We start from the raw sequence: 57,671 nt of genomic DNA, 5'->3' as shown, positions 1-57,671 counted from the left end.
GCGCGACGAGCTGCTCCGGTCCGGCCCCGTGGTCGCGCAGCAGGCGGGCGAGGCGGTTGGCGCGGGCGTTGAGCTCGGCGTAGGAGACCACCTCGGTGCCGAACTCCACCGCCGGCGCGGCTGGCGTGTGGGCGGCCTGCGCCTGGACCAGGTCGGGCACGAGGACGTCCGGTGCCGGACTGGCGGCGTGCTGCCACTCGGCGAGCAGTTCCCGGCGCTCGTCGGCGTCGAGCAGGTCCACCGCGCCGATCCGCTGATCGGGTTCCCGCAGGACGGCGTCGAGCAGGCGTACGAACCGGGAAGCGATCGTCTGTGCGGTGCCGCGTTCGAACAGGTCCTCGGCGTAGGCGAGGGTGCCGGTCATCCCGGCGGGCCGGCCGTCGGCGCCGGAGCTCTCGGCCAACCGCACCGACAGGTCGAACTTCGCCGACGTGGGCCCGGTTCCGGTGTCGAGCTGGTCGCTCTCGGCCCTGAGGCCGGCGGAGTCGAGGCTGGGCGCGAGGGCGGCGGGGGCGCTCGCCGGTTGCAGCGACAGCATGACCTGGAAGAGCGGATGCCGCGCCAGGGACCGCACCGGGTTGAGTACCTCCACCAGACGCTCGAACGGCAGATCCTGATACCCGTACGCCGCCAGGTCGGCCTCCCGCACCCGGCCCAGCAACTCCCGGAACGACGGATCCCCACCCGTGTCCGTCCGCAACACCACCGTGTTGACGAAGAACCCCACCAACTCGTCGAGCGCATCGTCGGACCGGCCCGCCACCGGCGTACCGATCGGCACGTCCGACCCCGCGCCCAACCGGGTCAGCAACGCCGCCAGCGCCGCCTGCACCACCATGAACACACTCGTCCCCGTCGACCGCGCCACGGCGGTCGCCCGGGCGTGCAGCCCGGCGTCGAGGACGAGCGGGACGGTGCCGCCGCGGTGGGACAGCGCCGCGGGCCGCGGGTGGTCGAAGGGCAGCGTCAGCTCCTCGGGCAGCGCGGCCAGGGTCTTGGTCCAGTAGGCCAGCTGCTGGGCGATCGGGCTGTCCGGGTCGCTCTCACTGCCCAGCCACCGGTGCTGCCAGAGCGCGTAGTCGGCGTACTGCACCGGCAACGGCTGCCATCCGGGGGCATTCCCGGTGCGCCGGGCGGCGTAGGCCTCGGCCAGGTCACGCGCGAGCGGCCCGGCCGACCAGCCGTCGGTGGCGATGTGGTGACAGGTCACGACGAGCAGGTGCTCGAGCGGGCCGAGGGCCACCAGAGCGGCGCGCACCGGCGGCTCGGCCGCCAGGTCGAAGGCGCGGTCGAGCTGTTCGCGGACGCAACGATCGGCGTCGCCCGGCGCGGGGTGCAGCACCGGAAGGGCGGGGACGGCCGCCGTGGCAGGCAGGACCACCTGGAACGGCTCCTGATCGATCTCACGGAAGACCGTTCGAAGGCTCTCGTGCCGGGCCGCCACGTCGGCGAACGCCTGCCGCAGCGCGTCGGCGTCGAGGTCGCCGCGCAGCCGCAGCACCATCGGCACGTTGTAGGTGGCGCTCGGCCCCTCCAACTGGTTGATCAGCCAGAGCCGACGCTGGGCGTAGGACAGCGGGATCCGCTCCGGCCGCGCCACCACCTCGAGGGGCGGGCGGGCCGGCGCCCCACCGGTCAGCCTGCGGGCCAGCGCCGCCACCGTGGGGGTCTCGAAGACCTGGCGGACCGGCACCTCCTCGCCGAAGGCCGAGCGGATCCGGCTCACCAGCCGGGTCGCCGCCAGGGAGTGACCGCCCAACTCGAAGAAGTTGTCGTCGACGCCGACCCGGGCCACCCCCAGCACCTCGGCGAACAGCGTGCAGAGCAGGTCCTCACGCGGATCGGACGGGCCCCGCCCGGACGGTGCGGACGGCAGCTCGGGTACGGGCAGGGCCTTGCGGTCGAGCTTGCCGTTCGCGTTGAGCGGCAACGCGTCCAACCCCAGGAACGCCGCGGGGACGAGCTGCTCCGGCAGCGTGCGCCGCAGGTGCCGGCGAAGCTCGGCCGGCGACGGCAGCGTGGCGCCGGCTGCCGGGACCGCGTAGCCGACGAGACGATCGGCGTGCACGGCGACGGCGGCCCGGTCCACCGCCGGGTGCGCGGCCAGAACCGTCTCGATCTCGCCCAGCTCGATCCGCACACCGCGGACCTTGACCTGGTCGTCGGCGCGGCCGGCGAAGAAGAGGTCACCCTCGGCGTCGCGTCGCGCCAGGTCCCCCGTGCGGTACATGCGGGCGCCGGGCGGACCGTAGGGGTCGGCGACGAACCGACCCGCGGTCAGACCGGGCCGCCGGTGGTAACCACGGGCGACCCCGACGCCGCTGATGTACATCTCACCGACGACCCCCGCGGGCACCGGCTGGAGGCAGGCATCGAGCAGGCGCACGGTGACGCCGTCGTTGGGCCTGCCGATCGGCGTGCCGCCCGCGTTCGCCGGCGTCAGCCGGCCCAGCGTGCAGTGGATCGACGCCTCGGTCGGCCCGTAGGTGTTGAACATCCTCCGGCCGCCGGCCCACCGCTGCGCGAGCGCGGGCGGGATGGCCTCGCCGCCGACGAGCAGCGTGTGCAGGCCCGGCACCCGGTCCCGGTCGACCAACGCCAGCACCGACGGCACCAGGACGGCCAGGTCGACGTCGTGCCGCTGGATGAGCTCCGCCAGGTCCTCGCCGGAGACCATCGCCTGGGCCGGGCCGAGGCACAGGGTGGCACCGGACCCGAGGGCGATGAACGTCTCCCAGACGGAGTTGTCGAATCCGGCCGAGGCGTGCTGGAGCACGGTCCGGCCGGGACCCGCGCCGAACGCCCGTACGGACGCCTCGATGATCGGCACGACAGTGCGGTGCTCGACGACGACGCCCTTGGGGCGGCCGGTCGAACCGGACGTGTAGATCACGTACGCCGGGTTGGCGGGGTGACGCTCTACCGTGGGTTCGCCGGTGGGCAGCCGGGTCAGATCCTCACGGTCGAGGACCAGGACCGCACGGTCCGCGATCCGCGGCCACCGGTCGGCGACTTCGGCGGCGGTGACCAGCAGGACGGGATCCGCGTCGGAGAGCAGATAGGCGATCCGCTCCGGCGGGTGCTCGGTGTCCAGCGGCAGGTACGCGGCGCCGGTCTTCAGCGTGGCGAGGATGGCGACCACCAGGTCGACCGAGCGGGGCACGGCGACGGCGACGGTCTTCTCCGGCCCGGCGCCGCGGTCGGCAAGCGCGTGCGCCAGCCGGTTCGCCCGCCGCACCAGCTCGGCGTAGGTCACCTCGGTCTCGCCGTACACCACGGCGACCGCGTCGGGCGTGCGGCTGGCCTGCGCGGTGACGAGGCCGTCGAGGGTCGACGTCCGCTCACGCACCGCTTCGGCCGCGGCGGTGAGCAGGTCCCGCTCCGGTGCGGTGAGCACGTCCAGCGCGCCGATCCGGGCGGCCGGGTCGGTGACGAACGCGCGCAGCACCCGGACGTACCGCTGGAGCATGGTGTCCACGGTGGAGGCGTCGAAGAGGTCGGCGCTGTACTCCACGACGCCCTCGATCCCCTCGGCCTGCCCGCCGGAGCCCCGCCGCTCCCCCATCGCGAACGACAGGTCGAACTTCGCCACGTCGGCAGCTCCGGCCACCGCGCTGAGGCTCAGCCCGGGCAGCTGGATGCTCGCCTCGGGGGTGTTCTGCAACGACAGCATGACCTGGAACAACGGGTGCCGGGAGAGGGAGCGTGCCGGGTTGAGCACCTCGACGAGCCGTTCGAAGGGCAGGTCCTGGTGCTCGTACGCGGCCAGGTCGGTCTCCCGGACGCGGGCGATCAGCTCCTGCGCGCTCGGGTTGCCGGCGGTGCTCGTGCGCAGCACCAGGGTGTTGATGAAGAAGCCGACGAGGTCGTCCAGGGTGCTGTCGGTCCGCCCGGCGATCGGGCTGCCGACCGGGATGTCGGTGCCGGCGCCGAGCCGGGTCAGCAGCGCGGCGAGGCCCGCCTGCAACACCATGAAGAGGCTGGCCTTGTTCCGCCGGGCCAGGACGCCGAGCTGCTTGTGCAGTTCCGCGTCGAGGGTGAATCGGATCTTGCCTCCCTGGTACGACGACACTGCCGGACGGCGCCGGTCGACCGGAAGGTCCAGTTCCTCGGGGAGCCCGGCGAGGACGGTGGTCCAGTAATCGCGCTGCCGGGCGATCGGGCTGTCCGGATCGTCCTCGTCGCCGAGCCACTCCCGCTGCCAGGCCGCGTAGTCGGCGTACTGGACAGGGAGCGCCGGCAGGTCGGCGACCCGGTCGTCGCGCCGCGCGGTGTAGGCGAGGGCGAGGTCGCGGGCCAGCGGCCGCATCGACCAGCCGTCGCCGGCGATGTGGTGCAGCACCGCGACGAGCACGTGCTCGCCCGGGCCCGTGGCCAACAGCACCGCCCGCAGGGGCAGCTCCTCGGCGAGCCGGAACCCGCGCCGGATCAAGGCCTGTACCTCGGCCGCCACGCCGCCGGGCCCCGGCTCGGCCAGCGGAAGCGCCACCATCCCCGCCGCCCGTGCCGGGTCGAGGATGAGCTGCCGCGGCTCGCCGTCGGCCTCCGGGAACAGTGTGCGGAGACTCTCGTGCCGCACGACCACGTCGCGCAGCGCGGCGAGCAGGGCGTCGCGGTCGAGGTCGCCGCGTAGCCGCAGCACCATCGGGATGCTGTACAGCGGGCTCGCGCTCTCCAGCTCGTTGAGGAACCACAGCCGGCGCTGCGCGAAGGACAACGGCACGGTGCCCGTGCGCGGCACGGCCACGACCGGCGCCCGGCCTCGCCCCGCCGACTCGGCGAGCCGGCGGGCCACGCCCGCGGCCGTCGGCGTCTCGAACAGCGCCCGGATCGGCAGCTCCGCGCCGAACGTGGCCCGGACCCGGCCGACCAGCCGGGTCGCCGACAGCGAGTGCCCGCCCAGCTCGAAGAAGTTCTCGTCCACGCCGACCCGGCCGATGCCGAGCACCTCGGCGAACAGACCGCAGAGGATCTCCTCCTGCGGGTTGCGCGGCGGACGCGCCTCGGCCAGCCCGCCCACGACCGGCACCGGCAGGGCCCGCCGGTCCACCTTGCCGTTGGGGGTCAGCGGCAGCTCGTCCAGGGCGACCACGGTCTGCGGCACCATGTACTCGGGAAGGCTCTCACCGACGAACCGGCGGACCTCGGCGGCCACCGGCCGGTGCCCGTCGCGCCCGACCACGTACGCCACCAGGCGCCGGTCGCCCGGCAGGTCCTCGCGCACGATCACGGCGGCGCGGGCGATGCGGGGATGGCGGCTCAGCGTGGCCTCGATCTCGCCCGGCTCGATCCGGAAGCCGCGCACCTTCACCTGGTCGTCGACGCGGCCGACGAAGTCGAGCGTGCCGTCGGCGTTCCACCGGACCAGGTCGCCGGTGCGGTACATGCGGGAGCCGGCCGGTCCGAACGGGTCGGCGACGAACCGTGCCGACGACAGGGCGGCGCGGCGCAGGTATCCGCGCGCGACCCGGTCCCCGGCGAGATAGAGCTCACCGACGGCGCCGGCGGGCAGCAGCCGAAGGCCGCTGTCGAGGACGTAGCAGCGGGTGTTCGGCAGCGGGCGGCCGATCGGCACGGCGCCCGCCGGGACCGGCGCACCGGCCGGGATGCGGTGTTCGGTGGCGCTGACGGTGGTCTCGGTCGGGCCGTAGACGTTGAGGACCGCGACGTCCGGATGCTGCTGCCGCCAGTCGTCGAGCTGAGCGCCGGTCAGCGGTTCGCCGGCCAGCAGCAGCTCCTGCGTCGGTGCCAGGTCGACCGCCGCGGACTGCATCAGCGTCAGGTGGCTCGGGGTGCCCTTGAACAGCGTCCAGCCGGAGGGCCGAGTGGGGTGCGCGCGATCCGGGACCGCGTCCTCGATGGCGGCCAGGCGGACGCAACCACCCGTCACCAGCGGGGTGTGCAGTGCGGTCACCGACATGTCGAACGACACCGACGAGTGCATCAGCGCCACCCCGGCGGCCGACGGGTAGGCGGCGGCCGCGTGCCCGAGGTAGTCGGCCAGCATCCGGTGTTCCACGACGACGCCCTTGGGCCGACCCGTCGAGCCGGACGTGTAGATCACGTACGCGGGGTGCCGGTCGAGCAGCATGGCGGTGCGGTCGGCGTCGGTCAGGTCACCGTCGTCCGCGGCGTCGACCTCGGCCGCGACGGCGGGATCGTCGACGGCGACGACGGGTACGTCGGCCAGCCGCCAGCGGGCGGCGACCTCCCGCGTCGTGAGGAGCACGACCGGCGCGGCGTCGGCGGCCATGAACGCGGCCCGCTCCGCCGGGTAGTCCGTGTCCAGGGGCAGGTACGCGGCGCCGGTCTGGGTGATCGCGTGCAGCGCCACCACGAGGTCGGTGCCGCGGGGTACGGCGAGCGCGACGATCCGCTCCGGTTCGGCGCCACGGGCGACGAGTACCCGCGCCAGCCGGTTCGCCCGGCGGCGTAGCGCGTCGTAGGTCACGGCCTCGGTCGCATCGACGAGCGCGATGGCGTCCGGGGTGCGGTGGGCCTGGGCGAGCAGCAGGCCGGGCAGGGTACGGCCCGGGCTGTCCACGCGCGACGGCCCGGCGCCGGCGTCGAGCATGCGGCGGCGTTCGGCGGCGAGCAGCGGCTCGATGGCGGCGACCCGGGCGGCGGGATCGCCGGCGAAGCGGGACAGCACCCGCGCCAGCCGGTCCAGCAGCCCGTCGACGGCCTCCGGTGTGAAGAGGTCGGGCCGGTAGTTCATCCGCAGGTGCAGCCGGGCGCCCGGTACGGCGGTGAGGCTGAGCGGGTAGTGCGAGACGGTACGGCCGGGCACCGCCTCGATCCGCAGTCCGGTGTCCGCGATGTCGGGTGCCGTCGGCAGGGCCGGATAGCTCTCGAACGCCACCGCGGTGTCGAAGAGCTCCTCGGCTCCGACCATCTGCTGGATGTCGGCGAGGCTGAGGTGCTGGTGCGCCATCAGCGCCGACTGCTCCGCCTGCACCCGCCGCGCCAGATCGCCGAGGGTGTCCGCGGCGTGCGGCCGGATCCGGACCGGCACGGTGTTGATGAACAGGCCCACCATCCGCTCGACGCCGGGGACCTCCGGCGGGCGTCCGGCCACGGTGGCGCCGAAGCAGACGTCGTCGCGGCCGGTGGCCGAGCGCAGCAGCAGCGCCCAGGCGCTCTGCACGACGGTGTTGACGGTGACGCCGATCCCGCGGGCGACCGACGCCAGCGCTTTGGTCTCCGCCTCGGGCACCTCGATCGAGGTCGACTCCGGCCGCAGTGGCCGACGGGCCCGGTCGGCGGGGGCGAGCAGGGTCGGCCCGTCGAGGCCGTCGAGGGCCTCCCGCCAGCGGGCTTCGGCCTCGATGCGCTCGTGACCGGCGAGCCAGGCGAGGAACTCGCGGTAGCGGCCGGCCGGCGGCAGTCGCCGCCCGTCGCCGTGCCGGTACAGCAGGAAGAGTTCCTCCATCAGGATGGGGCGGGACCAGCCGTCGACCAGGATGTGGTGGGTGCTGACGATGAACCGGTGCTGCTGCGGGCCGGTGCGCAGCAGGGTGAACCGCAGCAGTGGCGCCCGCCCCAGGTCGAAGCGGGTCCGCCGGTCCTCCCGGGTGAGCCGGTCGGCCTCGGCCGCGATCTCCGCTTCGGGCAGGCCGGTCAGGTCGACCTCGCGCCAGGGCGTGTCCACCTCGGCGAGGATCACCTGCACAGGCTCGCGCAGACCCTCATGGCAGAAGGCCGCCCGCAGGTTGTCATGGCGGCGCAGCAGCACACCGGCGGCGGCGCGCAGGGCGGCGCTGTCCAGCGGCCCGGTGATGTCCAGGACCGTCTGCACCATGTAGACGTCGGGCGCGTTCTCGTCGAAGAGCGTGTGGAACAGCAACCCCTTCTGCAGCGGCGCCAGCGGCAGCAGGTCGGCGGCGCCCGGGTGCTGGCCGAGCAGCTGGGCGATCTCGTCGGCACCCAGCGTGACGAGCGGGAAGTCCGACGCGGCGCGGGCGGCGACGCCGACGCCCGGCGCGGCCGCCCGGTCCACCAACGCGCGGGCCGCACGCTGCCAGAGTTCGCCCAGCTCGCGGACGTCCGCCTCGCCCAGCAGCGTCTGCGGCCAGGTCAACGAGGTGATCAGCCGGGGGCCGTCCGACCCGTCCTGGGCGAAGAGGTTCAGCTCGATCGCGTGGGCAGGGGGCAGCTCGCCGCCCCGGTCGGTGCCGAGCGCGGCGAGCGCCGGGTCGGGCTGCCATTCCCCGCCGCCGTCCGCGGAGCCGGAGCCGATACGGCCGAGGTAGTTGAAGCCGATCTGCGGGCGCGGCGAACCGGCCAGCCGCGCGCCGGCGGCCGCGCCGCCGTAACGCAGAATGCCGTAGCCGAGGCCGTCGTCGGGCAGCCCGGCCAGCAGGTCCTTGACCGCGGCCACCGTACGGTCCAGCGCCTGCGGTGCCCACCGGCCGGTCGCGTCGGCCGGGGCGCCGGTGAGGCGGACGGGGTACAGGGAGGTGAACCAGCCGACCGTCCGGGACAGGTCGGCCCCGGGCAACAGCTCACCGCGTCCGTGCCCCTCCAGGTCGACCAGCACGCCGGCGTGGCTGTCCTGGCCGCGGGAGCGGCGCCACTGTGTGACCGCGAGGGCGAGGGCCGCCAGCAGCACGTCGTTGACCCGGGCGTGGAGGGCGGCCGGCACCGAGCTGAGCAGCGGCCCGGCCACCGCCGGTGGCAGCTCCAGGTTGAGGGTGCGCAACGTCTGCGCGGTGTCGCGCGTGACATCCAGCGGCCGGCCGCCGATCAGCGGCTCCGGTTCGCGGAGCATCGCCGCCCACCGCTCGGCCTCGGCCGCCCGCGCCGGATCGGCCGAGGCGGCCCGCAGCGCGGTGGCCCAGCGCCGGAACGAGGTGCCGCCGGGCGGCAGGACGACCGGCTCCCCCGCCGCGACCGCGGTCCACGCCTGTGCCAGGTCGGGCAGCAGCACCCGCCAGGAGACCCCGTCGACGACGAGGTGGTGCAGCACCAGCAGCAGCCGGCCGGGCCGGTCGGGGCCGGCGTCGAACCAGACCGCCCGGACCATCCGCCCGTGCGCCGGGTCCAGCTCACCCTTGGCGGTCGCGGCCTGTCCGGCCAGGAGCGCGACGGCGTCCGCGTCGCCGAGGGCCGCGACGTCGACCCGGCGCAGCAGCCCGGCGGCGTCGACGCTGCCGGGCGGCCCGATCCGCAGCACCGGCCTGCCGTCTTGACCGTCGGCGAGCCGGGCGCGCAGCACGGGATGGTGGTCGAGCACCGCGCGCAGGACGGCGGTGAGCCGGTCGGCGTCCAGGCCGGCCGGCACGCGCAACAGCATCGACTGGGCCAGCCGCTCGAACGGCCCGCCACGCTCGCGGAACGCGTGCATGATCGGGGTCAGCGGCGCGTCGCCCGTACCGTCGTCGGCGGGCTCCGCATCCGGGTGCGTCTGCTCGGCGGCGACCGCCGCCAGCGCGGCCGCGGTGGGGTTCTGGAAGATGTCGCGCGGAGTCAGCCGCACGCCGGCCTTACGCAGCCGGGCCACGAGCGCGATGGCGAGGATGCTGTCGCCGCCGAGGTCGAAGAAGTTGTCGTCCGGGCCGGCCTGCGGGACGCCGACGACGGCCGCGACGGCCTCGCAGATCACCGCCTCCTCGGGCGTACGCGGCGCGCCGGTCGTGGCGGGACCGGACGCCGGCGCGGGCAGGGCCCGCCGGTCCAGCTTGCCGCTCGGGTTGAGCGGGAACTCGTCCAGCGTCACCAGCGCCGTCGGCACCATGTACTCCGGTAGCCGCCGCCGCAGGCGTTCCTGGAGGCCCGCGAGGGCCGGGGCCGGGCCGGCGGGAACCACGTAGGCGACCAGCCGTTGGCCGCCGGAGCGGTCGACGCGGAACAGCACCACCGCGCGGGCCACTCCCGGGCACGCGGCGAGCGCCGCCTCGATCTCGCCGAGTTCGACCCGCTGGCCGCGCACCTTCACCTGGCCGTCGGCGCGACCGAGATAGTCCAGGATGCCGTCGGCGCGCCAGGACACGAGGTCGCCGGTGCGGTACATCCGTGCGCCGCCACCGGCGAACGGATCGGCGACGAACCGGTCGGCGGTGAGACCGTGCCGGCGCAGGTATCCGCGGCCCAGCTGCGCGCCGGCCAGGTACAGCTCACCGGTCACCCCCGGCGGCACCGGCCGCAGCGCGGCGTCGAGCACGTAGACCCGGCTGTTCCACACCGGGCGGCCGATCGGCACGGCCTGGCCGGTCGCCTCCGCCGGGACCTCGCAGGCGATGATCTCCACAGCGGCCTCGGTGGGCCCGTAGAGATTGTGCAGCTCGGCATCGACGGTGCGGTGGAACCGCTCGGCGACCTCGGCGGACAGCGCCTCGCCGCTGCACAGCACCCGGCGCAGCGTGCCGAGCCGGGCGGCGGCCGGTTCGCGGAGGAAGACGTCGAGCAGGACCGGCACGAAGTGGACGGTGGTGACCCGTTCCCGGTCGATGAGCTCGGCCAGATAGGCCGCGTCGCGGTGACCGTCCGGTCGCGCGATCACCAGGGTGGCGCCGGCCTGGAGCGGCCAGAACAGCTCCCAGACCGACACGTCGAAGCTGACCGGGGTCTTCTGCATCACCCGGTCCTCGGCGGTGAGGGGATAGCGGTCCTGACCCCACCGCAGGCGGTTCGCGACGGCCTCGTGCGCGACCACGACGCCCTTGGGCCGCCCGGTCGAGCCGGAGGTGTAGATGACGTACGCCGCGTGGCCGGGCAGCAGCGCCGTGACCGGGGCGGTGGCGGGCTGGGCGGCGAGGTGCTCATGCAGCGCCGGGTCGTCCAGCACGACCGTAGGCGTGTCGCCCGGCAGCTCACCGGCGACGGACCCGACGGTGAGCACGCACACCGGTGCGGCGTCGGCGAGCATGAACGCCAGCCGCTCGGCCGGATAGCCGGTGTCCAGCGGCACGTAGGCGCCACCGGCCTTGTGCACGGCGTACAGCGCGACGAGCAGGTCGATGCTGCGCGGCACGGCGACCGCGACGGTGCGCTCCGGCCCGACGCCGCGCGCGACGAGCAGGTGCGCCAGACGGTTCGCCCGCTCGTTGAACTGCGCGTACGTGAGGGTCTCGCCCTCGGACACCAGCGCCGGGTGCTCCGGGCTGCGCGAGACCTGGGCCTCGAACAGCGCCGGCAGGGTAGCCGGCGGCAGCGGGTGCGCGGTGTCGTTCCAGCCGGTCAGGATCCGCTCCCGTTCGGCCGGTTCGAGGGTGTCGATGCGGGCGAGGATCAGGTCCGGGTTGGCGGCCATCGCCGCCAGTACGCGCGTCAGCCGGTCGAGGACCCCTTCCGCGACGTCCACGCCGATCAGGTCCGCCCGGTGGTCCACCCGCAGGACGAGGTCGTCGCCGGCGTTGGCGGCGACCAGGGTGAGCGGGTAGTGCGTGGCGTCGCGCCCGTGCAGCCCGACCACCCGGAGGCCGGGAGCGACCTCCGCGTCGCGGTCGGAGACCGGGTAGTTCTCGTAGACGAACGCGGTGTCGAACAGTTCCCCGCCGACGACCTGTTGGATGCGCGCCAGCCCGAGGTGTTGGTGCTCGCGCAGGCCCGCCTGCTCGTCCTGCAGCCGCGCGGCGATCTGCGTCCAGGCCCGCGCCGGGTCCAGCCGGACCCGCACCGGGACGGTGTCCAGCAGCAGGCCGATCATCGTCTCGCTGCCCGGCAGCTCCGCGGGCCGGCTCGCCACGATGGCACCGAAGACCACGTCGGTGCGCCCCGTGAGCCCCCCGAGCACCGTTGCCCACGCGGTCTGGAGCACGGTTCCCACCGTCAGCCCGGCCGCCGCGGCCCGCTCCCTCAAGGCGCCGCTCAGGTCGGCCGGCAGCGGCCGCACCAGCCGCTCCGGCATCGCGCTGCGCCGGCCCGGGTCCGTCGGCGCCAGGCGGGTCGGTTCGTCGACCCCGGCGAACGCCGTCCGCCATGCCTGCGCCGCAGCGTCCCGGTCGCGACCCGCGAGCCAGCTCAGATATTCCCGGTACGGCGTGGCGGGCGGCAGCACAGCCAGGTCGCCGCGCGAGCCGTAGAGCGCGAACAGCTCCCGCAGCAGCAAGGGCATCGACCAGCCGTCGAGCAGAATGTGGTGGATCGTGACGACCAGCCGGTGCCGCCCGACGCCGCGGGCGGCGAGCACGAATCGCATGAGCGGCGGTGCACCGAGGTCGAAACGGTGCGCCCGCTCGTCGTCAGCCAGCCGCCGCAACTCCTCGTCGGCCTCGGCCTCCGTCAGTCCACCGAGGTCGCGTACGACCCACGGCAGCGTCGCCTTCTTGGGTACCACCGCGAGCATGCGGTCCGCCCGCTGGTAACGGAACGCGGCGCGCAGGTGGGGATGCCGGTCCAGCAGGGCCTCCGCCGCCGTCCGCAGGCGCTCGGCGTCGAGCTCGCCGGCCAGGTCGAGGGCCATCTGCACCGTGTAGACGTCGGTCCCGTCGTCGTACACGCTGTGGAACAGCAGGCCTTCCTGCAACGGCGACAACGGCAGAATCTCCGAGATCCCTGACTGCATCGCGGTGGTGTGCCTTCCGGTCGATGGGTGGCGGCGGTGGGAGGGCGGCTCAGTCCGACATGGCGACGAGCACACGGCGCTGGCCCGCGTACGGCCGGCGACCGTGCCCGACGAGCACGTTGTCGATGACCATGAGGTCGCCCTCGCGCCAGTCGACGTCGACCGCATGCTTCAGGCCGGCCTGCTGGATGTGGACGATCCATTCGGCGGGGATCGGACTGCCGTCGGCGAACTGGGCCGACTGGGGCGCCTCGTCCTCGCTCAGCAGCTCCATCAGGTCGGCGGCCTCCTCACCGAGACCCGCGACGTGCCACTGGTCGGCCTGGTTGAACCAGACCTCGAGGCCGCTGACGGGGTGGCGGATGGTGGCCGGACGGACCTGGCTGATCCAGAGCGTGTCGTCGGCCCGCCACTCCCACTCGGCGTCGGTGTCCTTGAGGAACGCCTCGACCTCTTCCCGGTCGTCGGTCTCGAAGGTGGCCTGCCAGCTCTTGCCGAGCCCGAGGCCGCCGTGCAGATTCTGGACGTAGCGGACCCCGCCGGCGAACGCCTCGCGCACCTCCGGGCGGATGGCGTCCAGCCAGAGCCGGCCGTCGACGACCGGGGTGGCGCCGCCGCTGGTGGGCGCCTGCTGGCAGAAGAAGATGAGCCGGGCGGGCCAGCGCGCGGCGTACGACATCTCGTTGTGCATGGAGATGGTGAACTCCGGCGGATAGTCCGTCGAGGTGTACAGGTTGTCACCGACCTTGGTGCGCGGCGAGTTGCCGTGCACGTAGGCCAACCGGTTGGGCAGCAGCATGTCGATCACCGGGTTCAGCGTCGCCGGGGCGACCCCGAATCCGCGGAACACCAGTGCCTTGTGCTCGACCAGCAGACTCCCGACGTCCTGGGCGGACAGCCAGGCGAGCAGGCCGTCGGCACCCGGCTGGGCTCCGATGTCGGCCGGGCTGATCTCCAGCGGCTTCCACAGCTCGCTATCGGTCATGGCGGCACTCCTCTTCGTAGAGTCCGTGCGGACGGTGGTGGCGTCAGGCGCCCCATTCGGCTTCGAGCTCGTCCAGCTCCTCCTGGCTGAGCTGGACGAGGGGGTGGTCCGACGGCGTCGAGCCGCCGCTGCCGGGACGGAGTGCGTGCGTGGCGATCGCGTCCAGCACGGTGACCCAGAGCTCGGCCAGCGCCCGCACCCGCTCCTCGTCGAAGAGCCCGTCCGGCCACGCCCAGGTGGTGCTGAGCCTCGGGCCGTCCGCGCCGTCGTAGGTCGCCGCGCTGACTGCGAGCGGGTACGCCACCGGCTGGTCCGGGTCGGTCGCCGCGACGTAGGGCCCGCCGGCCACGCCGGTCCAGCCGGTCGCCTCCGGTCCGCCGTCGCCGCCGGTGCGCAACCGGCCGAGGTAGTTGAACGCGACCAGCGGCGGCGGTGCGGCCGCGAGCCGGGCCGAGGTGTCCGGGTTGAGGTATCGCAGGAGCCCGTAGCCGATGCCCTTGTCGGGGAACGCGCGCAGTTGCTCCTTGACCCGCTTGAGGGCTTCGCCAAGGTCGGGACCGGCCGTCTCGACCGCGTCCGGCGCCAGTGCTCCAGGATCGATCCGCACGGGGTGCAGCGAGGTGAACCAGCCGACCGTGCGGCTCACGTCGAGCTCCGGGTCCACCGCCTCGCGGCCGTGCCCCTCGACCGCGACGACCACGGAGGTCTCGTCGCCGGCGTCGGGAACCATTCCGTTCCGCCACCGGGCGACCGCGATCCCCAGCGCGGTGAGCAGGACGTCGTCGATCCGGGCGTGGTAGGCCGCGGGCACACCGGTCAGCAGGTCCGCGGTGAGGTCGCCGGGCACCGGCACCGTCACCGACCGCACGCCGCCCGCCCGGTGGCGGGCCGGGTCGAGCGGGTAGGCCGCGGCGAGGGGGTCGGGTCGGTGCGTCACCCCGCTCCACAGCTCCAGCTCGGCGAGCCGCTCGGGGCGGTGGGCGTGCTCGGTGAGGGTCTGCGCCCAGCGGCGGAAGGAGGTGGCGACCGGTTCCAGTCGCACCGGCCGGTCGGCGGCGACGGCCTCCCAGGCCGCCGCCAGGTCCGGCACGAGAATGCGCCAGGAGACCCCGTCGACCACCAGGTGGTGCATGACGAGCAACAGCCGGCCGGGCCGATCCGGACCCGGGTCGAACCAGACGAACTGCGCCATCACCCCCGCGTCGGGATCGAGGCGGCACCGGGCGCGTTCGCCCTCGGCGGCCAGCAGGTTGCGGAAGACCGAGCCTTCGACCGCTTGGACGGTGACGCGGCGCACCCAGTCGTCCACCCGCACCGCGCCGACCGGCGGCACAGCCAGGCGCCAGGCCGGACCGTCGCGCAGCAGCCGGGCGCGGAGCAGGTCGTGGTGATCCGCCAGAGCCTGCACCGCCACCGTCAGCCTCTGCAGCCCGAGCCCAGGGGGCACCGCCAGGAGAACGGACTGGTTGAACCCGGCGATCGGCCCACCGAGTTCGCGCAGCCAACCCATCACCGGTGTCTCGGGCACCTCGCCGACGCCGTCGGCCGCGGCCGGACCGGTCCCCGCGGGGTTCTCGTCGACACGCGCGACCCGGGCGAGGTCGGCGACGGTCTGGTGCCGGAACACGTCCCGTGGGGTGATCACGATGCCGGCGGCGCGGGCCCGGCTCACCAGTTGGATGGCGACGATGCTGTCGCCGCCGATGGCGAAGAAATTGTCGCCCGGCCACACCGTTGGCTGTTGCAGCAGCGTTGCGACGATGGCAGTCAGCACCTCTTCGGTCTGAGTCTGCGGCTTGCGGCCCTCGGCGGTCGGCATCACCGTGGGGGCCGGCAGCGCCGCCCGGTCGGCTTTGCCGTTGGTGTTGAGCGGGATCCGGGGCACCGCGATCAGTACCGCCGGAACCATGTAGTCCGGCAGCGCCTCGGCGATCCGGTCGCGGATGACGGCGACGTCGGGCATCACCGTGGCCCCGGCTCCGCGGGCCGGCGCCACGTAGCCCACCAGCGCCCGCTCACCCGGCCGGTCCTCGCGGACCAGCACGGCGGACTGCCCGACGCCCGGGCAGGCGGCGAGGGCCGCCTCCACCTCGCCCAGCTCGATCCGGAACCCGCGCACCTTCACCTGGTCGTCGGTGCGGCCGAGGAACTCCAGCTCGCCGTCGGACCGTTGCCGCACGGTGTCGCCGGTGCGGTACATCCTGGCGCCGACGGCACCTTCGATGGCGAAGGGGTCGGCGACGAAGCGTTCAGCGGTCAGCCCGGCGCGGCCCAGGTAGCCGCGGGCGAGCCCTTCACCGGCCACGTAGAGCTCGCCGGGCGTACCGGGCAGCGCGGGCGCGAGCCGGTCGTCCAGCACGTACAGCCGGGTGTTGTCCATCGCGCGGCCGATCGGCACCGGACGCTCGGCGGGCAGCGGCCGGGTCAGCTCGTGGTGCACGACGGCGAGGGTGGTTTCGGTCGGACCGTAACTGTTGGTCAGCCGCAGACCGGGGTGGGCGGCGAGCACGCGCGAGGCGATGGCCGGCGACATCGCGTCGCCGCCGACGTAGACATCGCGCACGCCGGCCAGCGCATCGGTGTGCTCGGTGGCGAGCAGACGGAACAGGCCTTCGGCCATGAGCAGCCGGGTGACGCCGTGCCGCACGATCGTGTCCGCCAGCGCAGCCAGGTCCATGCCGTCGCCGTCGGCCACGACGACCCGGCCGCCGGTCAGCAGCGGTCCCCACAGCTCGTAGGTCGAGGCGTCGAAGACATACGGCGAGTGCATGAGGACCCGGTCGTCGGGTCCGTGCTGCCACCACCCGTCGGCGACCAGGTCGACGACGCTGCGGTGGGTGACCGCGACGCCCTTCGGGGTGCCGGTGGAACCCGAGGTGTAGAGCACGTAGGCGAGCTGCCCGGGCCGGACCTCGACCGGCAGTCCGTTGTGGCCGTCCGGACCGGACTCGTCGGCCAGGAGCGTCTGCGGGTGCAGCGGCGGCTCGTCGATCAGGTGTTCACGGTCGGTGATGAGCGCCACCGCACCGGTCTCGGCGATCATGCGGCGCAGCCGCGCGGACGGGTTCCGGGGGTCCAGCGGCAGGTAGCTTCCGCCGGCCTTCAACACGCCCAGTACGGCCACGGGGTACTGCCACGAACGGCTCATCAGCACCGCCACCCGGGCCTCGGGGGGCATTCCGCGTGCGACGAGCGCGGCGGCCAGCCGGTCGGAGCGGCGGTCGAGTTCGGCGTAGGTGAGCGTCGTGTCGCCGTGCGTGAGGGCGATCCGGTCGGGCTCACGGGCGACCTGGGCGCGGAACAGCGAGGGCAGGGTGCCGTCGGGTACCGGCCGGGTGGCGCCGCTGCCGCTGACCAGCAGCTCGGCCCGCCCCTCGGCGCCCAGCAGATCGATGGCGCTGATGCGGGTCTCGGGCTGGGCCACGACGGCATCGAGCAGCCGGGCCAGCCGGGCCGCGACGGTCTCGACGGTCGCGCGGTCGAACAGGTCGGTGGCGTACTCCACCAGGCCGTGGACGCCGGCCGGGTTCAGCTCGGCGTCACGCTGCTCGGTGAGGCTGAAGGACAGGTCGAACTTGGCGGTGGCGGCCTCGACGTGGATCGGTTCGACCTCGAACCCGTCGAGGTCGAAGCTGACGGGTGTGGCGCTGTGCAGGATCAGCATGACCTGGAAGAGCGGATGCCGCGCCAGGGACCGCACCGGGTTGAGCACCTCCACCAGACGCTCGAACGGCAGATCCTGATACCCGTACGCCGCCAGGTCGGCCTCCCGCACCCGGCCCAGCAACTCCCGGAACGACGGATCCCCACCCGTGTCCGTCCGCAACACCACCGTGTTGACGAAGAACCCCACCAACTCGTCGAGCGCATCGTCGGACCGGCCCGCCACCGGCGTACCGATCGGCACGTCCGACCCCGCGCCCAACCGGGTCAGCAACGCCGCCAGCGCCGCCTGCACCACCATGAACACACTCGTCCCCGTCGACCTCGCCAGGGCCAGGAGGCCGCGGTGGACCTGCGGCGAGAGGGCGAACGGCACCGAGTCACCGCGGTGGGTCGGTACGGCCGGCGGTACCCGGTCGGTCGGCAGAGACAGCTCCTGGGGAGCTCCGGCGAGCGCGATCGTCCAGTAGGCCAGCTGCTGCGCGAGCGGGCTTTCCGGGTCGTCCTCGTCGCCCAGCCACTGGTGCTGCCACAGCGCGTAGTCGGCGTACTGGACCGGCAGCGGCGCCCAGGTCGGCACGCCACCGGCCCGCCGGGCCCGGTACGCGTGCGCCAGGTCGCGGCCGAACGGCCCGAGGGACCAGCCGTCGCCGGCCACGTGGTGCACGACCACGACGAGCACGTGTTCCCGCGGGCCGAGGACGAGCAGCGTGGCACGCAGCGGGAGGTCGGTGGTCAGGTCGAAGCCGCGGTTGACCAGCCCCGCGACGGTTGCGGCGAGTTCCTCGTCGGTGCAGTCGCGCACGGCCAGCTCGGTGGCGGCCGCGGCCGGCGACAGGACCACCTGGCGGGGAAGGCCGTCGACCTCCGGCAGGACGGTACGCAGGCTCTCGTGCCGGGCCACCACGTCGGCCAGCGCCGCGGTCAGGGAGAGCCGGTCCAGCGCTCCGGTGAGGCGCAGCACCAGCGGGATGTTGTACGTCGCGTTCGGCCCTTCGAGCCGGTTGAGGAACCACAGCCGGCGCTGCGCGTACGACAGCGGCACGACCTCGGGCCGCTCGGCGGCCGTCACGGCGGGACGGGTGCGGCCACCGGCGGCCTTGAGCCGTTCGGCGAGCGCGACCACCGTCGGCGCGTCGAAGATCGCCCGGATCGACAGCTCCGCCCGGAACACCGAGCGGATCCGGCTGAGCAGTCGCATCGCCAGCAACGAGTGCCCGCCGAGGTCGAAGAAGTTCTCGTCGATGCCGACGTCGGCGACGTCGAGCAGCTCGGCGAAGAGCCCGCACAGGATCTCCTCCTGCGGGCTGCGCGGTCGCCGCCGGTGGGCCCGGCCGGTGGCGACCGGCGCGGGTAGCGCCCGGCGGTCCAGCTTGCCGTTGGCGGTCAGCGGCAGGGCGTCGACCGGCACGACGACGGCTGGCACGAGGTACTCGGGCAGCCGTTCGGCCAGGTGCGTGCGCAGTTGCTCGGGATCGGCCGCCGTCACGGCGTAGCCGACGAGCCGCTTCTCCCCCGCCTGGTCCTCGCGCACGACCACCGCGGCGGCCGACACCGCCGGATGCGCGGTGAGCACGGCCGACACCTCACCGGGTTCGATCCGGAACCCGCGCACCTTGACCTGGTCGTCGGTGCGGCCCAGGTATTCGACGGTCCCGTCGGCACCGCGTCGTACCAGGTCGCCCGTGCGGTACATCCGTTCGCCGGGCGTGAACGGGTCGGGAACGAAGCGTTCGGCGGTCAGGCCGGATCGCCGCAGGTAGCCGCGGGCGAGGCCCGTCCCGCCGATGTACAGCTCACCGGCGACGCCGTCGGGCACCGGGTTGAGAAAGGCGTCGAGAACGTAGGCGCCGGTGTTGGTCATCGGGCGGCCGATCGGCACCGGTCCCGGCCCGGGCGTGACGCCGGGCGGGATGTGGTGGTCCAGGCAGCCGATGGTCGCCTCGGTCGGTCCGTAGTGGTTCACGATGGTGACGTCCGGGTGCCGTTCCCGCCACTGGCGCAGCAGCTCACCGGTGAGCGCCTCGCCGCCGAGCATCAGCGTCGCGGTGGGCGAGCAGGCCTCCGGCAGGGTGGCCAGCAGCGGCAGGTGGCTCGGGGTGGCCTTGAGGAACGTGTACCGGCCGGTCGGCGGCACGGTGGTGTCGTCCAGGTCGGCCACGTGCAGGCAGCCGCCGGCCAGCAGCGAGCCATAGAGCGTCGTGGCGACCAGGTCGAAGGCGATCGGTGAGTGCAGCAGGGTCACGCCGTCGATTCCCGGGTACGACCCGGCGGCGCGCCTGGCGTAGTCCACGACGGAGCGATGCTCCACGACGACACCCTTGGGTCGCCCGGTCGAGCCGGAGGTGTAGATGACGTACGCGGCATGCCGGTCGCCGGGCGGCCCGGCCGGCCAGGGCGCGTCGCCGCCGTCGGCGTCGTCGCCACCGAGGATCAGCGTGGGGACGTCGGCTGCCCATCGGTCGGCCACCTCGCCGGTGGTGAGCAGCAGGCACGGCGCCGCCTCGATGAGCACGGCCGCCGCCCGCCCGGCCGGCAGCGCGGCGTCCAGCGGCAGGTACGCCGCGCCGCTGCGCAGCACCGCGAGCACCGCCACGACCTGCTCGGCCGAGCGGGGCACAGCCATCGCCACGACGCGCTCCGGTCCGGCTCCCCGCGCCACGAGGGCATGGGCCAGCCGCCCGGCCCGCTCGTCCAGCGCCGCGTACGTCAAGCTCTCGGTGCCGCAGAGCACCGCCGGGGCGTCCGGCGTGCGCGCCACCTGGGCGGCGAACAGGTCGACGAGAGTCTCGCCGGTCACCGGCTGCCGCGGACCGGCCGCCGCTGCCAGCGCGGCGCGGCGTTCCTCGTCCGACAGCAACGGCGCCGACCCGATCCGGGTCGCCGGGTCGGCCACGAACGCGCGCAGGAGCCGCAGGTAGCGCTCCAGCAGCAGCTCGACGGTGGCCTCGTCGAACAGGTCGGCGGCATAGCTCGCCGCACCGTCGATGCCGAGCGGGGTGCCGTCCGGCGCGGCCCGCTCCACGGCGGTCAGCAGCAGGTCGAACTTCGCCATCTCCGGATCGACCGGGTCGAGTTCGACATCGAGACCGGCCAGCTCGAAGCTGGACCGCACCACGTTCTGGAGGATCAACTTCACCTGCACCAGCGGGTGGCGCGACAGGGTCCGGGCCGGGTTGAGCATCTCCACGAGGCGCTCGAACGGCAGGTCCTGGTGCTCGTAGGCGGCCAGGTCGGTCTCGCGGACGCGGGCCAGCAACTCGGTGAAGGCCGGGTCGCCGCCGGTGTCGGTGCGCAGGACGAGGGTGTTGACGAAGAACCCGATCAGGTCGTCGAGGGCCTCGTCGGTGCGGCCGGCGACCGACCCGCCGATCGGCACGTCGGTGCCCGCGCCGAGCCGCGTGAACAGCGCGGCGAGCGCCGCGTGGAGCACCATGAAGACCGTCGTGCCGGTCGACCTGGCGAGCGCGGCGACGTCGGCGTGCAGTTGCGCGTCGAGGGCGAAGCGGAGCAGGCCCGCCCGCTCCGACGGCACCGCCGGCCGGGGCCGGTCGACCGGCAGGGCCAGTTCCTCGGGCAGGTCCGCGAGGGCCCGCGTCCAGTACGCCATCTGCCGGGCGATCGGGCTGTCCGGGTCCTGCTCGCTGCCGAGCCACTCGCGCTGCCAGAGCGCGTAGTCGGCGTACTGCGCCGGCAGCGGCGTCCACCGGGGCGCGAGACCGGAGCGGCGCGCCGCGTACGCGATGGAGAGGTCCCGGGCCAGCGGCCCGGTGGACCAACCGTCCCCGGCGATGTGGTGCAGCACCAGGACGAGGACGTGCCGGTCGGTGCCGGCGGCCAGCAGCCAGGCCCGCACCGGCGGTTCGGCGGTGAGGTCGAAGCCCGCGCCGGCCAGTTCCGCGACCTCGGCCGTGACCCGGTCCGGTACGCAGTCGCGCACGGGCAGGTCCGGCACACCGGCGCCGGGCGGCAGCACCACCTGCCGGGGTGCCCCGTCGACCTCGGGGTAGAGCGTCCGCAGGCTCTCGTGGCGACCCACGAGGTCGGCGAGCGCCGCCCGCAGCGCGGCCCGGTCGAGGGCGCCGTCGATCCGGACCACGAACGGGATGTTGTACGTGGCCTTGGCTCCTTCGAGCCGGTTGAGGAACCACAGCCGGCGCTGCGCGTACGACAGCGGCACCACGTCGGGGCGGGGCCGGGCGGTCAGCGCGGGCCGGGCCCGGTCGTGGGCCGTCGCGGTCCGGCCGGCCAGGGCGGCGGCGGTCGGCGCGTCGAACAGCGCCCGCACCGGCAGCTCCACGCCCAGTACCTGCCGCAGCCGGCTCATCACGCGGGTGGCCAGCAGGGAGTGCCCGCCCAGCTCGAAGAAGCTGTCGTCGACGCCGACCCGGGAGACCCCGAGGACGTCGGCGAAGACTCCGGCGATGATCTCCTCCACCGGCCCGCGACCGGACCGCCCGCTGTTCCCGGCCACGACGGGCACCGGCAGTGCCGCCCGGTCGAGCTTGCCGTTGGCGGTCAGCGGCATCGCGTCGAGCGTGACGAACACGCTCGGGACCATGTGCTCCGGCAGTTCCCTGGACAGCTCTTTGCGAACCTGCCCGTAATCACCGGTACCGACCAGGTAACCGGCCAGGCGGTCGCGCCCGTCGGCGTCGCGGACCACCGTCACCACGGCGTCGGTGACCTCCGGCAGCGCGCGCAGGTGACTCTCCACCTCACCGAGCTCGACCCGCTGGCCGCGGATCTTGACCTGGAAGTCGTCGCGGCCGAGGAACTCCAGCGCGCCGTCGGCCCGGTAGCGGGCCCGGTCGCCGGTGCGGTAGAGCCGGCCGCCGGGTTGCGTGGCGAACGGGTCGGCGACGAACGTGCGCGCCGTGGTCGCCGGGTCGCCGAGGTATCCCCGGCCGACGCCGACGCCGCCGACGTAGAGGTCACCGGGGATCCCGGCGGGCAGGACGTCGAGACTCGGTCCCAACACGTACAGCCGGGTGTTGCGAATCGCGGTGCCGATCGGCACCGAAGCGTGTCCGTCGAGCGACGCCGAGGTGAGCCGCGCGTGCGTCACGTCGTCGGCGCACTCGGTGGGACCGTACGCGTTGACCAGGTCGATGGCCGGGTACCGGGCGAACCACCGGTCGCACAGGTCGTGGGCGAGTTCCTCGCCGGTAACCATGAGCGCGCGCAGCGCCGGCAGTGCCGGCACCGGGTCGCCGTCGTCCCAGGCGTCGAGCGCGACCCGCAGTACGGAGGGCACGACCTCCAGCACCGTCACCGCCTCGTCCGCGGCGAGCCGGAACAGCGTGACCGGGTCGGTGACGGTGTCCTGGTCCGGCACGTGCACCCGGCCGCCGACGACCAGCGGCGCGAGCATCTGCCAGATCGAGATGTCGAAGGTGAGCGGGGCGTTCTGGATCACGATGTCGTGCCCGGTCAGCCCAAGCTCCTCGACTTTCGCCTCCAGGTGGTTGGCCATGCCGGCCCGGTGCACCATCGCACCCTTCGGGCGGCCCGTGGAACCGGAGGTGAACAAGACATAGGCGAGACCGAGATCAGGCCGGGGCACCGCGTCCGCGGGGCCGCCGGCGGTCCGACCGTCGAGGTTCAGCACCCGCACGTCGCATCCGGACAGTGCCACCACGCGCTCGGCGTACTCACTCAGCGCCGGGTCGGCGAGCACGATTCCGGCGCCGGTGTCGGCGAGCAGGGCGGCGTTGCGGGCCTCGGGTGCGGCCGGGTCGAGCGGCACGTACGCAGCAGCCGCGCCGAGCGCGCCGAGCAGTGCGGTGATCACGCCGGTGCCACGGGGCGCGAGGACCGCGACCCGCCCCTCCGCAGGGGTACCGGCAGCGAGCAGCTGTCCGGTCACCGCGTCGGCCCGGCCTACCAGGTCGCGGTAGGTCACCGGCCCCGCCGTGTCCTCCACCGCCACCGTGTCGGGCCTGCTCCGCGCGTGCGCACGCACCGCCTCGACGACGTCGGTGAGCTCGGCCGGGCGGCCGGTGTCGTTCCAGGTGTGCACCAGGCGCTCGTGCTCGGCCGGCGCCAGGAGCGACAGCGCGCCAATCGGGCGGTCCGGTGCGGACGCCGCGGCGACGAGCAGCCGCACCAGCCGGTCGGCGAGTGCCTCGGCCGCGGCGGGTTCGAACAGGTCGAGGTTGTACTCGATGCCGATCGTGATCCCGCCCTCGGGCAGCTCCCGCGCGTTCAGGGACAGGTCGTACTTGGCCACGCCGGCGTCGATCACCGACACCTCGGCGGTGACGTCCGGCAGGTCCGGCGACGCCGCCGAGGAGCTGTCCAGGGCGAGCATGACTCGGAACAGCGGGTGCCCACCGGCCACCCGGGCCGGGTTGAGCAGGCTGACGAGCGCCTCGAACGGCAGTCGCTGGTGCGCCAGGGCGTCCCGACTGGTGTCGCGGACCCGCCGGAGCAGCTCGCGGAACGTCGGGTTGCCCGCGGTGTCCGCTCGCAGCACCACGGTGTTGACGAAGAGCCCGACCAGACCGGCGACGGCGTCCTCCGTGCGCCCGGCGACCGGGATGCCGAGGGGGATGTCGGTGCCGGAGCCGAGACGGGTCAGCAGCGCCGCGAGACCGGCCTGCAACACCATGAACTGCGTGGCGCCCTCGGCGCGACCCAGAACGAGCAGGTCGCCGTGCGCCGCCGGAGCCAAGCGGACCATCGCGGTGGCGGCGCGACCGGTGGGTTCGGCGGGCAGCGTGCGGGCACCGGGCAGGTCGATCTGTTCGGGCAGCCCGGCGAGGGCCCTGCGCCAGTAGCCGGCGTCCCGGGCCGCGATGCTGGCCGGGTCGGCCACGTCGCCGAGGATCTCGTGTTGCCAGGCTGCGAAGTCGATGTAGCGCACCGGAAGCGGCGGCCACGACGGCACCGTGCCGCTCACCCGCGCCTGGTAGGCGTACGCCAGATCGGTGACGAAGGGCCCGATCGACCCGGCGTCCGCGGCGATGTGGTGCAGCAGCACCAGCAGCACGTGGTCGTCGTCGGCGACCGTGAACAGGCGCGGTCGCAGCGGCGGCTCCGTCGCCAGGTCGAAGGGGTGGGCGGCGGCCTCGGCCAGGGTGGCGGTCAGCTCGCCGTCCGGCACGGTCACCGCCTCGGGCAGCGCGACCGCGGAGGCCGGCAGCACCCGCATCCGCGGCTCGCCGCCCTCGTCCGGGAAGATCGTCCGCAGCGGCTCGTGCCGCTCGGCCACGTCGGTGACCGCAGCGCGCAGGGCGGCGACGTCGAGCCGACCGCGCAACCGCACCAGCAACGGAATGTTGTACGCGGCGCTCGGCCCGTCGAGCTGGTAGATGAACCACAGCCGCCGTTGCGCGGACGAGACGATGCCGGCACCGCGCAGCGCCGCGACCGGCTTTCGGGAGGGCTGGCCGTCCAAACGAGCGGCGAGTCCGCGTACGGTCGGCGCGTTGAACACCGCGTCGATGCCGACATCGACGCCGAACTCCGCGCTGATCCGCCGGACGAGCTGCGCGGCAAGCAACGAGTGCCCGCCGAGCCGGAAGAAGTCGCTGTCGACGCCGACCTCGGGCACCTGCAGCACGTCGGCGAACACCGCGCACAGGGCCGCCTCCCGTTCCGTGCCGGGGGTGGCCGCCGCCGAGGCCGGGCGGTCCGCGTACGGCGCAGGAAGGGCCTTGCGATCGACTTTTCCGCTGGGCGTCAGCGGGAAGCTGTCCAGCTCCACGAGTACGGCCGGCACGAGGTGGGCGGGAAGTTCCTCGGCGAGCGCGGCGCGCAGCGCGTCGGTGTCCAGCGGGCGGCCGGCGGCCGCGCGCAGGTAGCCGACGAGACGGGGGGCGGCGCTGCCCGGCCAGAGCGCGACGGCGGCCTGCCCGACTCCGTCCAGCCGGCTCAGGGCAGCCTCGATCTCGCCGAGTTCGATCCGGTGGCCGCGCACCTTGACCTGGTCGTCGACCCGGCCGAGGAATTCCAGTGTCCCGTCGGGGCGCCACTGCGCCAGGTCGCCGGTGCGGTACATCCGGGCGCCTCGTCCCGCCTCGCCCGCGAAGGAGGACTGTTCCGCCGCGCCCGCGAACGGGTCGGCGACGAAGCGCTCCGCGGTCAGGCCGTGGCGGCCCAGGTAACCGCGGGCCAGGCCGATGCCGCTGACGTACAGCTCGCCGGGGACGCCGTCGGGCACCGGCCGCAGCCGGGCGTCCAGGACGTAGACGGCGGCGTTCCAGATCGGGGCACCGATGGGCGCGTCGGCGCTCATCGGCTCGCTCATCGTGGCGCAGACCGTGGTCTCGGTCGGGCCGTACCCGTTGACCATCCGCCGGCCGGGTGCCCAGCGGGCGACCAGGTCCGGCGGGCACGCCTCCCCCGCCACCAGGATGGTGACGCGGCCGGGGACCTCCGCCGGGCGCATCACGGTCAGCGCCGACGGCGGCAGGATGACGTGCGTGATGCCGCCGTCGGCGAGCAGGGACGTCAACGGTGCACCCGGCCGCAGCCGCTCCTGCGGTGCCAGGACGAACGTCGCCCCGGCCAGCAGGCCCATGCACATCTCGGGTACGACGGCGTCGAAGCTCGGCGAGGCGAACTGGAGCACCCGGTCGCCCGGCGTGACGACCAGCCGCTCGACGAACGCGCCGGCCAGGCTGGCCAGCCCGGCGTGCGAGACGACCACCCCCTTGGGCAGGCCGGTCGAGCCGGAGGTGTAGATGACGTACGCCGAGTGCGCGACGCCGGGCGGCGTGGGTGCCGGTGCGCCGGGAGCGGCGGCGAGCAGGCCGTCGGTGAGCGCCACGTGCGGCACGCCGACACGGTCGGCCAGGTCGCCCACCGGCCCGGTGGTGGCTGCGGCGGTGATGACCGCGGCGGGTTTCGCGTCACGGAACAGGTACTGGATCCGCGGCGCCGGGTACTGCGGGTCGATCGGCAGGTAGGCGGCGCCGGCCTTCATCACGCCGAGGACCGCGACGACGAACTCCGCCGACCGGGGCGTGACGACGGCGACGACGTCCTCGGCACCGATGCCCTTGGCGGCCAGCAGGCCGGCGAGACGGTCGGACCGCTCGGCCAGTTGCCGATAGGTCAGCCGCGTGCCCTCGTACTCGACCGCGGGTCGGTCACCGAACCTGTCCACCGCGTCCGCGAAGAGTTCAGGGAACGTCCGCGGTGGCGCGGGGCGGCGGGTGCGGTTACGGCTCACCAGGGTCTCGTGCCGCTCGGCGTCGTCGAGCAGCGGCACGTCACCGACGGGCGTGCCGTGCTGCTGCGGGTCGGCGACGGCGGCGGCGAACCGCTCCAGGAAACCGACCAGTTGCCGGTGTCGGACCACGAGCGTCGCCTCGTCGTACAGCGCCGGGTTGGCGTCGCACTCGACCTCGATCGGGCGTCCGTCGTCGCGGTCGTAGACGGTGACGACCAGGTCCTCGATGAGCCGCCGGGACATGTTGTACGCCGTGCTGGTGGCCGCGCCGAAGCGCAGGTCCGGCCCGAGGGGGATGACGTTGACCATCGGCCCGAAGTACCGGTGGTACCCGGTCGGCAGCGCCAGCTCGCGGCGCAGCTCCTCGCCACGGAAGCGCTGGCGCTCGAGCACCTCGCGGATGCGGATCCGGGCCTGCGCGACGAGGTCCGCCACCCCCATCGACGGAGTGATCTCCAGTCGTAGCGGCAGCACGTTGGCGAGCATGCCCGGCGTCGTACGGCCGGCACCGCCACGCCGCACGGCCACCGGAAACCCCAGCACCACGCTCCGGGTGCCGGTCAGCCGGTGCAGGTAGGCGCCGATGGCCGCGATCACGATGCGGGCCGCGCCGACACCCGCCGTCTCCGCCGCCCGGTCCAGAGCGGCCTGTCCCGGCGGGGAGAGCCGGTCGCGGTGACGCACGAACTCCGCCGAGCGGTGCAGCTTGCGCGAGGTCATCGCCAGCGGCGGCGGTGTGTCGGCGAGTTGCTCCAACCAGAACCTGCGATCGGCCAGATAGACGTCGGACTCTTCGTACTCCCGCTGTTCACGGTGCAGGTCGAGCACCGAGCCGAACGGCGAGGGCGGCACCGGCCGCCCCTCGGCGAGCGCGGTGTAGACCTCCGCGACCCGTCGTTCGAGCAGTGCGCCGCCGGCACCGTCGATGAGGATGTGGTGGTAGGCGTGGTACCAGAACCACCGGTCAGGCGCGACGGCGAACAGCGCCTGGGTGAACAGCGGACCGCGGGTGAGGTCGACCGGCCGGGTCAGGTCGGCCCGCATCCATTCCTCGGCCGCCGCGCGCGGATCAGCGGCGTTGCTCACGTCGACCCGGTGCAGTGTCCACTGCGGACATCCGTCCACCGACTGTCTCGGCCCGTCGGTGGTCTCGGCGAAGCGCACGTGCAGCGCGTCCGCCTCGCCCACCACGGTACGCAGCGCCCGCTCGAAGACCTCGGGATCCACGGCGCCGTGCATCTCCAGGTACTCGCTGGCTCGGTAGATTGCGCTTTCCGGCTCCAGTCGTTGGGCGAACCAGATCCCGGACTGGGCCGAGGACAGCGGAAGGCTGGTCGCCGGCCGGCTGGCTGCCGCCGAATCCTCCATACGAAGCACTAATCTACCCCCGTAAATCTTCGAACCGTGGGTAATTGCCATGCGGCAGGCGTGCAGGGCACGAGCCCCACGACCTGCGAAGGTCGGGGTTATTCAGCAATTCGTCGACGAGCGTCGACGAGCGGAGAACATTCCTGCGCCGGTCACATAACCGGCCGTTAACGCTGCGTGAAGAATGCAGATTCAGTGGTCAGAACCCGCGGGCAAGAAATCCCGCAGGCCGACGCGACCGATCAGACCAGGAGGACCTGACGTCGGTTGCGGACGACGCCACGCACAGCTGACAGCCTCGAGCAACTTCCCGCAGGCCGCCTCGACGCAGGGTTTGCGCAGGCCAACACGGATCAGCGTGCAGCCGTCGCAGCGGAATCACACACAGTTCGCGCCGATGGCGGCGACGCCGACGCGACATGAAAAGCCCGGTGCCGGCCCCCCTGGGGCGCGCACCGGGCGGCAACAGCCATGTTGATCACGAACAACGTCCCCCGTTTCGCTGCCTGGCAGGCGGTCAGATGATCATGATCATGCGAGGACCGCCAATGTTCTGGAGAGCAGTACAACCGACGTCACTATGGAGCGTCAAGGCCTAATGGCACATCGGGACGCGTTTATTTCGAGCAACTCACTGAGACGTCCATCCATGCTTGACGCAGACCCGAGGCACACCTAGGGTTGTGCCCACACATCCTCCTGCGTCTATGGCGCCGCCGGCTGTTGCGGCTCCTTAAGCGCGGCGCCCCGCAGGATTACCGGGTGTTTCGGCCGCACTTCGTCGTCCACGTCGGATGATGCGACCGGCTGACCGGCGACCGCATTCTGGTCCTGCCCCGCCCGCCGCGGCCTGCGACACCGCTCCCACACCACGACACCCTTCCGGACAGGGCTTTGAGGAGGATCAGTGCAGAACGAAACAGCATCCGATCTGCTTGCGCGGCACGGCGTGGACACCGAGCGCGGCTTCCTGCCGACCGAGGATCCCGTGCGGCGGCTACCGGAGGCCTATCAGGCATGGGAGGACCTGGCCGTCGAGCTCCCGAAGGTGCTCAGCGCCGGCCGGGTGCACGAGTGGATCGAACGGCTGCCCGAGCTCGACATCGCCGACCTCGACCGCAACGAGCTCAACCGGGCGATGCTCCTGCTCTCCTATCTCGGACACGCCTACGTCTTCGGCGGCGAGGAACCCCGCCACCGACTGCCGGCCTGCGTGGCCAAACCGTGGTACGAGACGGCGACGAAGCTGGGCCGCCCGCCCGTGCTGTCCTACGCCTCGCACGCGCTCTACAACTGGCGCCGGCTGGATCCGGACGGCCCGATCGCACTCGGCAACATCGTGCGGCTGGAGAACTTCCGCGGCGGGCTCGACGAGGACTGGTTCGTCCTCGTGCACGTGGCCATCGAGGCGTCGGCGGGCCCGGGCATCTGCGCGGCCGCGCTGGCGCAGGACGCCGCGGCGGCCGGTGACGTGGCGGCCGTTGCCACGCACCTCGACACCGTCGGCCAGACGCTGGAGAACATGATCGCCATCCTGCGGCGGATGCCGGAGAAGTGCGACCCGTACGTCTACTACCACCGGGTACGCCAGTTCATCTTCGGGTGGATGGACAACCCCGGACTGCCCGACGGTGTGGTGTACGAAGGCGTCACCGCCTACGGCGACCAGGGACAGAAGTTCCGTGGCGAGACCGGCGCGCAGAGCTCCATCATCCCGGCGCTGGACGCCGTGCTGGGCATGGACTACAGCCAGGACACCCTCGGCGCGCACCTGATCCAGCTCCGCGACTACATGCCGCCGTCCCATCGTGCGCTGATCGAGGAGTTCGGCAAGCGGACGTCGGTGCGCACCTTCGTCCTGGAGCATGCCGACGACGCGGCGCTCGTCGCCGCCTACGACCGCTGCATCGAGGGGGCCACGGAGTTCCGCCGTCAGCACATGGAGTACGCGGGAACGTACATCCGTGGCCAGCAGCAGAACTCTTCGGCCAACCCGGTCGAGACCGGCACCGGAGGCACCCCGTTCATGCGTTACCTGGCCCAGCACGTCACCGATGCGCACCAGTACCTCGTCGGCACCTCGGCGAGCTGATCACCCTTCCATCGGACACTACTGACCGGAGCCATCACATGGTCCCTGGAACCCGTGTCGACGTCCGGGCCACCCCGGACACGGCGGCGACCGCTGCTCGATGTGCGGCCGCCGCCGGTGGTCTGACCGTGCCGGCGCTGGTGCACCGCAACGCCGACGCCTTCGGTGACCTCCCCGCGCTCAGCTGCCTCGGGCAGGAGGAGACCCTCACCTGGGCCGAGCTCTACCAGCGGGTGACCGTACTGGCCCGGGGATTCTCGGCCCTGGGCGTGCAACCGGGTGACCGGCTGCTGCTCATGATGGGCAATCGGCCGGAGCACTGGCTGGCCGACCTCGCGGCCGTACACGCCGGCGCGGTCCCGTGCAGCGTCTACCCGACGTCGAGCCCGGAACAGCTACACCACGTCGCCCGGCACAGCCGGGCTCGCGCCCTCGTCGTCGAGAACACCGCCATGCTCGACAAGTGGGCGGACCTGCTGAGAGACCTGCCCGACCTGCAGTTGGTCGTCGTCGTGGACGCCCTTGCGGACGAGCAGGGGATCGTCACGCTCCATCAGGTCGCCGCGGCGGGGGACCGGGCGCACCGCGCCGACCCCGCCGCGTTCCGGCGCACGTGGAGCGCCATCCGGCCGGAGGACCCGGTGACCCTGCTCTACACCTCGGGAGCCACCGGTGACCCCAAGGGCGTGGTGCTGAGCCACCACAACGTCATCTACCAGGCCGCCGTCCTGGAGGAGGCGGTCAGCCTCACCCCACACCCGCACACAGTCGCCTACCTTCCACTCGCGCACATCGCCGAGCGGATGCTGAGCATCTACCAACCCGTCTACCGCGGCGCACACGTCACCGCCTGCCCCGACCAGTCGCAGCTCACCGCCGCGCTGCGTGCGGTCCGTCCGGTCCAGTTCTTCGGCGTACCGAGGGTGTGGGAGAAGATCGCCGCCGGAGTGCAGGCGCAACTGGCGGCCGCCGACGCGCAGACCCGCACGGCCTACGAGACCGCGAGCACGGCGGCCCGGACGGCCTTCGAGCATCGCGCCGCCGGCCGCCCCGTCCCGCCCGACCTGGCGGCGCAACTGGCGGTCCTCGACGCGAAGGTGCTCAGCCCGATCCGCGCCAAGCTCGGCTTGGACCGGCTGCAATGGGCCACCAGTGGCGCCGCGCCCATCCCGGTCGACATTCTGTTCTCACTTGCCGGACTGGGCATCGACGTCCTCGAGGTCTGGGGCATGACCGAGACCACCGCGACCGCGACGGTCAACCTCCCCGAGGCCTTCCGACCCGGCACGGTCGGGCGGCCCAACCCCGGCATGGAGCTTCGGCTGGCCGCCGACGGCGAGATCCTCGTGCGCGGTCCGCTGATCTGCCTCGGCTACCTCGGCGACGACGGCGAGGTGGAGCCGCTGACGGACGCCGACGGCTGGTTCGCCACCGGCGACGTGGGCACCCTGGACGACGACGGCTACGTCACCATCACCGACCGTAAGAAGGAACTCATCATCACCTCCACCGGCAAGAACGTCCCGCCGACCCGCGTGGAGAACCTGCTGCGCCTGCACCCGCTCATCGGGCACGCCATGGCCGTCGGCGACCGCCGCTCCCACATCACCGCCCTCGTCGCCCTCGACCCCGAAGCCCTCGCCGCCTGGGCCGTCCGTCACAACGCCGACCCGTCGGACGTCGCCGCCCTGTTCGAGGACGAGAGGGTCAGTTCGGAGATAGCGGCGGCGGTCGCGGCAGCGAACGCCAAGCTCGCCCGGCCCGAGCAGGTCAAGGCTTTCAGAGTCCTCCCATCCCCCTGGACCCCCGAGTCCGGCGAGCTCACCCCCACCCTCAAACTCCGCCGCCGCGTCATCGCCGACCGCTACGCCACCGACATAGAGGCGCTCTACGCCGACAGCCGGTGAAACGTACGAGACAGTCTTGACCGGGACCGGGCAGCACGCCGGCTGACCAGGCCATGAGGGACGCCGCGCCGCGCGTGCGGGGCGCCTTCGACAGTTACCACAGGTCGGTCAGCCGACCATCGCGTCACCACCGGCCGATCCGGTCGCGAAGAAGGGCCGGTGCGGAGGGCGGTTTCTCGGGGTCGTCGCACCACGTGGTCGTGTTGATCAGGCGGCGAGTGTTTCTGCAGACGCTCGGCTGGGGTTTCCCCGCCGAGCGTCTTGCGTGAGCGGAAGGCGACTGAGGCGCGGCAGCGATCTCCGTGAGGGGGCGACACACAAGATCCAACCGGTCGGACCGTGGCGCCGGCGGTTGAGCCGGTTGCCGTACTTCGGACTGTACGGCCCACCGGAACGGCCAGTCTGGTGAGGACGGTGTAACAGGTGCCCACGTTCGTTGCGCTTGTGCTGGCAGGGGTGGAAGTCGCGCCGGCCACGTAGCCGGGGCCAGCCCTGCCTACCGGGCGGGATCTTCGTCACGCGCTGGAGCGGAACTCCGGGTGGAAGGGGCCAATTGTGCATGATCTTTCTGCGGTCGCCCGAGAGCGGGAGGTGCTTTCCGCCGTCGCCGATGCGATCGCAGCCGCGACGGTCGGCAGGAGTTTGCGTGTGGCCGTCACATGCCCCGATTCGCACCTTACCTTCGTCGGTCAGCTCACGCGGGCGCTGCACGCTCGCGGCCTGGCATGCCGCTGCGTGGTTTCGAAGCCGAATCCGTCCGTCGCCGGCTTGCCGTCCGAATCCGGAGAGCCTGAGTCGACGCTTGCCGTGATCACCAGCGATCCGTTCGCGCAGACCGACGCTGACGTGCAGCGCGTGAACATCGACGTGACCGCTGGCGCGTCACCGGCACCCCGACGGGTCGCCGGTCACGGCCAGGCAGGTGATGGGACACCGGATGCCGACAAGCAGCCCGACGTCGTTCTCGAATATCACGAGCCAGCTCGGCTGATCCTCCGCCACATGGCGCCCCACCTGTCTCGTGCCGTGGCCGGATAGGTCCGCCGGGTTAGGCAAACCCCCTTCGCCACACAGGCCAACGGAGCCCGGAGTGCACACGCAGGGTGCCCGGATGGCGGCCACAAGCACGCGAACAGCACGATGGCGAGCACCGCCGCGATCGGCTGGAACCGACCTCCGTCACCGTTCCATCCGCTCGCGGCGAGCGCGCCAAGACCAGCGCATACGATCATGAAGAGGATGAGACCCGGCCGGTCAACCGGGTGAGGCTCACAGGGGCAGGCGCAACGACTGATTTCCATCTTTCGATGATGTTGGTACTGTGCTGCGGTGTCTCCCCCTCGCACCGTCAGCACGCCACCGGGCGACCGCTCCCTGACCGTCGAATCCACGCGTTCCACCTCCCGGCGAACGCAGCTCGCACGCTTCGGCGAACCCGGTCTCGCGTGGCTGATGCTGTTGCCTTCAGTGGCGATATTCGCCCTGTTCGTGTTCTGGCCACTCGGGCGAACCCTCTATCTGTCCGTGCACGGGAACGACATCTTCGGCGCCCCGTCCGAGTACGTCGGCGGGGAGCACTACCGGGAGATGCTGTCCGGGGAGTTCGGCAGGGTGCTGGCCACGACGGCGTTGTTCACGCTGTTCTCCGTGGTGCCGGCCGTCCTGGGCGCGCTCTTCGTGGTGCTGCTGCTCGAGGCGCGCATACGCGGGGTACGGGCGCTGCGCACCGCGTTCGCGCTGCCGTTCGCGTTCTCGGTGGCGACCGCGTCGGTGGTCTTCGCCGTCATCTACAACCCGGCGATCGGAGTGGCGAACGGCCTGCTCGGATACCTCGGAATCGACCGGGTCGACTGGCTCACCGACCCGTCGATCGCGCTGCCCGCCGTCTGCGTCGCCACGGTGTGGATGAACTTCGGCTACAACATCCTCGTGCTCTCCGCCGGAGTATCGGCCATCTCGCCCGAGGTGGTCGAGGCGGCGCGGCTGGACGGCGCGACCGGCTGGCGGCTGGCGTCGCGGATAACCGTGCCGCTGCTCTCCCCGCAACTGTTCTTCCTCGTCGTGGTGTCCACGATCCACGCGTTGCAGAGCTTCGGGCAGATCCACATCCTGACCAAGGGCGGACCGGACCAGGCCACGACGACGCTGGTCTACTCGATCTACGAGAGGGCGTTCGCCTTCGGTTCCTCCGACTTCGGCGCGGCCAGCGCGCAGGCCGTCGTGTTGCTGGTCATCATGCTCGGCTGCACGGCCGTCCAATTCGGCATCCTCGAACGGCGGGTCCACTACCGATGAAGAAGCCCAGCCTCGGGCAGGCCACCGTCTACGTCGTGCTCGGCCTGGCCGCGATCCCCGTTCTGTTCCCGGTCTACTACGGCTTCGTCGGCGCCGTCATGGGCCCCGGTGACCTGGCGACCTACCCGCCCGCGCTGGTGCCGCAGGAACTGCACTGGCAGAACATCAGGGACGTGTTCCGCTCGGTGCCGCTGGGCCGCTTCTACGTGAACTCCGCCGTCCAGGCCGGGGTCATCACGGTGGCACAGGTCGTCACCAGCATCTTCGCCGCGTACGCCTTCGCGTTTCTTCGCCTGCCCGCGAAGGCGGCGACCTTCGGCCTGTTCCTCGCCACCCTCATGGTGCCGTGGGAAGCGATCATCATTCCCAACTACCTGGCCATCTCCGGCTGGGGCCTGACGCGGGGTGGGCTGACGTACCTCGGCCTGGTGCTGCCCTTCCTCGCCTCGGCGTTCGGCACCTTCCTGCTGCGTCAGGCGTTCCTGCAGTTCCCGACCGAGTTGCGGGACGCCGCAGTGATCGACGGGTGCGGTCACTGGCGCCTGTTGTGGCGGGTCATCGTGCCCCTGTCCAAGCCCTCGATCGCGGCGGTCGGGGTCTACGTCTTCCTCTCGGCGTGGAACCAGTACTTCTGGCCGCTGATCCTGATCCGCGACACCGAATTCCAGACGCTTCAGATCGGCATCTCCCAGCTCAACGATGCCGAGGCGGCGCAGCCGGGTCTCGTCCTCGCCGGCGTCGCGCTCTCCCTGCTGCCCACGCTGGCCGTCGTGATTCTCGGTCAGCGCCACATCGTCCGCGGCCTGACCGCCGGCGCGCTGCGGTGAACCTTCGAGAAGGAGAGAACCAATGAGAAGACCTCGGCTCCGCCGGACCACAGCGGCGCTCGTCGCCCTCGTGGCCGCCGCCGCGCTCACGGCCTGCGGCGACTCCGGATCCGGCACCGACAGCGGCGGTGACGCGCTCGACGCCCCCGGTGCCGAGGTGCTGGAGAAGGCCACGGACAAGACCACCATCGAGTTCTGGCACGCGATGAAGGGGGCCAACGCCACCGCCGTCGACCAGCTCGTCGCCGACTTCAACGCGCAGAGTGGGGGCAAGGTCGAGGTCAAGGCGGTCTTCCAGGGAAGCTACGACGAGACGATCGCGAAGTACAAGGCCTCGGTCCAGCAGAAGAGCACACCGGCCCTGGTGCAGATCTACGACATCGGCAGCCGCTTCATGGTCGACTCCAAGCAGGTCGTGCCGATGCACAAGTTCATCGAGAAGGACGGCTTCAACGCGGCCGACATCGAGCCGAACATCGCCAGCTACTACTCCGTCGACGGCAAGATGTGGTCGATGCCGTTCAACTCCTCGACGCCCCTGCTCTACCTCAACAAGGAGGCGTTCGAGCGCGTCGGCCTCGACCCGACGAAGCCACCGAGCAACCTCGCCGAGATCGGCGATCTGGCGAAGAAGCTGACGGTCAAGGACGCCAGCGGCAAGACGGTCCAGTACGGCTTCGGAGCCGCCATCTACGGATGGCTGCTGGAGCAGTTGCTGGCCACCGACGGCAAGGAGTACTGCGACAACGGCAACGGGCGTACGGGCCTGGCCTCGAAGGTGCAGTTCGACCAGGAGACGGCCGTGCGTGTCGCGCAGTGGTGGACGGACCTGGTGAAGGGCGGCTACGCGACGAACACCGGCCGCAAGACCGACGACGCCCAGGCGGCGTTCAAGGCGGGCACGGTCGCCATGCACCTGGAGTCCACCAGCGTGTTGCGCGGCTACGTCGACGCCGCGAAGGGCAGGTTCACCGTCCTCACGGCCCCGTACCCGAAGGTGAGCAGCTCGTCCACGGGCGGACCGATCATCGGTGGCGCCTCCCTGTGGATCAACGGCGTCGGCCACGGCGCGAAGGATAAGCGTGCCGCGTGGGAGTTCGTGAAGTTCGCCTCCACCCCGGCCCAGCAGGCCAAGTGGCACACCAGCACCGGGTACGTGCCGATCAACGCCAAGGCGCTCGACGAGCAGATCGACAAGGACTGGATGGCGAAGTTCCCCCAGTTCCGCACCGCGGTCGACCAGCTGCACGCGCTGCCGCCGTCGGTCGCGTCGGCCGGGTGCCTGCTGGGCGTGATGCCGCAGGCCCGCAAGGCGTCCGAGGACGGCCTGGAGGCGGCGATCGTCGGTAGCAAGCCGGCCGACCAGGCCATGAAGGACGCCGCGACGAGCGTGCAGGGCGCCATCGACAGTTACAACAAGTCGGTCAGCTGATCATCGCGCCACCGCCCGGGGTCAGGGAGAAAGGCCAGCTCCGACGGCGCTGGCCTTTCTCCCTGTGCCGGTCCCCCGCGCGGCGGGGGGCGCTGGTGCCTCGCCGCGTCCGGCAACGCCGGGTGCCGGCAGCCGGCCGCGCTACCGCCCACGGCGCTCGGACGCACGGGGAGTCGCCTCGACCAGCCGCCGCGTGATCCACAGTGGTGAGGTGACGGCGTTGCCCATGACGACGGCGTGGGCGCCGGCCTCGAAGGCCTGCCGGACCTGCTGCGCCGTGCGGTAGCGACCCTCCGCGATCACCGGCACCTCCAGCCGCTCGGCGAGCTGGGCGACGAGTCGTAGGTCGGGGCCCTCCGTCGGCGGGCTGGCCGGCGTGTAGCCGGAGAGTGTCGTGGCCACCGCGTCGGCACCGGCGTCGACCGCGGCCAGGCCCTCGGCCAGGGTGGAGATGTCGGCCAGCACCAGGGCGGCGGTGCGCGAGTGCACCGCGCGTACCGTGTCGGCGAAGCTGCCTGCGTCCGGGCGGGGCCGGTCGGTGGCGTCGACGGCCACGACGTGCGCCCCGGCCGTGGCGGCCCGCACCGCGTGCGCCGGCGTCGGGGTGATCATCACTCCGGTGGTGCCGTGTTTGACCAGGCCGATCACGGGCACGTCGACGGCGGCGCGAATCGCCTCGATGTCGTCCGGCCCGTTGGCGCGGATCGCCACCGCACCGCCCGCCGCGGCCGAGGCCGCCACCCGGGCCTGCACGTAGGCGTCCCGCATCGGGTCGTCGGGCTCGTCGGGCAGTGGCTGGCAGGACACCACCAGACCACCCCGCATGACGTCGAAGACCGTCACGTGTCCTCCATCGCCATTCGGGCTGCCCCGATCGCCACGGCGTTGTCACCGAGCGCCGACGGCAGCAGCGGTACGTGGGACCAGGCCGGTAGCACTTCAGCCTGGTAGGCGCGGGTCGCCGCGGACAGGACCGCCGGCGCCGCGCCGCCGGCCAGGACGACCGCCGCCGGGTCGAGCAACGCGACGAGTCCGGCGAGGGCCGCGCCCAGCGTCTCGCCGGCGTGATCCAGCACGCGCTGGGCGGCGGCTTCGCCGGCTGCGGCCCGGGCGGCGACCTCCCGCCCGCTCACCTGCTCACCGGCAGCCAGGGCGTAGGCGGCGGCGATCCCGCTGCCGGACGCCACGGCCTCCAGGTGCCCCCGGCGCCCGCAGCCGCAGCGCAGCTGCTCCGCGCCGGGAACCGGCAGGTGGGCGACCTCGCCTGCCGCCCCCCGGGCGCCGCGTTCGAGGCTGCCGCGCCGGGTCAGAGCCCCGCCGAGGCCGGTCCCGACGGCGACCAGGAGCAGATGCTCCCGGCCGCGCCCCGCGCCCGTCCACGCTTCCGCTAGCGCGGCGGCGTTCACATCGTTGTCGACGTGCACCCGGCGGCCCAGTCGGGCGCCCAACTCGTCGGCGATCCTGGTGCCGACCCAGCCGGGCAGGCTGTCCGTGGCGTACCGGACGGTGCCGGTGGCCGGATCCAGTGTGCCGGCGGCACCCACCCCGGCGCCCGCGACCCGACCGCCGTCCAGGAGCCGCCCGGCCAGTTCGGCGGCCGTGTCGAGCACCATCGCCGGCCCGTGTCGGGCGGGTGTGGGGGCCTGGACCCGGGCGGCCACCTGCCCGTCGGGGGTGAGCAGCAGGGCGATCGTCTTCGTGCCCCCGATGTCGATGCCGAGATACGCGACGTCCGCGTTCCCCGTGGCGAAGCTGTCGATCATGGTTCCGTTTCTCGGGGTGACCGGTGATTGTCGTGTCGTCCTGGTTGAGCGCTCGCAAGCCCTGGTTTCGGCCCAGACCGCAAGTTACGCTACGGCGGATCAGAGGCGTGTACCGGGATCGGGTGCCCGCCGCCCGCCCGCTGCGATCCACCCGCGTCCGGCAGGGCGTCGCATCGCCGCCGGCGCTGGTCGAGGTTCGTGATCCGGGGCGACTATGGGCAGGTTACGGCCCCGGCCGCAACATTTCGAGCCACACTCCATCCATCATTGAAGGAGACCGATGAAACGGACAGGACTGCGGGCCGCCGCCCTGCTCACCGCCGGCGGGCTGCTCGCCGGCTTCCTCGTCGTCACCGCCGGCGGTGCGGTGAACGCCGCCCCGCCGCCGGCTCCCGCCCCGATCGTCGGTGCGGAACAGGACCTGGGCCACGCCATCAATTCGCGGGTGCTCTCGCAGTACCAGGCGCAGGGCGTCGACCAGCAGGGGCGTCCACAGGCCTACTGGGTGACCGCCGGCAACAGCGAGGTCACGGCGATGTTCCAGGTCACGGACATCCGGTCGGGGAAGGTGGTCTTCGGCCAGCGACTGCCCTCCGGTACCGGTAGCTGGGCGGTCACCTTCGCCAGGCCGCAAGGCGCCGTCTACTTCGGCATGACCAACGGCGCCGTCTACACCTGGTCCCCCGGGGACACCTCGGTCACGTCCCTGGGCGTGCCGTACCCGGACGAGCAGATCTGGCGGATGGCCGCGGCGCCGGACGGTGTCGTCTACGGCGGGACGTACCCCAGCGGAAAGCTCTTCTCCTACGACCCCGCCACGAAGCGGTTCACCGATCACGGTCAGATCGTTCCCGGGGAGACCTACGGACAGGCGCTCGCGATCGACGACCGGTACGTCTACTTCGGCACCAAGCCGAACGCGAAGCTGGCCCGCTTCGACCGCGCCACCGGCGAGGTGCGGCCGATCACGCTGCCCGCCCGGTACGCGGACGAGGAGGCCGTCTACGACCTCACCCTCGCCGGGGGATACCTGTTCATCCGGCTCGACCATTCCAGTGACCTGCTCGTCTACCGCCTCAGCGACGGGGTCGTCGTGAACATCGTCCCCGCGATCTCCGGTCGGATGGTCTCCGAGACCGATGCCACGGGCCGGTACGTCTACTTCCGCATGGTGGCCGACGGCATCGTCCGGTACGACCTCCAGACCCACACCTACACGCCGGTCGGCTGGAAGCCGAACGCGCTGCCGGGCAGTTGGGAATGGGTCGACCTGGCCGACCCGGCGTGGCCCGGACCGACCCTGTCGATGACGTACTACTACGGCCGCGTCTACCTCTGGAACCCGCAGACCCGGCTGACCAGGTACATCGGCGAGCAGGACCTGGAGGGCGCCCCCAACCCGATCCAGGCGATGGGGACCGGGCCGGACGGATCGGTCTACATCGGTGGGTTCCTGTCCCCGCCCGGGATGGCGCGCTTCGACCCGGCCGACGACTCCATGACCCTGCTGTCCGGCGCCGGGCAGGTGGAGGGTTTCGGAACCCGCGGCGACCACCTGCTCTACGGTCGCTACCCGGACGGCAACCTGCTCTCCTACGACACCACCAGGCCGTGGGCGTACGGGTCCAACCCGGCTCCCAGGGCCGTCCTGGGCGACGAGCAGCAGCGGGCGCAGGCCTTCGTCGACCTGGGTGAGACGGTCGCCGTCGGCAGCATCCCCCGCGCGGGTCGCCTCGGCGGCGCCCTGAGCTTCTGGACGCCGTCGACCGGTGCCGTGCAGACCTACCGGGACATCGTGCCGCAGCAGAGCGTCGTCAGCCTGGTCGAGCACGACGGACTGCTCTACGGCGGCACCTCCGTCAACGGCGGGTACGGCATCGAGCCGACCGCCACCGAGGCCGAACTGTTCGTGTTCGATCCGCAGACCCGGCAGGTGGTCGAGCGCGTGGTTCCCGCGCCCGGCGGCTCGGCCGTGAACGCGCTGGTCGTCGACCCGGCCGGCACCATCTGGGGCCTGTCCGACGGCACGCTGTTCACCTTCGATCCGACGACCCGCACGGTCACCAGGTCGGAGCGGCTCTTCCCGGACGAGACGACGATGTACGGCCACGAGCGGGGTCTCGTCCTCGCCGACGACGGCTTCTTCTACGCGTCGGTGTCCGACAGCCTCTGGCGGATCGACCCGGCGACGTGGAACGCCGTCGAGCTGGCCGCCGGCCGGGTGGCCTTCCTCACCAAGGGCGGCGACGGCAACCTCTACTACGGCCGGGTGTCCCGCCTGTACCGGTGGAACTTCGCGCTCCCCGCGGTGTGCAGCCGCGTCGTCAGTGGCAGCTACGCGGGGCCGCTCGAGGTCACGACGGGGACCACCTGCCTGCGGGACGCCACGGTGTCCGGGCAGGTGTCGGTGGGCAACGGGGCGGCGCTGGTGGTCCGGGACAGCACCGTCGAGGGACCGGTCGTGGCCCAGCGGGCCGCCGGCGTGACCGTGCGGGGCAGCTCGGTGGTCGGGCCGCTCTCCGCCACCGGCACCACCGGTGACTTCAGGCTGGTCGACTCGTCGGTGGCGGGGCCGGTGACCGTGGTCGACGGACGAGGGCCGTCGGTTCTGGCGGGCAACGTGATCGAGGGCCCCCTGCGCTGCACCGGCAACGATCCGGCGCCGCAGGACGACGGTCAGCCGAACGAGGTGACCGGCCCCGTGCAGGGGCAGTGCGGGAAGCTCTGACCTCTCGTGGTCCCGCGGCCGGGGGGGGGGGGGGGGGGCCGGGGCCCCCCCCCCCCGCCCCCCCCCCCCCCCCCCCCCCCCCGGCCGCGGCGCGCCCCGGCCAGGTGCGGAAGTCGGGGCTCGTCCTGCTCACCGCGGCGGAGCACCAGGGGCGCGTCCGACGGATCGAACCCGACCAGAGTCCGGATGGGTGCGGGCGGAGGGAAGCGACGCGCACAGAAACCGGTTACAGTGCTCGGACCGGACCACACGACGACAGGAGGTGCCCCGGTGACGAGCACCAGCGACCACCGACCGGCAGACGCCCGATCCGACTGGGAGTCGCGGATCGCGTTGCGCAGCGACGAGACGGGAACGACGGACGGCACGCCCGTCCTCGCCCCGCCGGACGGTCTGGCGGCGGTCGCCGGGGTCCACCACGTCCGTCTCTCGTGGTCCCCGGTGCCCGGCGCGGTGGGTTACCTGGTACACCGCGCGCCGGTGCGCGACGGCGCCGCCGACGGCGAGCTGACCCCGATCGACCACCTCGGCGGTGACGTCCTCGCCATCCCCGACACCTGGTACGTCGACACCACCGGCGAGCCCGGCCAGCCGTACGCCTACGCGGTCGCCGCCGTCCCCGAGGTCACCGTCACCGGCCCGCTCGGGGCGCGGGTGACCTGCGCGTCGCTGCCCGCCACCGACGTCGCCCCGACCGTCCTCCTCCAGGTCGACGCGGCCGCGGACGGCGCCGCGCTGGCCCGGCCGTGGCAGCCGATGATCGGTAGCGAGCGGCTGTCCCAGCTGCTCTGCACGGACACCTCCGGCGGCCGGGAGATCGGCGGCGAGCTGCTCGCCGCGCTGCGCCGCATCCGCGACGAGATCGGCGTCGAGACGGTTCGCGCGCACTCGATCCTCCACGACGACCTCGGCGTCTACCGGGAGGTGGACGGCGAGCCGGTGATCGACTTCTCCGGCGTCGACCGGGTCTACGACCTGCTCCTGTCCATCGGGCTGCGACCGGTCGTCGAGATCGGCTTCATGCCTCGCGACCTGGCCAGCGACCCGGAGCGGACGGTCTTCGAGTACCGCGGGGTCATCTCCCCGCCGAAGGACTGGGACCGCTGGGGCGAGCTGGTCCGGGCCCTCGTCGCGCACCTGCTCGACCGGTACGGCGACGAGGTGCTGGGCTGGGACTTCGAGGTGTGGAACGAGGCCAACCTCGAGGTGTTCTGGTCGGGCACCCGCGAGGAGTGGATGCGGCTCTACGACGTGACCGCCAAGGCGGTCAAGGAGGTCGACCCCCGGATCCCCGTCGGTGGCCCGTCGTCCGCCGCCGCCGGCTGGGTCGACGCGCTGCTGGAGCACGTACGGCGCTCCGGCGCTCCGGTCGACTTCGTCTCCACGCACACCTACGGCAGCCCGCCGCTGGACCTGCGCCCCACCCTGGAACGGCTCGGCTTCGGGCACGCCCGAATCCTGTGGACCGAGTGGGGCGTGACGCCCACCCACTTCCACCCGGTCAACGACGGCACGTCCGCGGCGACGTTCCTGCTCACCGGCATGCGTTCGGCAGCGGGCCGGGTGGACGCCCTGTCCTACTGGGTGGCCAGCGACCACTTCGAGGAGTTGGGCCGCCCGCCGCGGCTGTTGCACGGCGGCTTCGGCCTGATCTCCGTCGGCGGGATCGCCAAGCCCCGTTACCACGCGCTGCGAATGCTCAGCCGGCTCGGCGAGACCGAGCTGCCGGTGCGCGCCGGCGGGGACGGCGCCGACGGCCTCGTCCAGACCTGGGCCAGCCGGCGCGCGGACGGCAGCCTGGCCATCCTGGTGTGGTCGTCCACGCTGGACCAGTCCAAGCGCGACGGCGACCCGGCGCTCGCCCGCCAGATCCGCCTGGTCGTCGACGGCGCGGCCGGCCGGACCGTGACCGCCACCCGGCTCGACCGCGAGCACGGCGACATCACCACCCTGGCCGAGCAGCTCGGCGTCACCGAGTGGCCGGTCGGGGAGCAGTGGGACGCGCTGCGCGCCGTCGACGTGCTACCGGTCGAGAAGGTCACCACCGCCGTCGAGGGCACGGCGGCGGTGGTGGAGCTGCACCTGCCACAGCCGGGCGCGGTGCTCGTCGAGGTGGCCGGAGGCTGACCGTGCGGCCGAACCCTCCGCCGCCCGACGCCACGACGTCCGGCGCGGCCACGCCCGCGGCCGGCGGCTCCACGCCCGCGCCGGGGCGGGGACACGGCCACGGCATCCGGGTACGTGCCGGTCGCGGGCAGGTCGACGTCGACTGGGATCCGGTGTCCGGCGCCGCCGGCTACCTGGTGCACCGGGCCGACGGCGACGGCCCGTACCGGGTGGTCGACCATCGCGGCGGTGACCTGCTCGCGGTGCCCGGCCCGCCGTACGCCGACACGACCGTCGAACCCGGGCGGCGCGTGCGGTACGCGGTGCGCCCGGTGCTCGACCCGGACCGGCCCGGCGACTGTCCGCTCGGGCCGGCGTCGGCGCCGGTCACGGCCCGCGACGGCGGTGACGCGGTGGTCGAGGTGACCGTCGACGCCGCCCGCCCGGTCGGGCCGGTGCCCCGCCCGTGGCGGGACATGGTCGGCTCGGAGCATCTGAGCCTGCTGCTCTGCACCGACCGGGTGGGCGGCGAGGAGATGGGGGCCGGGCTGGCCGCCGCGCTCGGCCGGGTGCGCCGCGAGCTGGGCGTCGAACGGGTCCGCGCGCACGGCATCCTCGGCGACGACCTGGGCGTCTACCGGGAGGTCGACGGCCGCCCGGTGCACGACTTCACCGGCGTCGACGCCGTGCTCGACGCGCTCGCCCCGACCGGCCTGCGGCCGGTGCTGGAGCTGTCGTTCGTGCCGCGGGCGCTGGCCCACGACCCGTCCCGCGAGGTCACCGCGGCGGGCGTGTCCAGCCCGCCCCGCGACTGGGACCGGTGGGCGGCGTTGGTCGGCGGCCTCATCCGGCACCTGCGGGCCCGAGTCGGCGACGCCGAGCTGCGGCGGTGGGCGGTCGAGGTGTGGAACGAGCCGGACCTGGACTGCTTCTGGACCGGCACCCGCGAGGACTACCTGCGGATGTACGACGTGACGGCCCGGGCGGTGCGCGAGGCCTGCCCCGGCCTGCCGGTCGGCGGGCCGGCGACCGCCGCGACGAGATGGATGGAGCCGTTCCTCGACCACGTCGACGCCTCGGGCGCGCCGCTGGATTTCCTCTCCACCCATGTCTACGGCAGCCCGCCGCTGGACCTGCGACCGGCCCTGGAGCGGCACGGTCGGGCCGGCACCCCACTGCTCTGGACGGAGTGGGGCCCCTCCCCCACCCACTTCGCGCCGGTCAACGACTCGGTGCTCTCGGCCGCCTTCGTGGCCACCGGGATGCAGGAGGCGGCCGGCCGGGTCGCGGCATTGGCCTGCTGGGTGGCGAGCGACCACTTCGAGGAGCTGGGCCGCCCGCCCGCGCTGCTGCACGGCGGGTTCGGGCTGCTGTCGATAGGCAACCTGGCCAAGCCCCGGTTCTGGGCACTGTGGATGCTGGAACAGCTCGCGCCGGTGCAGCTCGCCGCCCGGCTCGACGGGGACGGCGCGGGGACGCTGGTGCGGGCCTGGCCATCTGTCGACCCGGACAGCGGGCGGGTCGCCGTGGTGCTCTGGAACGGCACGCTGGACCAGGGTGTGCTGGGCCGGCCCGACCAGCGCCGCCGGCTGAGCCGTACGGTGCGGCTGCGCATCGACGGGCTGCCCGCCCCCGGATACGAACTCCGGCACCGCCGGCTGGACGAGCGGACGTCGAATCTCGCCGCGACCGCGCGCCGGCTCCGCGTCGACGGCTGGCCCACGGAGGAGCAGTGGGCCGGGCTACGGGCCGCCGACACCGTCGCCGACGCGGGGCCGCCGGTCACCGTCGTGCCGGACGGCGGCTGCCTGCGGCTGCCGCTGACCCTGCCCCTGCCGTCCCTCGCACTGGTGGAGCTGACCCCGCGATGACCCACACCGGCCCGTGGTGGCGGGAGGCCGTGACCTACGAGGTGTATCTGCGTTCCTTCGCCGACGCCGACGGCGACGGTCTCGGGGACCTGCCCGGTCTGCGTTCCCGGCTGCCCTACCTGGCCGCGCTCGGCGTGGACGCCGTCTGGGTCACCCCGTTCTATCCCAGCCCCGACCGCGACGCCGGGTACGACGTCACCGACCACCGCGATGTCGACCCCCGGCTCGGCACCCTCGCGGACGTGGACCGCCTCGTCGCCGACGCGCACCGGCTCGGCCTGCGGGTGCTGGTCGACCTGGTGCTCAACCACGTCTCCTCGGCCCATCCGTGGTTCGTCACCGCCCGCGCCGCCGGCCCCGGCTCGCCGGAGCGGGCCCGGTTCCACGTCCGGACCGGCCGCGGCCCGGCCGGTGCGGAGCCGCCGAACAACTGGCGGTCCATCTTCGGCGGCTCGGCGTGGGCGCCGTTCGGCGACGGCGAGTGGTATCTGCACCTGTTCGACACCGAGCAGCCCGACCTGCGCCACGAGCACCCGGAGGTGGCCGCCGACGCGCTGGCCACGCTGCGGTTCTGGCTGGACCGCGGGGTCGACGGCGTCCGCTTCGACGCGGCCGGCTCGCTGTGCAAGGACCCCGACTACCCGGAGCTTCCGCCCGGCTGGCAGCCCGGTGACCCGGCGCCGTACAGCGACCGGGACGAGGCGCACGAGATCTACCGCCGGTGGGCGCGGGAGCTGGCGTCGTACCCGGGTGACCGGCTCGGCGTGGCGGAGACCTGGGGCGGGCCGGAGGTGCTCTCGCCCTACCTGCGCCCCGACGAGCTGGGACAGGCGTTCGCGATGGACCCGCTCTACTGGCCGTTGCGCCCGCAGCCGTGGCGCGACGGCGTCGAGGCGCTCCTCGCCGCCACCACCCGGCACGGGCGGCTGCCCACCTGGGTGCACGGCAGTCACGACGTACGGCGAGCGGCCGACCGGTGGGGACCGGACGGTGCGCGGGCGGTGCTGCTGATGATGCTGGCGCTGCCCGGCGCGGTCTACCTGTACGCCGGGGACGAGCTCGGCCTGCCCGACGTCGCGCTGCCCGACGAGGCGATCCGCGACCCGGTGTTCCGCCGCTCCGGCGGCGTGGACCGGGGGCGCGACGGCGCCCGGGTGCCGATGCCGTGGACCGCAGGCCCGGCGCCGTACGGTTTCGGCCCGGCCGGGTCCACGCCGTGGCTGCCCCAGCCGTCGGGCTGGGGAGCACGCTCGGTGGCCCGCCAACGCCACGACCGGACGTCGGCGCTGGCCCTGGTCCGGGCGGCGCTGCCGCTGCGCGGTACCTGCTGGCGGGGTCGACCGGCGCGGCTGTCCTGGCGCGAGGCGCCGGCCGGCTGTCTCGCCTTCCGGCGCGGCGCCGGCGGGCCGACCTGCCTGGTGAACCTCGGTGACGGGCCGGTCGACTGGCGGCCCTACGGGGACCGGGTCCTGCTCGCCAGCGGCGCGGCGGGAGCCGGCAAGCTGCCGGCCCGCTCGACCGCCTGGCTGGCCTGACCGGCCGGCCGTCCCTCCCCCACCCACGGTGGGGAGGCCGATCGGGGCCCGGTGGCCGTCGGGCGATGGCGGGCGATGGCGGGCGCCCTGAAGTCAGGCCGACGGCGTGCTCTCCCGGCCGGTGGCTTCCGCGAACGGGTTGGGGATCGAGTCGAGCAGCAACCTGGTGTAGTCGTCCCGGGGGGCCCCGATCACCTCGCGGGTCGGGCCGCGCTCCACCAGGATCCCCTGGTGGAGCACCAGCACCTCGTCGGCGAGCAGCCGGGCGCTGAGCAGGTCGTGGGTGATGTAGAGCATCGCCAGCCGCCGCTCTCGGACCAGCTCTCCGAGCAGCTCCAGGATCTCGGCGCGGATCGACACGTCCAGCATGGAGATCGGCTCGTCGGCGATCAGCACCTGCGGGCCGGGGGCGAGGGCCCGGGCGGTCACCACCCGCTGCCGCTGCCCGCCGGAGAGCTGGTGCGGCAGCTTGTCGAGGAACTGCCCGGCCGGGGCGAGCCCCACCCGCTCCAGCAGCTGGGCCGCGCGTTCCCGGACGGCGTCGCCGCGCAGCCCGGCGAAGTTGACCAGCGGCCGGGACAGGGCGTACGCCACCGTGCGGGTCGGGTTCAACGCGCTGAACGGGTCCTGGAAGACCATCTGCACGTGCCGCCGGTAGTCGCGCAGGGCCCGGCCGCGCAGCCGGTCCACCCGGATCCCGGTTCCGGAACCGCCGGTGAACCGCACCTCGCCGGCGCTGGGGCGTTCCACCCCGGTGATGATCCGGGCGATCGTCGACTTGCCGCTGCCGCTCTGCCCGACCAGGGCGGTCACCGCGCCGGGGCGCAGCGCGAAGGACACCTCGCGGACGGCCTCGACGGTGCTGGTGCGCAACCCGCGCCGGCTCGGGTAGCGCTTGCTCACGTTCCCCACGGACAGCACCGCGTCACCCTCACTCGCGGGAGTGTCGGCCTGCCGGGTCAGCGTGCCGGCGGCCGGGAAGTGGCTGTCGAGGGTGGCGGTGGCGCCGAGGGTGACGACCGGCAGCCGGTCCTCCTGGGCGACCAGGCAGCGGACCAGCCCGCCGTGGTCGGGGAGCAGCTGCGGGTGCGTCGTCCGGCAGGCGTCCTCGGCGTGCGGGCAGCGCGGGGTGAAGAGGCAGCCGGAGTGCGGCCGGGACAGGTCCGGTGGCCGACCGGGGATGTAGGTGACCCGCACGTCGGGCAGCCGCGGGTCGGCGTACGAGCCGAGCAGGCCGTGCGTGTAGGGGTGCCGTGGCTCGCGGAGCATGTCGGCGGCCGGCCGGTCCTCCACGATCTCGCCGCCGTACATCACCATCACCCGGTCGGCCATGTCGAGGACGGTGCCCAGGTCGTGGCTGATGAACAGCACCGCGAAGCCGAGCTCGCGGCGCAGCTCGGCCAGCCGGGTGAGGATCTCGCGCTGCACCACCACGTCCAGCCCGGTGGTGGGCTCGTCGAGCAGCACCAGCTTGGGGCGCAGCGCGAGCGCGAGGGCCAGCGCCACGCGCTGTTTCATGCCGCCGGAGAGCTCGTGCGGGTACGCCCGGAGCACCCGCCGGTCCAGGGCCACCAGCTCGAGCAGCTCGGTGGCCCGTTCGGTGACGTCGCCGGGCACCTTGTGCGCGGCGAAGGTGTCGGCGAACTGCGCCTGGACCCGGATCACCGGGTTGAGCGAGTTCATGCTGCTCTGGAAGACGGTGGACAGGTCCGCCCAACGCAGCTCCCGCAACTGCTCCTCGCCGACGGTGGTCAGGTCGACGCCGGCGAAGGTGACCCGGCCGCCGGTGATGCGGGCCGGCGGGGAGAGCAGCCGCAGCACGGCGTTGCCGAGCGTCGACTTGCCGCAGCCGGACTCGCCGAGCAGGCCGACGAACTCCCCCTCGGCGATGGTGAACGAGACGTCGTGCACGGCCCGGTTCGCCGGCAGGTCGCGGGGGGTGTACGTGACGGTGAGGTGGTCCACCTCGAGCAGGGTCATGTCAGTCCTCCCGCAGGTGGGGGTTGCTCAGCGCGTCGATGCCGAAGTTGATCAGCGTGAAGGAGGTGATCAGCAGGGACAGGGCCAGGCCGGGGGCGACCAGCCAGGCCCACTGGCCGGTGAGCAGGGCGCCGCCGAGGCTGGCCTGGTTGAGCATGGTGCCCCAGCTGACCGTCTGCGGGTCGCCGAGCCCGAGGAAGGCCAGGCCCGCCTCGCCGCCGATCGCGCCGAGCGCCGCGCCCATGAAGCCGACCACGATCAGCGAGGTCATGTTCGGCACGATCTCCCGGGCGATGATCCGCGCGGTGCCGTCGCCGGCGAACCGGGCCGCGGTGATGTAGTCGCGGGTGCGCAGCGTGATGATCTGGGACCGCTTGATCCGGGCGCCGTACGCCCAGCCGGTCACGCTGATCACGAAGATGATCAGCCACAGCCCGCGGACCGGGGCGTACGCGGCGAGCGTCACCATCAGCGGCAGCGCGGGCACGACCAGCCCGAGGTTGATCAGGAAGGACAGCACCTCGTCTACCCAGCCCCGCAGGTAGCCGGCGGTCAATCCGATGACCAGCCCGATCAGGGTGGACAGGGCACCGGCCGCCAGGCCGACGACGAGCGAGGTGCGGGCGCCGACGACCAGTTGGGACAGGACGTCCTCGCCCTGGGCGGTGGTGCCGAGCCAGTGGCTGCCGGTCGGGCCGAGCGAGGTGGGGAAGGCGTCGTCGCGCGGGTCGTACGGCGCGATGAGCGGCGCGAAGACCGCGACCGCGATGAACGCGGTCAGCATCAGCAGCCCGATGCGGCACTTGCGGTTGCGCCAGAGGATGACGAACCAACCGGGCAGCCGGCTGTGGCGGGCGAGTTCGGTGGCGGCGGCCTGGACGCCTTCGGTGTCCGTGCCCCGGGCGGGTACGGCGGGGGCCGGCGTGCTCACGCGACCTCACCCCGCTCGTCGCGGGCGATTCTCATGCCGGCTCCACCTTTCGCACCCGTGGGTCCAGGAAGCCGTACAGCAGGTCGGCCAGGAAGTTCGCCACCAGCACACCGATCGTGGTGAACAGGAAGATCGCCTGCATCAGCGGGTAGTCCCGGCTGGACACCGACTCGAGGAGCAGCCGCCCCATGCCGGGATAGTTGAAGACCGTCTCGACCAGCACGGTGCCGCCGAGGATGCTGCCCAGCGCGATGGCGAAGCCGGTGACGTTGGGCAGGATCGCGATGCGCGCACCGTAGGTGATGGCGATGCGTCGCCGGGGCAGGCCACGGGCGACGGCGAGGCGGGTGTGGTCCTCGCCCAGGCTCTGCACCATGTTGTTGCGCATGCCGATGATCCAGCCGATCGGGCCGGTGATGAGCAGCGCCACGGCGGGCAGCACGCTGTGCTGGAAGGCGTCGGAGATGAAGATCCAGCTCCAGCCGGGTGAGCTGCCGCCGCCGTACCCGCCGCGCTCGGGGAACCAGCGCAGGGTGATCGCGAAGACGTAGATGAGCAGCAGGGCGAGCCAGAAGAACGGCAGCGTCCCGAGGAACGTCGAACCGAGGGTGATGACCGAGTCGACTCGGCTGTTGCGGCGGTACGCGGCCCAGGTGCCCAGCAGCGTGCCGACGACGAACGAGATGATCTGGGTGACCCCGACGAGGATCACGGTCCACGGCAGCGCCTGCCCGATCATGTGGGTCACGCTGTAGGGGAAGTAGGTGTACGACACCCCGAAGTCGCCCTGCACCACCGCGCCGAGGTACTGCAGGTACTGCTCGAAGAGATTGCCGTCGGGGGTGCCCAGCATGATCCGGATGGCCTGCAGTTGGGCCGGGTCGATGCTCTCGCTCTGCCCGGCCAGCCGGGACACGATGGCCTCGGCCGGGTCCCCGGGCTGCAGCCGGGGGATCAGGAAGTTGAGGGTGACGGCGGCCCACAGGGTGCCGAGGAAGAAGGCGAAGCGTCTGGCGAAGTAGGCCACGGGAGCCATCCCTTCTCGGGGACGGGCCGGCCGGCGCGCGGGGCGCCGGCCGGCCATCGGCTACTTGGCGTCGGTCCCGGCGGGCTGCAGGTTGGTGATGATCAGCAGGTTGTCGCTGGGCGCGGCGTACGGGTTCTGTTCGTTGGGCCAGCCGGTCGCCTTCGCGGTGCGGTACTGGAACCACTTGGCGCCGTACCAGAGCGGGATCATCGGCACCTGCTCGGTCATCACCTTGGTCAGGTCGGCGACGGCGGCCTTCTGGGCCGCCTCGTCCGTGGCGGTGCGCAGGCTGTCGATGAGTTCGTCGGTGCGCGGGTCGTTCCAGCGGACGAAGTTGCTGACCGCCTTCCTGCCCACCGGCGCGGACTGGTCGCTGGCCAGCGGCTCCTGGAAGTTGCGGAACATGTTGCAGCTGCCGCCGTGCACGCCGAGCAGCATGTCGTAGTTGCCGATCGCGCGGTCGTTCTCGTACGCCTCGGGGGTGGGGGTCTCGGCCCGGACGGCGAAGCCGAGCGCGGTCAGGTTCGCCACGATGATCCGCTGCGCCTGCACCCAGTCGGTCCAGGAGCCGGGCACCCGGAAGCTGAAGGAGATCGGCTTGCCGTCCTTGCCGACGCGCTTGCCGTCGCCGTTGCGGGGATAGCCGGCGGCGGTCAGGTCGGCGTCGGCCTTGGCCGCGTCGTAGCCGACCACGCCCTGGTTGGGGATGTCCTTGGGCAGCCAGTCGGCCTGGCCGGGCACCACGAGACCGGTCTGGCTCGCCGGCTTGACGTAGCCGAGCTGCGCCTTGTCGACGATCTCCTGCCGGTTGAACGCGGGCACCAGGGCCTTACGGAAGGCGGTGTCGTTGAACGGCGCCCTGGTGAGGTTCATGTACACGCTGATCGAGCCGCCGGAGGGGTACCAGTACTTGTTGTGCTCCGGGTCCCGGTCGACGTACGCCTTCTTGACGTCCGGCACGAACATGGCGTTGGTGTCGTACTCGCCTCGGCTGAGCTTGAGTTGGTCGATCTGCCCGCCCCCGTCGGCCTTGTGGAACCGCAGCTCGTCGACCTTGACCTTGTCGGCCTGCCAGTAGTCGGCGTTGCGGCCGAGCGTCAGCTGCTGGGGGTTGAACGCCTTGACGGTGAACGGTCCGGTGCCGACCGGCCTCTCGGCGTTGGTGAAGGTCACCGGGTCGTCGACGGTGGACCAGACGTGCTTCGGCACGACCTTGATCTCGCTGAACAGCGTGAACGCCGCCGCGCCGGGCTGGGTGAACCGCATGGTGACGGTGTGCGGGTCGATCGCCTCGACCGCGCTGAGGTACCGCCAGATGCCCTTGACGTCCAGCGCCTTGTGCGCCCTGAGCATGTCGTAGGTGAAGGTGACGTCGTCGGCGGAGAACGGTTTGCCGTCGTTCCACTTCACCCCGTCGCGCAGCTTCCAGACGAGCGTCTGCGGGTCGGTCCACTTCCATTCGGTGGCGAGCCAGGGCTTGGCCTGGCACCCGTAGTTGTCGTAGGTGATCAGCTGCTCGAAGACGTACTCGGTGGCGCCGAGCCGGCTGGCCTCCAGGTAGGGGTTGTAGTTGGCCTGCGGGTTGCTGCCGCCGCCGAAGTCACCGTAGTCGAGGAACGCGACCCGCCCGTCGGTGCCGGGGCCGGACTTCTGCTCGGTGCCGGTGCAGCCGCTGGCCGCGAGGGCGACGGCGGCTGCGATCGCGGCGATCCGGGCGAGCTTCGATCTCTTCATTGACCGATACCTCCAAGGGGGGCGCCCGTCGGGCAGCCGCAGCTGCGGCGCACGACGAGCTCGGTGGGGAGGACGATGCTGTCGGGAGCCGCCGCGCCAGGGGCCTCGACGGCGTTCAGGATCAGCCGGGCAGCCTCCGCGGCCAGGTCCCGCACCGGCTGCCGGACGGTGGTGAGCGGGGGCGAGACGAGCGCGGCCATGGGTGCGTCGTCGAACCCGGTGATCACGAGGTCCTCGGGCACCCGCAGGCCCCGGCCGAGGGCGCCGACGAGGACGCCGAGAGCGATCTCGTCGTTGGCGCAGACGACCGCCTGCGGCGCGGCCCCGTCACGCAGCAACTGCTCGGCGGCGAGGACGCCGTCGGGCTGCTGCATGGCGACCCGGACCGGCTCGGCGGGCGGGGTGAGCGCCAGCTCCCCGTGGGCGGCGAGGAAACCGTCCCACCGCTCGCTGATGTCGGGCGACCCGTCCGGGTTGCCGACGAAGGCCAGGTCACGCAGGCCGTGGTCGACGAGCAGGTGCCGGGTCAGCCGGGTCATGGCGGGCGCGTTGTCGACGCTGACCGAGGGGACCGTCCCCGTCCCCCGGCCGGCCAGCACGACGACCTGGACCATCTCGGCGAGCCGGAGCAGGACCGGTTCGGAGATGGTGCCGCCGATGACCGCGATCCCGTCGACCCGGCGGGCCATCTCCAGCACCTGCGCGTCGGAGTCCTCACGCATGTGCGTGCAGAGGATGTGCACGCTGGCCCGGGCCGGCACCGCCTCCGACTCGAAGCCCTGGATCAGCTCGGTGAAGTAGGGGCCGGACAGACCGGGGAAGACCAGGCCGAGCGCGCCGTGCCGGCGGGCGGCCAACGCTCGCCCGAGGTGGTCCGGCCGGTATCCGTGCTCCTCGATGGCTTCGAGGACGCGCCGGCGCATCTCCTCCGACACCTGGCCGGTGCCGTTCCAGACCCGGGACACCGTGGCGACGGAGACGCCGGCCAGCCGGGCGATCTCCCGAACCGTGACCCGATTGTTGCCCATGGCCCCCTCGATCCGTAACGTGCGGTTGACAGAAACCGGTTTCAGGCACCATAAGCAGGTGCGAGCCAGATCACAAGTGGACGCCTGGGAAGTCCGGCGAGAGGAAGAGGGAAACCGCATGTCGCGAGTTCTTCTCCACGACCGCAGGATCGTCGTCGACGGTCGACCCCGACTGCTGCTCGCCGGGGAGGTGCACTACTTCCGGCTGCCCCGGGCCCAGTGGGCGGACCGGCTCGACCGGCTCCGCGAGTGCGGCGGCGACACCGTGGCGACCTACGTGCCGTGGCTCTGGCACGAACTACCGGACGGCACAGTGGACCTCACCGGCCGTACACACGAGCAGCGCGACCTCGCCGGCTTCCTGGACCTGGCCCACGCGCGGGGTCTGCACGCGATCGTCCGGCCCGGCCCGTTCATCATGGCCGAGGTCAAGAACGAGGGCATCCCCTACCGGGTGTACGACGAGCACCCGCACCTGCTGCCGACCACCTGGGACGGCGCGCCGATCGACACCCGCACCATCGACTACCTGGCGCCGGAGTTCCTGGCCGCCGCCGACGGCTGGTACGCCGAGGTGATGCCGGTGCTCGCCGGGCGGCTCGCCGACCGGGGCGGACCGGTGGTCGCGGTCCAGCTGGACAACGAGATCGGGATGCTCTCCTGGGTGACCAACTCCCCCGACCTGACCGACGGGGTCTGCGAGGACCTGCGCCGGTGGGCGGTCGACCGGTACGGCAAGGACGGTGCCGCCGAGCGGACCGGCGTCGACCCGGGCGACCCGATTGCCTGGTCGGCGGTGTTGCGGACCCCGGCCGAGCCGCGGTCCCTGGCGGTGCACGACCTCCTGGGCCGCTACATGCGCGACCGTTACCGACGCTACGTCGTGGCGCTGCGCGCCTCCGCCGAGCGGCACGGAGTAACCGGCGTGCCCTTCCTGGTCAACGTCCACGGCACCGGCGGCGGGCGCGGGCGCACCTTCCCGATCGGAATCAGCCAGCTCTTCGAGGCCTACCGGGGCCAGCCGCAGCTCACCTCCGGCTCCGACTACTACCTGGGCGACCTGACCGTCACCAACGTCGCCGACCTGTACGTCGGCAACGCCTTCCTGGCCGCCGTGCACGACGCCGACCAGCCGCTGACCTCGCTGGAGTTCGAGGCCGGCAACGGCGACTACGGGCAGGACCTGTCCACCCTCTACCCGCCGGAGGCGGTCGAGCTGAAGACCCGGCTCTGCGTGGCACAGGGCAACCGGCTGCTCAACCTCTACCTCTTCGCCGGCGGCTACAACCCGCCGCTGGCCGAGCCGGTGGGCGACGGAAACGACCGGATCGCGTTCACCGGAGAGCGGCACGGGTTCGCCGCGCCGGTCGACCCCGAGGGGCGACTCAACCCGACCTTCGACGCGGCCCGACGCGCGCTGCGCGCCATCGGCGGAATCGCCGACCTGCTGGCCGACTCCGACGAGGAGCACGACGGGCTGGCGCTCGGCTTCGTGCCCGACCACTACCTGACCGAATACCACCACCCGGCCTCGGCGTCCCGCGCCGAACAGGTCGCCGACCTGGAACGGTTCCGCGGCATGGGCCCGCGCGACGTGCTGGCCCGGGCGCTGCTGCTCGCCGGCTTCTCGTTCCCCGCCGTCGACCTCCAGTCGGCCGACCCGGCGACCACCCCACCGGTGATCGCCCTGGCCAGCGCCGCCACCCTCGGCCGAGACGTCCAGCAGCGGCTGGTCGCGCACCTGCGCCGCGGCGGCCGGCTGCTGCTGCACGGGGTACTGCCGGAACGGGACCACGACGGCACCCCGTGCACCCTGCTGGCCGACGCGCTCGGGCTCACCGTCACCGGACGGGCCGACGGCGGACCGCACTACTTCCCCTCGGTCGTCGGGGTCGGCTGGACGGCCGAGGTCCGGGTCGGCTACGCCCAGCGGCTCGCCGGCGCGACCGCCGAGCCGCTACTGACCGAGGTGGGCTCCGGCGAGCCGTGCGCGGTGGAGGTCACCGCCGGCGCCGGCCGGGCCCTGGTGGTCGCCGCCGACGTCCCCTGCGACCTTGGTTTCTGGCGTACCGCCCTGGCCCGGCTCGGGGTGCGTCCCCGACTCGCCCCCGACCCGGACGGCCCCGGGCTGGTGCTCACCTCGACCGTGGACCGCGCCGGGCAGCGGCTGTTGCACCTGGTCAACGTAGCCCCGTCGGCGGTGACCGTCGCGCTGGGCTGGCACGGCGAGCCGGTGCTGGCCGGCCGACGGCTGCGGGTGCCCGCGCGGACCGGGCTGGTCCTGCCGTACGGAATCAGGGTCGGCGCCGCGACGCTGGTGGAAACGACCTGCGACCTGGTCGCCCAGCACGGCGACGAGGTGCTGCTGCGCCCGACGCAGGGCGACGACGAGGTGGTGCTGGCCACCGACCGGCCGGTCCACGCGAGCCGGGGCATCGTGACGGCGGCGGACGGGCGGGTGGTCGTCCGGCTGCCCGGCGGACCCGACGACGAGCCGGTCCGCATCGGCGTGGGCTGACGGCGGCGCTCGCCGCAGCCGCCACGTCGTCACCGAACGGGCTGCCAGGACGGGCTGGACGCCCGCGAGGCTCGGGAGACGCGTCTCCTCCCCAGGGAGGAGAGGCGCTCCGACCGTCGGCCGTGACCCGGGCTTGAGGTCGGGCGAAGTCGGCCAGGCCTCGCAGCAGCATCTACCGGTATGACAACCACACTTCGTCGGGCCGCACAGTGGCACCGCCCACTGATGATCTTCGTCTGGGCGATGGCCGTCCTCGCCGTCGTCTCCGCGGTCGGCATCGTCGCCGATCCGCGGGTCCTCACCGGCGTGCCGATCTGGCTCAAGCCGCTCAAGTTCTCGGTGTCCTTCGTGCTCTACGGCACCACCCTGGCCTGGATGCTCTCCCTGCTGCCGCGCCGCAGCCGGATCGCGGAGTGGGCGGCCACCGTCGTCGTCGCCATGGGCGTGGTGGAGATGGCGATCATCGTCGGGCAGGTGCTGCGCGGCACGACCAGCCACTTCAACGAGACCAGTCCGCTGAACGCCGCCCTGTGGCAGCTGATGGGCGCGACGATCATGGTGCTGTTCGCCGCCCACGTCGTCATCGGGATCGTGGTGCTCCGGCAGCCGATCGCGAACCGGGCCGGCAAGACCGCGATCGGGTGGGCACTCGGCCTTACGCTGCTCGGCATGCTGGTGGCGATACCAATGGTGCTGCCCGACCAGGCCCAGAGCATCGAGGGGGTCGCCGGGGCGCACAGCGTGGGCGTGCCGGACGGCGGGCCGGGGCTGCCGCTGGTCGGGTGGAGCACCACCGGTGGGGACCTACGGATCGGGCACTTCGTGGGGCTGCACGCGTTGCAGGCGCTGCCGATCCTGGCCATGCTGCTGACCCGGTTCGCCGGCAGGCGACTCGACGAGCGCACCCGGGCGCGGCTGCTGATCGTCGCCGGCGGCGCGTACGGCGCACTCACGCTCCTGCTCACCTGGCAGGCGCTGCGCGGGCAGCCGCTGCTGCGGCCGGACGCGCTCACCCTGGCCGCCGCGGCGGCCCTGGTGGTGGCCACCGCCGCGGCCAGCGCCGGCGTGGTGGCGGCCCGTCGGCGCCGACCGGAGCTGGTGCTGGCCGCATGACCGGGACCCTGTTCACCCTGACGTTCGCGGTGGCCGCGCCGTTCTGGGCGCTGATGATCCTGCTGCCGCACTGGTCCGTGACCGGCCGGGTCATCAGGTCGCCGCTGATCGTGGCGCCGGTCCTGGCGATCTACGCGATCCTGGTGATCCCGGCGCTCGCCGAGGTGCTGCCGGCCGTCGCGTCCCCGACCCTGACCGGCATACGCGACCTGCTGGGCACCGACGACGGCGCGGCGGCGGCCTGGGCGCACATGATCGCGTTCGACCTGTTCGTCGGCCGGTGGGCGTGGCTCGACAGCCGGGAACGCGGCGTCCCGTCACTGGTCATGGCGCCGGTGCTGGTGTTGACGATCCTGCTCGGGCCGCTCGGCCTGGCCGCCTACCTGGGCGTCCGGACCAGGTGGACGAGCGAGGTTCCCGCCCCGAGCCACAGCGCCTAGGCTGACGCCGTGAGGTGGGTGGGGCGGCTGTTCGACGCGCGCGACACGCTCGTGCGGATGCTGCTACTCGACCTGAGCGGCGTCGGCTACCTGGTCCTCGGCAACCCGGCCAGCGGAAACACGCCGCCCGCCAGGCAGTGGGTCCTGGCCGTGGCCGCGTTCGCCGTCGCGCTGGTGCTGCACCGCCGGCCCCTGGTGAACCTGGTGGTGCAGACGGCGCTGCTGGCGGTGGCGATCGGCCTGCTCGACGACGTTGTGGTCAACCAGGTGGGTGCCAGCTGGGCGTTGCTCGAGCTGACCATGCGGGCGCGCCGACCGCGGACCATCTGGCTGGCCGCCGGGCTGCTGACCGTGGTCGACCTGGCCGACTCGATCGGCGACCCGTTCCTGCGGGTCCTCTCCGGCGTCTTCGGGCTGCTGGTGGAGGTCGGCGTCCCGCTGCTGCTCGGCCTGGTCATCCGGACCACCCGGGAGCTCGCCCGGCAGGCGCAGGAGCGGGCGGCGGCGGAGCAGCGGCGGCGCGAGTCGGAGAGCCGCGCCGCGCGCGCCGACGAACGCAGCGCCATCGCCCGGGAACTGCACGACGTGGTCGCGCACCACGTGGCGTCGATGGTGCTCAGGGTCGCCGTCGCGCGGCACGTG

The 57,671-nt window shown here is 73.0% G+C and carries 24 protein-coding genes (2 of these 24 cut by a window edge); 14 read left to right on the top strand and 10 right to left on the bottom strand.

The window, feature by feature from the left end:
- The 3 genes in view from AB0G14_RS02705 to AB0G14_RS02695 are tightly spaced (at most 49 nt apart) and all read right to left on the bottom strand, a layout consistent with a single transcriptional unit that may run on beyond the window.
- Positions 1-12,505, bottom strand: partial view of a non-ribosomal peptide synthase/polyketide synthase gene (locus tag AB0G14_RS02705; RefSeq protein WP_357693017.1) — the 5' portion only. Its footprint begins 7,022 nt before the window's first position; 12,505 of the gene's 19,527 nt are visible here — the first part of the coding sequence; its start codon is at positions 12,503-12,505; the stop codon falls past the left edge of the window.
- Positions 12,506-12,554: 49 nt separating this feature from the next.
- Entirely contained in the window at positions 12,555-13,490 is a 936-nt protein-coding gene (locus AB0G14_RS02700) for a TauD/TfdA family dioxygenase (RefSeq protein WP_357693015.1), read from the bottom strand.
- Positions 13,491-13,533: 43 nt separating this feature from the next.
- Entirely contained in the window at positions 13,534-27,702 is a 14,169-nt protein-coding gene (locus tag AB0G14_RS02695; protein WP_357693013.1) for an amino acid adenylation domain-containing protein, read from the bottom strand.
- Between the two features lie 907 nt (positions 27,703-28,609).
- On the opposite strand from AB0G14_RS02695, the gene AB0G14_RS02690 reads away from it, so the two are divergent.
- The 6 genes from AB0G14_RS02690 to AB0G14_RS02665 all read left to right on the top strand — a co-directional run bounded on the left by AB0G14_RS02690 (position 28,610) and on the right by AB0G14_RS02665 (position 36,255).
- Positions 28,610-29,794, top strand: coding sequence for a hypothetical protein (locus AB0G14_RS02690; RefSeq protein ID WP_357693011.1), 1,185 nt, complete (start codon positions 28,610-28,612; stop codon positions 29,792-29,794).
- Positions 29,795-29,832: 38 nt separating this feature from the next.
- The gene (locus tag AB0G14_RS02685; RefSeq protein ID WP_357693009.1) at positions 29,833-31,701 is read left to right on the top strand and encodes an AMP-dependent synthetase/ligase; all 1,869 of its coding nucleotides are present in this window, start codon (positions 29,833-29,835) and stop codon (positions 31,699-31,701) included.
- A gap of 555 nt (positions 31,702-32,256) precedes the next feature.
- Positions 32,257-32,739, top strand: a complete 483-nt coding sequence (locus tag AB0G14_RS02680) for a hypothetical protein (RefSeq protein ID WP_357693007.1) — start codon at positions 32,257-32,259, stop codon at positions 32,737-32,739.
- 429 nt (positions 32,740-33,168) lie between these two features.
- Complete coding sequence (locus AB0G14_RS02675; RefSeq protein WP_357693005.1) at positions 33,169-33,996, top strand: sugar ABC transporter permease; 828 nt, start codon at positions 33,169-33,171, stop codon at positions 33,994-33,996.
- A complete protein-coding gene (locus tag AB0G14_RS02670; protein WP_357693003.1) occupies positions 33,993-34,823 on the top strand; it encodes a carbohydrate ABC transporter permease in 831 nt (276 codons plus the stop codon). The genes AB0G14_RS02675 and AB0G14_RS02670 overlap by 4 nt, the downstream gene beginning before the upstream one ends.
- Before the next feature lie 22 nt (positions 34,824-34,845).
- Complete coding sequence (locus AB0G14_RS02665) at positions 34,846-36,255, top strand: ABC transporter substrate-binding protein (protein ID WP_357693001.1); 1,410 nt, start codon at positions 34,846-34,848, stop codon at positions 36,253-36,255.
- A gap of 141 nt (positions 36,256-36,396) precedes the next feature.
- Here AB0G14_RS02665 and AB0G14_RS02660 read toward each other — a convergent pair whose 3' ends face one another.
- Positions 36,397-37,098: a putative N-acetylmannosamine-6-phosphate 2-epimerase gene (locus tag AB0G14_RS02660; protein WP_357692999.1), complete on the bottom strand. Its 702-nt coding sequence runs from the start codon at positions 37,096-37,098 to the stop codon at positions 36,397-36,399.
- Positions 37,095-38,018, bottom strand: coding sequence for an ROK family protein (locus AB0G14_RS02655; RefSeq protein WP_357692997.1), 924 nt, complete (start codon positions 38,016-38,018; stop codon positions 37,095-37,097). The genes AB0G14_RS02660 and AB0G14_RS02655 overlap by 4 nt, the downstream gene beginning before the upstream one ends.
- Positions 38,019-38,298: 280 nt before the next feature.
- Between AB0G14_RS02655 and AB0G14_RS02650 the strand changes: the two genes are divergently transcribed.
- The 4 genes from AB0G14_RS02650 to AB0G14_RS02635 all read left to right on the top strand — a co-directional run bounded on the left by AB0G14_RS02650 (position 38,299) and on the right by AB0G14_RS02635 (position 46,258).
- Positions 38,299-40,746, top strand: coding sequence for a hypothetical protein (locus AB0G14_RS02650; RefSeq protein ID WP_357692995.1), 2,448 nt, complete (start codon positions 38,299-38,301; stop codon positions 40,744-40,746).
- A 270-nt stretch (positions 40,747-41,016) separates the two neighbouring features.
- Positions 41,017-42,873, top strand: a complete 1,857-nt coding sequence (locus AB0G14_RS02645) for a xylan 1,4-beta-xylosidase (protein ID WP_357692993.1) — start codon at positions 41,017-41,019, stop codon at positions 42,871-42,873.
- A 2-nt stretch (positions 42,874-42,875) separates the two neighbouring features.
- Positions 42,876-44,723 carry a xylan 1,4-beta-xylosidase gene (locus AB0G14_RS02640; RefSeq protein WP_357692991.1) on the top strand — a complete coding sequence of 616 codons (1,848 nt, stop codon included), beginning with the start codon at positions 42,876-42,878 and terminating at the stop codon, positions 44,721-44,723.
- Positions 44,720-46,258 (top strand): alpha-amylase family glycosyl hydrolase, encoded by a 1,539-nt coding sequence (locus tag AB0G14_RS02635; protein ID WP_357692989.1) that lies wholly within the window; start codon positions 44,720-44,722, stop codon positions 46,256-46,258. The genes AB0G14_RS02640 and AB0G14_RS02635 overlap by 4 nt, the downstream gene beginning before the upstream one ends.
- A gap of 93 nt (positions 46,259-46,351) precedes the next feature.
- On the opposite strand, the gene AB0G14_RS02630 is transcribed toward AB0G14_RS02635, so the two are convergent.
- The 5 genes from AB0G14_RS02630 to AB0G14_RS02610 are packed head-to-tail and all read right to left on the bottom strand — an operon-like array spanning position 46,352 to position 52,958.
- Positions 46,352-48,238, bottom strand: coding sequence for an ABC transporter ATP-binding protein (locus AB0G14_RS02630; protein ID WP_357692987.1), 1,887 nt, complete (start codon positions 48,236-48,238; stop codon positions 46,352-46,354).
- 1 nt (position 48,239) lies between these two features.
- Positions 48,240-49,169: an ABC transporter permease gene (locus tag AB0G14_RS02625; protein ID WP_357692985.1), complete on the bottom strand. Its 930-nt coding sequence runs from the start codon at positions 49,167-49,169 to the stop codon at positions 48,240-48,242.
- Positions 49,170-49,200: 31 nt separating this feature from the next.
- The gene (locus tag AB0G14_RS02620) at positions 49,201-50,196 is read right to left on the bottom strand and encodes an ABC transporter permease (RefSeq protein ID WP_357692983.1); all 996 of its coding nucleotides are present in this window, start codon (positions 50,194-50,196) and stop codon (positions 49,201-49,203) included.
- Between the two features lie 60 nt (positions 50,197-50,256).
- The gene (locus AB0G14_RS02615; protein ID WP_357692981.1) at positions 50,257-51,930 is read right to left on the bottom strand and encodes an ABC transporter substrate-binding protein; all 1,674 of its coding nucleotides are present in this window, start codon (positions 51,928-51,930) and stop codon (positions 50,257-50,259) included.
- Positions 51,927-52,958, bottom strand: coding sequence for a LacI family DNA-binding transcriptional regulator (locus AB0G14_RS02610; protein ID WP_357692979.1), 1,032 nt, complete (start codon positions 52,956-52,958; stop codon positions 51,927-51,929). Before AB0G14_RS02610 ends, AB0G14_RS02615 begins: the two co-directional genes overlap by 4 nt.
- 118 nt (positions 52,959-53,076) lie before the next feature.
- On the opposite strand from AB0G14_RS02610, the gene AB0G14_RS02605 reads away from it, so the two are divergent.
- From AB0G14_RS02605 to AB0G14_RS02590, 4 genes are all read left to right on the top strand, one after another.
- Positions 53,077-55,476, top strand: a complete 2,400-nt coding sequence (locus AB0G14_RS02605) for a beta-galactosidase (protein ID WP_357692977.1) — start codon at positions 53,077-53,079, stop codon at positions 55,474-55,476.
- A gap of 180 nt (positions 55,477-55,656) precedes the next feature.
- Entirely contained in the window at positions 55,657-56,589 is a 933-nt protein-coding gene (locus AB0G14_RS02600) for a hypothetical protein (protein WP_357692975.1), read from the top strand.
- A complete protein-coding gene (locus AB0G14_RS02595) occupies positions 56,586-57,029 on the top strand; it encodes an ABA4-like family protein (protein WP_357692973.1) in 444 nt (147 codons plus the stop codon). The genes AB0G14_RS02600 and AB0G14_RS02595 overlap by 4 nt, the downstream gene beginning before the upstream one ends.
- A 9-nt stretch (positions 57,030-57,038) precedes the next feature.
- Positions 57,039-57,671 carry the beginning of a histidine kinase gene (locus tag AB0G14_RS02590; RefSeq protein ID WP_357692971.1) on the top strand. 642 nt of this gene lie beyond the right edge of the window, so 633 of the gene's 1,275 nt are visible here — the first part of the coding sequence; the start codon lies at positions 57,039-57,041; the stop codon falls past the right edge of the window.

Origin of the sequence: Micromonospora sp. NPDC023814, assembly GCF_040639595.1 — a bacterium.
GTDB lineage: Bacteria > Actinomycetota > Actinomycetes > Mycobacteriales > Micromonosporaceae > Micromonospora.
Note: the sequence above shows the minus strand (reverse complement) of the source record. Positions and strands in the feature narration are given on the sequence as shown.

Coding starts and splice junctions, on each gene's coding strand:
- AB0G14_RS02595 (WP_357692973.1), top strand. CDS start 56,586: ATGACCGGGACCCTGTTCACCCTGACGTTCGCGGTGGCCGCGCCGTTC.
- AB0G14_RS02655 (WP_357692997.1), bottom strand. CDS start 38,018: ATGATCGACAGCTTCGCCACGGGGAACGCGGACGTCGCGTATCTCGGC.
- AB0G14_RS02700 (WP_357693015.1), bottom strand. CDS start 13,490: ATGACCGATAGCGAGCTGTGGAAGCCGCTGGAGATCAGCCCGGCCGAC.
- AB0G14_RS02685 (WP_357693009.1), top strand. CDS start 29,833: ATGGTCCCTGGAACCCGTGTCGACGTCCGGGCCACCCCGGACACGGCG.
- AB0G14_RS02695 (WP_357693013.1), bottom strand. CDS start 27,702: ATGGAGGATTCGGCGGCAGCCAGCCGGCCGGCGACCAGCCTTCCGCTG.
- AB0G14_RS02610 (WP_357692979.1), bottom strand. CDS start 52,958: ATGGGCAACAATCGGGTCACGGTTCGGGAGATCGCCCGGCTGGCCGGC.
- AB0G14_RS02635 (WP_357692989.1), top strand. CDS start 44,720: ATGACCCACACCGGCCCGTGGTGGCGGGAGGCCGTGACCTACGAGGTG.
- AB0G14_RS02665 (WP_357693001.1), top strand. CDS start 34,846: ATGAGAAGACCTCGGCTCCGCCGGACCACAGCGGCGCTCGTCGCCCTC.
- AB0G14_RS02605 (WP_357692977.1), top strand. CDS start 53,077: ATGTCGCGAGTTCTTCTCCACGACCGCAGGATCGTCGTCGACGGTCGA.
- AB0G14_RS02670 (WP_357693003.1), top strand. CDS start 33,993: ATGAAGAAGCCCAGCCTCGGGCAGGCCACCGTCTACGTCGTGCTCGGC.
- AB0G14_RS02615 (WP_357692981.1), bottom strand. CDS start 51,930: ATGAAGAGATCGAAGCTCGCCCGGATCGCCGCGATCGCAGCCGCCGTC.
- AB0G14_RS02650 (WP_357692995.1), top strand. CDS start 38,299: ATGAAACGGACAGGACTGCGGGCCGCCGCCCTGCTCACCGCCGGCGGG.
- AB0G14_RS02600 (WP_357692975.1), top strand. CDS start 55,657: ATGACAACCACACTTCGTCGGGCCGCACAGTGGCACCGCCCACTGATG.
- AB0G14_RS02630 (WP_357692987.1), bottom strand. CDS start 48,238: ATGACCCTGCTCGAGGTGGACCACCTCACCGTCACGTACACCCCCCGC.